The 57,671-nt window shown below is 65.5% G+C and carries 53 protein-coding genes, 1 tRNA gene and 1 pseudogene (1 of these 55 running past the window's edge); 35 read left to right on the top strand and 20 right to left on the bottom strand.

Going from position 1 to position 57,671, the window contains the following annotated elements; translation table 11 throughout:
• Positions 1-577 precede the first annotated feature (577 nt).
• The 5 genes from OCU_RS51940 to OCU_RS51210 all read left to right on the top strand — a co-directional run bounded on the left by OCU_RS51940 (position 578) and on the right by OCU_RS51210 (position 5,157).
• Positions 578-1,156 (top strand): DUF3761 domain-containing protein, encoded by a 579-nt coding sequence (locus OCU_RS51940; protein ID WP_080587952.1) that lies wholly within the window; start codon positions 578-580, stop codon positions 1,154-1,156.
• 547 nt (positions 1,157-1,703) lie between these two features.
• On the top strand, positions 1,704-2,165 hold the full coding sequence (locus OCU_RS51220) for a hypothetical protein (protein ID WP_148278286.1): 462 nt from the start codon (positions 1,704-1,706) through the stop codon (positions 2,163-2,165).
• Between the two features lie 4 nt (positions 2,166-2,169).
• A complete protein-coding gene (locus OCU_RS47940) occupies positions 2,170-2,937 on the top strand; it encodes a hypothetical protein (RefSeq protein WP_014381336.1) in 768 nt (255 codons plus the stop codon).
• Positions 2,938-3,134: 197 nt separating this feature from the next.
• Positions 3,135-4,055 carry a DUF6602 domain-containing protein gene (locus OCU_RS51215; protein WP_014381335.1) on the top strand — a complete coding sequence of 307 codons (921 nt, stop codon included), beginning with the start codon at positions 3,135-3,137 and terminating at the stop codon, positions 4,053-4,055.
• 520 nt (positions 4,056-4,575) lie between these two features.
• On the top strand, positions 4,576-5,157 hold the full coding sequence (locus OCU_RS51210) for a hypothetical protein (protein WP_148278285.1): 582 nt from the start codon (positions 4,576-4,578) through the stop codon (positions 5,155-5,157).
• Positions 5,158-5,282: 125 nt separating this feature from the next.
• Here the strand turns inward: OCU_RS51210 and OCU_RS47935 are convergent, their stop codons facing one another.
• Positions 5,283-7,451 (bottom strand): KAP family P-loop NTPase fold protein, encoded by a 2,169-nt coding sequence (locus OCU_RS47935; RefSeq protein WP_158520013.1) that lies wholly within the window; start codon positions 7,449-7,451, stop codon positions 5,283-5,285.
• Between the two features lie 612 nt (positions 7,452-8,063).
• Between OCU_RS47935 and OCU_RS51935 the strand changes: the two genes are divergently transcribed.
• Complete coding sequence (locus tag OCU_RS51935) at positions 8,064-8,336, top strand: DUF3761 domain-containing protein (RefSeq protein WP_080587951.1); 273 nt, start codon at positions 8,064-8,066, stop codon at positions 8,334-8,336.
• A 130-nt stretch (positions 8,337-8,466) separates the two neighbouring features.
• Here OCU_RS51935 and OCU_RS51205 read toward each other — a convergent pair whose 3' ends face one another.
• Positions 8,467-8,709: a hypothetical protein gene (locus OCU_RS51205; RefSeq protein ID WP_020823717.1), complete on the bottom strand. Its 243-nt coding sequence runs from the start codon at positions 8,707-8,709 to the stop codon at positions 8,467-8,469.
• Between OCU_RS51205 and OCU_RS47930 the strand changes: the two genes are divergently transcribed.
• Both OCU_RS47930 and OCU_RS47925 read left to right on the top strand, forming a co-directional pair.
• The gene (locus OCU_RS47930; RefSeq protein ID WP_020823716.1) at positions 8,692-9,198 is read left to right on the top strand and encodes a tyrosine-type recombinase/integrase; all 507 of its coding nucleotides are present in this window, start codon (positions 8,692-8,694) and stop codon (positions 9,196-9,198) included. The two genes, OCU_RS51205 and OCU_RS47930, sit on opposite strands and share 18 nt — an antisense overlap.
• A gap of 314 nt (positions 9,199-9,512) precedes the next feature.
• Positions 9,513-10,490, top strand: a complete 978-nt coding sequence (locus OCU_RS47925; protein ID WP_014381331.1) for a hypothetical protein — start codon at positions 9,513-9,515, stop codon at positions 10,488-10,490.
• A gap of 221 nt (positions 10,491-10,711) precedes the next feature.
• Here OCU_RS47925 and OCU_RS51795 read toward each other — a convergent pair whose 3' ends face one another.
• A complete protein-coding gene (locus OCU_RS51795) occupies positions 10,712-10,837 on the bottom strand; it encodes a hypothetical protein (RefSeq protein WP_014381330.1) in 126 nt (41 codons plus the stop codon).
• Between the two features lie 194 nt (positions 10,838-11,031).
• A complete protein-coding gene (locus tag OCU_RS47920; protein ID WP_014381329.1) occupies positions 11,032-12,174 on the bottom strand; it encodes a hypothetical protein in 1,143 nt (380 codons plus the stop codon).
• 160 nt (positions 12,175-12,334) lie between these two features.
• Between OCU_RS47920 and OCU_RS47915 the strand changes: the two genes are divergently transcribed.
• From OCU_RS47915 to OCU_RS47870, 11 genes and pseudogenes are all read left to right on the top strand, one after another.
• Positions 12,335-12,592, top strand: coding sequence for a hypothetical protein (locus tag OCU_RS47915; RefSeq protein WP_036459781.1), 258 nt, complete (start codon positions 12,335-12,337; stop codon positions 12,590-12,592).
• Complete coding sequence (locus OCU_RS47910) at positions 12,589-13,290, top strand: hypothetical protein (RefSeq protein ID WP_014381327.1); 702 nt, start codon at positions 12,589-12,591, stop codon at positions 13,288-13,290. Before OCU_RS47915 ends, OCU_RS47910 begins: the two co-directional genes overlap by 4 nt.
• 134 nt (positions 13,291-13,424) lie before the next feature.
• Positions 13,425-13,610, top strand: coding sequence for a hypothetical protein (locus OCU_RS47905; protein WP_148278284.1), 186 nt, complete (start codon positions 13,425-13,427; stop codon positions 13,608-13,610).
• Entirely contained in the window at positions 13,607-13,840 is a 234-nt protein-coding gene (locus OCU_RS47900) for a hypothetical protein (RefSeq protein ID WP_014381325.1), read from the top strand. Before OCU_RS47905 ends, OCU_RS47900 begins: the two co-directional genes overlap by 4 nt.
• A 434-nt stretch (positions 13,841-14,274) precedes the next feature.
• Positions 14,275-16,551: a bifunctional DNA primase/polymerase gene (locus tag OCU_RS47895; protein WP_014381323.1), complete on the top strand. Its 2,277-nt coding sequence runs from the start codon at positions 14,275-14,277 to the stop codon at positions 16,549-16,551.
• Between the two features lie 434 nt (positions 16,552-16,985).
• Positions 16,986-17,084: pseudogene (locus OCU_RS51930) on the top strand (hypothetical protein); the annotation flags it as partial.
• A gap of 90 nt (positions 17,085-17,174) precedes the next feature.
• Positions 17,175-17,627, top strand: coding sequence for a hypothetical protein (locus OCU_RS47890; protein WP_014381322.1), 453 nt, complete (start codon positions 17,175-17,177; stop codon positions 17,625-17,627).
• Positions 17,628-17,719: 92 nt separating this feature from the next.
• Positions 17,720-18,427: a recombinase family protein gene (locus OCU_RS47885; protein WP_036459770.1), complete on the top strand. Its 708-nt coding sequence runs from the start codon at positions 17,720-17,722 to the stop codon at positions 18,425-18,427.
• Positions 18,424-18,651: a hypothetical protein gene (locus OCU_RS47880; RefSeq protein WP_014381320.1), complete on the top strand. Its 228-nt coding sequence runs from the start codon at positions 18,424-18,426 to the stop codon at positions 18,649-18,651. The genes OCU_RS47885 and OCU_RS47880 overlap by 4 nt, the downstream gene beginning before the upstream one ends.
• A gap of 5 nt (positions 18,652-18,656) precedes the next feature.
• Complete coding sequence (locus OCU_RS51450; RefSeq protein ID WP_036459765.1) at positions 18,657-20,087, top strand: tyrosine-type recombinase/integrase; 1,431 nt, start codon at positions 18,657-18,659, stop codon at positions 20,085-20,087.
• Positions 20,088-20,246: 159 nt separating this feature from the next.
• Positions 20,247-22,709: an N-6 DNA methylase gene (locus tag OCU_RS47870; RefSeq protein ID WP_014381318.1), complete on the top strand. Its 2,463-nt coding sequence runs from the start codon at positions 20,247-20,249 to the stop codon at positions 22,707-22,709.
• 74 nt (positions 22,710-22,783) lie between these two features.
• On the opposite strand, the gene OCU_RS47865 is transcribed toward OCU_RS47870, so the two are convergent.
• Positions 22,784-22,857: transfer RNA gene (locus tag OCU_RS47865), tRNA-Gly, on the bottom strand.
• A gap of 172 nt (positions 22,858-23,029) precedes the next feature.
• Here OCU_RS47865 and OCU_RS47860 point away from each other — a divergent pair.
• The 7 genes from OCU_RS47860 to OCU_RS47830 all read left to right on the top strand — a co-directional run bounded on the left by OCU_RS47860 (position 23,030) and on the right by OCU_RS47830 (position 31,350).
• Positions 23,030-23,665 carry a hypothetical protein gene (locus OCU_RS47860; protein WP_193375127.1) on the top strand — a complete coding sequence of 212 codons (636 nt, stop codon included), beginning with the start codon at positions 23,030-23,032 and terminating at the stop codon, positions 23,663-23,665.
• 29 nt (positions 23,666-23,694) lie between these two features.
• The gene (dcd, locus tag OCU_RS47855; protein ID WP_008261591.1) at positions 23,695-24,267 is read left to right on the top strand and encodes a dCTP deaminase; all 573 of its coding nucleotides are present in this window, start codon (positions 23,695-23,697) and stop codon (positions 24,265-24,267) included.
• Positions 24,268-24,315: 48 nt separating this feature from the next.
• Entirely contained in the window at positions 24,316-26,457 is a 2,142-nt protein-coding gene (locus OCU_RS47850) for a DUF7159 family protein (RefSeq protein WP_014381316.1), read from the top strand.
• Positions 26,458-26,627: 170 nt separating this feature from the next.
• A complete protein-coding gene (locus OCU_RS47845; protein ID WP_014381315.1) occupies positions 26,628-27,728 on the top strand; it encodes a DUF7159 family protein in 1,101 nt (366 codons plus the stop codon).
• Positions 27,729-27,892: 164 nt separating this feature from the next.
• Entirely contained in the window at positions 27,893-29,353 is a 1,461-nt protein-coding gene (locus tag OCU_RS47840) for a DUF7159 family protein (protein WP_416188422.1), read from the top strand.
• Positions 29,354-29,448: 95 nt separating this feature from the next.
• A complete protein-coding gene (locus tag OCU_RS47835; protein WP_008261583.1) occupies positions 29,449-30,774 on the top strand; it encodes a UDP-glucose dehydrogenase family protein in 1,326 nt (441 codons plus the stop codon).
• 114 nt (positions 30,775-30,888) lie between these two features.
• On the top strand, positions 30,889-31,350 hold the full coding sequence (locus tag OCU_RS47830; RefSeq protein ID WP_009954011.1) for a TauD/TfdA dioxygenase family protein: 462 nt from the start codon (positions 30,889-30,891) through the stop codon (positions 31,348-31,350).
• A gap of 18 nt (positions 31,351-31,368) precedes the next feature.
• Here OCU_RS47830 and OCU_RS47825 read toward each other — a convergent pair whose 3' ends face one another.
• Positions 31,369-32,691, bottom strand: coding sequence for an MFS transporter (locus tag OCU_RS47825; protein ID WP_009954012.1), 1,323 nt, complete (start codon positions 32,689-32,691; stop codon positions 31,369-31,371).
• Positions 32,692-32,930: 239 nt separating this feature from the next.
• The gene (locus tag OCU_RS47820) at positions 32,931-33,587 is read right to left on the bottom strand and encodes a class I SAM-dependent methyltransferase (RefSeq protein WP_009954013.1); all 657 of its coding nucleotides are present in this window, start codon (positions 33,585-33,587) and stop codon (positions 32,931-32,933) included.
• A gap of 100 nt (positions 33,588-33,687) precedes the next feature.
• Here OCU_RS47820 and OCU_RS47815 point away from each other — a divergent pair, with 100 nt between their 5' ends.
• The 3 genes from OCU_RS47815 to rfbA are packed head-to-tail and all read left to right on the top strand — an operon-like array spanning position 33,688 to position 35,746.
• Positions 33,688-34,443, top strand: coding sequence for a maleylpyruvate isomerase family mycothiol-dependent enzyme (locus tag OCU_RS47815; RefSeq protein ID WP_009954014.1), 756 nt, complete (start codon positions 33,688-33,690; stop codon positions 34,441-34,443).
• A 29-nt stretch (positions 34,444-34,472) separates the two neighbouring features.
• The gene (locus tag OCU_RS47810; protein ID WP_009954015.1) at positions 34,473-34,847 is read left to right on the top strand and encodes a nuclear transport factor 2 family protein; all 375 of its coding nucleotides are present in this window, start codon (positions 34,473-34,475) and stop codon (positions 34,845-34,847) included.
• Positions 34,848-34,870: 23 nt separating this feature from the next.
• Complete coding sequence (gene rfbA / locus OCU_RS47805) at positions 34,871-35,746, top strand: glucose-1-phosphate thymidylyltransferase RfbA (protein ID WP_008261569.1); 876 nt, start codon at positions 34,871-34,873, stop codon at positions 35,744-35,746.
• Here rfbA and OCU_RS47800 read toward each other — a convergent pair.
• The 5 genes from OCU_RS47800 to OCU_RS47780 form a co-directional block, all read right to left on the bottom strand.
• Positions 35,743-37,008, bottom strand: coding sequence for a YibE/F family protein (locus OCU_RS47800; protein WP_009954016.1), 1,266 nt, complete (start codon positions 37,006-37,008; stop codon positions 35,743-35,745). The two genes, rfbA and OCU_RS47800, sit on opposite strands and share 4 nt — an antisense overlap.
• A 32-nt stretch (positions 37,009-37,040) precedes the next feature.
• The gene (locus tag OCU_RS47795) at positions 37,041-38,345 is read right to left on the bottom strand and encodes a pyridoxal phosphate-dependent aminotransferase (RefSeq protein WP_009954017.1); all 1,305 of its coding nucleotides are present in this window, start codon (positions 38,343-38,345) and stop codon (positions 37,041-37,043) included.
• A gap of 32 nt (positions 38,346-38,377) precedes the next feature.
• Positions 38,378-41,344 carry a (Fe-S)-binding protein gene (locus tag OCU_RS47790; protein WP_168162064.1) on the bottom strand — a complete coding sequence of 989 codons (2,967 nt, stop codon included), beginning with the start codon at positions 41,342-41,344 and terminating at the stop codon, positions 38,378-38,380.
• Positions 41,345-41,593: 249 nt separating this feature from the next.
• On the bottom strand, positions 41,594-43,270 hold the full coding sequence (locus tag OCU_RS47785; RefSeq protein ID WP_009954020.1) for an Hsp70 family protein: 1,677 nt from the start codon (positions 43,268-43,270) through the stop codon (positions 41,594-41,596).
• 96 nt (positions 43,271-43,366) lie between these two features.
• Positions 43,367-43,912 (bottom strand): hypothetical protein, encoded by a 546-nt coding sequence (locus tag OCU_RS47780; protein WP_014381310.1) that lies wholly within the window; start codon positions 43,910-43,912, stop codon positions 43,367-43,369.
• 506 nt (positions 43,913-44,418) lie between these two features.
• Between OCU_RS47780 and OCU_RS47775 the strand changes: the two genes are divergently transcribed.
• Entirely contained in the window at positions 44,419-45,966 is a 1,548-nt protein-coding gene (locus OCU_RS47775) for a sugar porter family MFS transporter (protein ID WP_009954022.1), read from the top strand.
• Between the two features lie 47 nt (positions 45,967-46,013).
• Here the strand turns inward: OCU_RS47775 and OCU_RS47770 are convergent, their stop codons facing one another.
• The 5 genes from OCU_RS47770 to OCU_RS47750 all read right to left on the bottom strand — a co-directional run bounded on the left by OCU_RS47770 (position 46,014) and on the right by OCU_RS47750 (position 49,994).
• Positions 46,014-46,742 (bottom strand): hypothetical protein, encoded by a 729-nt coding sequence (locus tag OCU_RS47770; protein ID WP_009954024.1) that lies wholly within the window; start codon positions 46,740-46,742, stop codon positions 46,014-46,016.
• Between the two features lie 19 nt (positions 46,743-46,761).
• Positions 46,762-47,487, bottom strand: a complete 726-nt coding sequence (locus OCU_RS47765; protein WP_029384537.1) for a hypothetical protein — start codon at positions 47,485-47,487, stop codon at positions 46,762-46,764.
• Positions 47,477-48,049 carry a hypothetical protein gene (locus OCU_RS47760; protein WP_026071153.1) on the bottom strand — a complete coding sequence of 191 codons (573 nt, stop codon included), beginning with the start codon at positions 48,047-48,049 and terminating at the stop codon, positions 47,477-47,479. Before OCU_RS47760 ends, OCU_RS47765 begins: the two co-directional genes overlap by 11 nt.
• A 10-nt stretch (positions 48,050-48,059) precedes the next feature.
• Entirely contained in the window at positions 48,060-49,289 is a 1,230-nt protein-coding gene (locus OCU_RS51855; RefSeq protein ID WP_014381307.1) for a putative alpha/beta hydrolase, read from the bottom strand.
• A 111-nt stretch (positions 49,290-49,400) separates the two neighbouring features.
• Complete coding sequence (locus OCU_RS47750) at positions 49,401-49,994, bottom strand: hypothetical protein (RefSeq protein WP_009954030.1); 594 nt, start codon at positions 49,992-49,994, stop codon at positions 49,401-49,403.
• 318 nt (positions 49,995-50,312) lie between these two features.
• Between OCU_RS47750 and dnaK the strand changes: the two genes are divergently transcribed.
• From dnaK to OCU_RS47730, 4 genes are read left to right on the top strand one after another with little or no spacing between them, the layout of a single operon-like run.
• Complete coding sequence (gene dnaK / locus OCU_RS47745; RefSeq protein WP_009954031.1) at positions 50,313-52,172, top strand: molecular chaperone DnaK; 1,860 nt, start codon at positions 50,313-50,315, stop codon at positions 52,170-52,172.
• Positions 52,169-52,810 (top strand): nucleotide exchange factor GrpE, encoded by a 642-nt coding sequence (grpE, locus tag OCU_RS47740; protein ID WP_009954032.1) that lies wholly within the window; start codon positions 52,169-52,171, stop codon positions 52,808-52,810. The genes dnaK and grpE overlap by 4 nt, the downstream gene beginning before the upstream one ends.
• Before the next feature lie 49 nt (positions 52,811-52,859).
• Positions 52,860-54,038: a molecular chaperone DnaJ gene (gene dnaJ / locus OCU_RS47735; protein WP_008261532.1), complete on the top strand. Its 1,179-nt coding sequence runs from the start codon at positions 52,860-52,862 to the stop codon at positions 54,036-54,038.
• Entirely contained in the window at positions 54,038-54,433 is a 396-nt protein-coding gene (locus OCU_RS47730; RefSeq protein ID WP_008261523.1) for a heat shock protein transcriptional repressor HspR, read from the top strand. Before dnaJ ends, OCU_RS47730 begins: the two co-directional genes overlap by 1 nt.
• Positions 54,434-54,571: 138 nt before the next feature.
• Here the strand turns inward: OCU_RS47730 and OCU_RS47725 are convergent, their stop codons facing one another.
• From OCU_RS47725 to OCU_RS47715, 3 genes are read right to left on the bottom strand one after another with little or no spacing between them, the layout of a single operon-like run.
• Positions 54,572-55,483: an aldose 1-epimerase gene (locus OCU_RS47725; protein ID WP_009954034.1), complete on the bottom strand. Its 912-nt coding sequence runs from the start codon at positions 55,481-55,483 to the stop codon at positions 54,572-54,574.
• A gap of 2 nt (positions 55,484-55,485) precedes the next feature.
• The gene (locus OCU_RS47720) at positions 55,486-56,676 is read right to left on the bottom strand and encodes an FAD-binding oxidoreductase (protein ID WP_008261520.1); all 1,191 of its coding nucleotides are present in this window, start codon (positions 56,674-56,676) and stop codon (positions 55,486-55,488) included.
• Positions 56,677-56,708: 32 nt separating this feature from the next.
• Entirely contained in the window at positions 56,709-57,143 is a 435-nt protein-coding gene (locus tag OCU_RS47715; protein ID WP_372456531.1) for a DUF3060 domain-containing protein, read from the bottom strand.
• A 133-nt stretch (positions 57,144-57,276) separates the two neighbouring features.
• Here OCU_RS47715 and clpB point away from each other — a divergent pair, with 133 nt between their 5' ends.
• A protein-coding gene (gene clpB / locus OCU_RS47710) for an ATP-dependent chaperone ClpB (protein WP_008261516.1) crosses the window boundary here: on the top strand, positions 57,277-57,671 show its 5' end (the start). 2,152 nt of this gene lie beyond the right edge of the window; the window shows 395 of its 2,547 coding nt (coding positions 1-395); it begins with the start codon at positions 57,277-57,279; the stop codon falls past the right edge of the window.

Here is a 57,671-nt window from a genome sequence, read left to right as displayed (position 1 = left end):
ATCGCGCGCGGCTCTGTGGCCACACTGCGCATGGCCCGCCGATCGCCGTGGCGTCGCCTCGACCAAGGAAGAGATTCGGTGCCCGGGCGCGCTGCCCAGCATGTGAATTAAGCGCGGACGCTGGCTGCCGCAGCCTGAGCTGTGGAGCCGATGACGGGAATCGAACCCGCGTACTCAGCTTGGGAAGTCGATGCAGGCGATCCCGGCATGTCTCTCCGCGTTTGCAGCAGTGACAACGTCGTGACACCGGGGTAGACACCTGACCTCTTCGTCCCGAACGACGACGACTAGGCGATATGGCTGAAGTGGGTTAGTGACGGCAATTTAGCCGTACTAGCTGCTAAACAGTGCGTTTCCATCAATGCCCAACGGTTGTTCGCGACGGCCGTTGGGAGAAAAAACGTACCCGTCTGCGTACCTGGCGGCGGGGGCATTGTTGCCCCGCGAGGACATAGTCAGTGCGCCCTCCAAACGATTTTCACAATTCCCGGTGTGAATAACCCCGCTCAGGAATACGCTCCGACCGACGACTCAGGCAGTGTCGCGAACACGGTCTCCGAATAGGGAGGTTTGGAGCATGTTGGTCCGGGCCGTCTTGGTCGGCGTAGCCATCGCCATGACGACCGTTGATCCAGTGTCAGCGGCTAGTGCGGCTAGCTTTCCAGCGCCACCTGGTCGATTCGTAACGGCTTGGTTCCCACTTCCACAATCGCCGTGCGACTACAGGAGCAAGAGGACGGGTGAATGCGTCGAGGGAGTCGATGACAACCCAGTCGGCGCAACCGCCGAGTGTGGAGATGGGCTCTATTCCCACAGCGTGACCCGGAGTGGTACGTGCTCCCACCACGACGGTGTAGCAGAGTGGTGTCCCTGCGATTCGTCGCACTCCACACTCGCGGGTGCTGCCGCGCCGCCACCCGACGCCGACACCTACTTCCTCGGCCTGGTATCTGAAATTCCGGGGATGATCATTCGCGATCCTGCGCTAATGACTGCCACGGCTCGCGAACTTTGTGTCCACCTACGGAATGGCGACGAAAGCAGAGACCTCGCCATCACAACGACGATGCAGAACACAGTCAACGGGACGCTCGGCGCGGCCACTGCCATGGTCGACGCGGCTATCAGCGCCTATTGCCCAGACTTCGGCGGTTGACGGACTTGCGTCGCTTAGCGCGGCGCATGGAGGTATGAGGAAACGTTTGGAACGAGAACCCGCGATCAACGGATTCTCGGACAGCTGATCCGGACGATTCCGATTACACCCAGTTATTGGTTGCGCGCCAAGAACTTTCGCGCTGCATGCAACCTAGTAGATTGGTCGGTTCTCAGTGTTTCGCGGTCATTATCGGTGAATAAACGATGGGCCAGACACTGCTCTGATCGCTAGCCATAGTGACGACGTGGCCACCCGATTTGCCCGTCCCTAATAGACCACGGCTGGACGACCGTGGCGGCATCGGAAACCTCAACACAAGCAGCCTCGCAGCCAACGGGGGCCCCATTTGTATCGGCCCGCACAGACGTTCAACCGGAACGTGTCACTGGGGTTTCCGGTTGTGAAGCACTGTCGGTTGTTGTGGATAATGTCCTCTGACCAGCTGATCGTGAGAGCGCTCCAACAGGACCAACTGTGCTCCCAGGACACGCCCTAGAACCGCGCAAACCTGGCGCCGTTGGGCCTGACTGAGAGACTTTGACGCGTGGCATTAGAGATCGTCGTAGCCCTAATTGGTGGGGGCGCTGGCCTCGCTACCGGCGCTATCGGCTCCCTGGTCGCGCCCTGGGCCAACTGGGGCATCGAGCAAAGGCGGTTGCGGCGAGCGATCCGCCTCGAACGGATTAGTGAATGGCGTTCAGGAGTCGCGGTACTACGCAGAGCCGAACTCGAAGACGGTAAGTCCCAGCGAGTCGCGAAACGCGCCACGCTCCGAGATCGGATCACCGATCCCATTGAGTATGTGAACGTTGTGCCAGATCCAGATTTGGCCAACGTCCAAACCAAGCCGTGGTACGGCACGCTGAGGCGCGAGCTATCCGGGAAGACTGTTCGACAGATCGCGGCGTTATCGGCGGAACCTTTGCAACAGCGTTTAGGTGCGGTACCAGACAAGCTGGACGAGGAGATCAATCGCCTTGAACGTGATAAGTGGCAGTTGGTCTAGATCTGTGACAGACGACGAATGGGAAGCCAGCCCGCCCGGAGAGGCAATGACCGCATTTAAGCGGTACATCTACAATCTTCTTGGCGTTGTGATGGCTGGGGGCATCGGAGGGCTTCTTACCGGAGCGATGTCCGCGGTCCTCAAGGCGATGATTCCTGCGAGAGATGCTGCGCTCATCGACGCGAACTATCAGAAGTCGCAAATGTGGGGACTCTCGATCATTGCGTCATTCGGGGCGTTCGAAGCTTACGTCGAGGATTTCGCCAAGGGCGTCATGAAGCTGAATAGCGAACTTCTTGATGACGAGAGGATTCTCCAGTTGAAAGTCCATGTGCGCGATCTGCTGGCACCTGAGGAAGAGAAGTTCGACAGGGTATATCGCGCAATGAATGAGGCTGCGGGTAGGAAAGCGGGCATCTGGCGCTATGAAGAGGTCCTCAAGTTTGTCGGTCTCAAGGACGAGGTACCGCTACCAGACATTATCGAAGATGAGTTCAAAATGGCTCAGATGGTGCGGCACGTATGGGCACACAATGCCGGTATCGCCGACACACAGTTCGTTAACCGCTCAAGGAGTCTCGGCTTCGGCTTCGCGAAGGGCGAGGTTGTCGCGATCAGCCAGAATCAAGCACAGGGTTACATACTGGCGATCACCGCCTACGGAGTCGTAATTGCGAATAGACACCGACAGCAGTGCGGGCTTCCTCCGATGCCGATTGGCGGAGGATCAGATAACCCGATCATGAACGCTTTCCGAGACTTCTACAGCTAGGCGGCCAACATAGGGTGGATGCGCGGCAACGGCGCCTTTGATTTGAGCTCACGGACGTTGTGGGGCGTCCCCGGCGTGCATAAATCGTAAGCCAGTACCGGCCTACGTCCAGGTGGACGTGCTCATAGCGGCCTTCGGCTCGGCACATCCACGCAGGAGCGCTTTAGCCCGCCCTCGATGGCGTATAAACCATCAGTATGGAGCATGCACACCATGCCTGGCTAAGCGCCCTAGCCGAGGACATCAACGCCGAATACTGGCAGGTCCGTCGCAAGCTCGAAGGGCCCGAGAACATACAACAACGAGGCCACCATTACGAGGCGCTGTTTCGTCGCTTGTTACTCAGATGGATTCCACCGCAGTACGAGATTGGGACGCGAAAGTATCTGCTCCTCGAACGCGATATCGATGGCGAGACCTATTCCAACGAAACAGATCTTGTCATCTTTCATCCATCTTATCCGCGTGAACTGCGCGAGCGCTCAGAAGTGCTTGTCGCTGGCGTCGTTGCGGCATTTAGCGTGAAGTCCTCCCTAGACGCCCAAGTCCTTCAAGACGCGATTGCCGAGGCTCGATTGGTACGCGACGGATTCGCCGAACGACAGGGCTTGATTGTCGGCGAATTGGTGTCCCCACTGATTTACGGGGTGTTAACGCACACCCACGATCTATCAGCGTCCACGACACGCGCAGCGGTCACCAACGCACTTCTCGCTGGAGCGAATGGCGAGGAAGTCCCCCGCAGGCAGCTCGACATTGTTTGCGTTGCCGACCTTGACTGCTGGTATCGGACGGCTGAATGCCTTCAGCACGAGATTGGCTCGCCCGATCCGTCGGACTATGACACATACACCGACTTCTGGCACTCGGCCTACCATCCGCCTGAAATCGACCCGCAGCCAGTTGCCAATCCGAACCCAGTGGCGACCCTCGTCACTCAGCTCTGGGCAAAATTGGCTACGCGTGATCAACAACTGGCATATCTAGCTAGAGGCCTGGAAGTGACAGGCACGGGCAGCTTCGGGGGCTTAGGCCATCCGCGACCGCTGACAAAGATCGTGTCAGCGGCAGTGCACAAAGAGTTGTTCGCGCATGGCAGCAGGTACCGCATCGCGTAGTTGCTGTCGCCGGGCAGCCGGACGTAGAGGCTTTCGAGCGATCAATACGGATAGTCCCATTTGGGTTCTTCCCCTTGACGACCACCGCCGTCACGCGTTGCAAAACTTTAGTTTTGAGATCCATAAGGAAGAGGACGGGCGCTGCGTCGATGTCACTGGCTGTTCTCTCAGGCAGCGGCGTGTGCCGCCGGTTGTGACGCCTGATCCAGCGGTAGGCCAGGCTTATTGTTAGAAGGTGACTAAGGGCAGTCGGCTAAGGGCGGCACGTAGGCAGGGGTTGCTGTGCATATTCTGCGGCGCGCCCGTTGGTAGTCGAGAGCACATCTGGCCACAATGGATGCGTAAACATACGGGGATTGACTGCTTGGCCGTAAACCACAGTCAGACAGAGCGAGAGATCATTCTCGGCACCGATCCGCCGAGAGCCGTCGCGAAGCCACCAACGACGAAGCTTCACAGTGGCACGACCGTTTCTCGCAAGCTCGCAATCGTGTGCAAGGACAACTGCAACGGAGGCTGGATGTCGCGGCTCGAGAACAATGTGATGCCCATTCTCGCGCCGATGGTTGACGGCGCAGCACGCGATCTTAATTCTGACGATCAGAAAATGCTAAGTCGGTGGGCGGACAAGACCGTGATGATCATGGAGGCAACCAGCCCATTTAGCCGCACATCCAATCAGGCGGATCGAAGTCGTGTAATGGATGAAACGAATCCAAGCCCAGCTATCTTCACGCAGGTATGGCTTGGGCAAAACCTCGCGAGACCGAGAAACGCCGAGCTTCGAGGTCACAAAGCATTCACCCGTGGCCCTGTGGGAAACGAAGGTAGCCGCTCCGATGTGTTCACCGCAGGGCAAGTGCTCTTCTATGTCCTGAGCACAACGATTCCCTCTTGGGCACATGCAGTTCCTCCGGAAGTTCAGGAATTTTCTGACAAGCTTGTGAAGATATGGCCGCCAACGACGGCTACTGTGCGCTGGCCCCCGCCAAGTGCTTTCTCCGCCGACAACGACATCGTTCGGTTGCGAGACGCATTTGAGAATTACGCAGGCGATGCGGCGGCAAGACGCAAATGGCCGCCGCCGCTCACCTCGGCATAGGTACCGTCAATGCTTTAAAACGATGACACTTCACCGACCGCCGATAGCTCCGCTACGGTTTTCGAGAGGCCCGAAATATTAGTTGCAGGAACGTTTTCATGGCAGCTTGGGGTCGGTTGGCTGACTTATGATTCGTCCTCATCAGCATTGCCGTATTGGCCAAACTCCGGCGGTCGCCAACCGCTCTCGTATCGTGCCGCCAGGGCCAAGAGGTCCTCGAGTTCGAGCTCTTCCGTTGCGCGCAACTCTCCAAGCCGAGTTTTTAACATGGATTCGGAACCATAGATTTCCACAAGTGCATCCCACGCAAGGCGCGGCGTCTTACGCACGGCGCGTTGACCCAGCGTCGCACTTCTAACATCACTCACGGCCGAGCGCAACAGAGCACTCGTGACGATGGGTGAAGGATCTACAACCATAGGCGGTTCCTCCGCGGTGGTTTCCCTCACGGCGGTGAGCATGACTCGCAGAAGATCCGTCTCTGAACTCAAATCCGCCGCGGCGGTCGCCCGAACGTCCGCCCGCCATTGACGCTCAAGTTGGGCGACCATCTCGCGAGACGCGAGCTTCGCCCCCCGCCCCTCGCTATATCCAACGTCACTGATAATCTGCAGCTTGGCGCTTAGGCTATTTAGGCGCGGGATTATCTCCGAAAGGTGTCTTTCAACTGATTCCTGATCGGGTAGAACTTTGAGCAGACGAAGTGTAATGCGGCTGACTCGCAATCCTGAGCCTAAGTCGAACATACCGCGTTCTATTTCTGGAATATCGGGCAGCATATTGAGTAACACGATTGATGTTGGTGTCACCTGGTCTTCAGTGAATTTGCGCTCAAACGACTCAAGTGCAGCCAAAACATCCTGACGGAGTTGCGGATCCACACTGTATAGCAGCGTCTTTAGTGAGTGTTCGTCTGTCATCTTCTCGAACGCTTGCTCAGCGTAGTTGAAAGCCGTGAGGCTCGAACTTGCTATGCGCTCCAAATAGAAATTTAGAATATCTTTATGTGCAACTCGGCGTGAGGTTCGCCAATCATCTTGCCAGTCACTGCCGTAGATTGATCCGCCTACATAACGATTCGCTGCGGGAAATAGCCGCTGGATCATCGCCTTGATGATTTTCGCCTTGTCATCGGCAGAATCCACCAATTTATCCACTTGGGCTTGAAAGAGTGCGATATTGGGATTAGGGGTCATGCCTCCGTAAAACGCGTCATGAGTGGTAGTAAGTGCGTTGACGCTAGAAGCAAGGAGTAGGAAGGTATCGGGCAAGAATACGCGGATCGCCTCTAAGGCAATCGCATCAACTATTTGCACCTGCCCTTCCAGCTCGCCGGCAGTGATCCGCACTGCCAGTTCCAGCCGTCGTACATCGCGCATGTTTCGAATCAGGGGCCAAATTATCTCGAAGAATATGTCAGGCCACGCGTCGGATGCGAAATCAACCGCTGACGGTACGCCTTCGATGGCTGCGTTGAGGCTCTTAAAGACCTGCTGCTGGAGGATTGTGTCCGGTACAACTGGTATATCGATCGCAAGAGGTAGGATCTTCTCAAGATAATCTCGACCACGAATCCCCTCTTCTTCAAGGGCCTTTTCGACGCGCGCTCGATCGAATGCTGTTATGTAGACGACATTCGGGAAGCTTGCAGTCAATCTGATCAATTTGAATACATCACGTATTTCTGCAGTCGTTAAGCGATCAATGTCATCCAGCACCACGATGATTGGGTCCCGAAGGTTCGCCAAGCGGCCGGCGATCTTTGCCTTTCGGCTTGATATGCCACCTCGGCTGCGCTGCATCACTTTCGCTACGCCCTTATTGATAATACGCGCTCGATCAATCCATGTCCCCACCAGTGGGATCCAACCGAGGCCGTTTAACGCCTCGCCATAAGCCTCCAAATCTGCGCCAACCTCTTTGAGTTCGCGTTTGAGTTTCAACTGCGACGAAATCTCGACAAAGAACGCATCAACTAACGCCTGCGCACCGCTGAACATCCAGGGATTGAAGTCGAGTATAGGAACTCCCAAAGTGGCGAGTTCGCCGCGAACGAAGTTAACGAATGTCGTCTTTCCGGATCCCCATGGACCCAGCACACCAACAACCAGACCGTTCTGTAAGTCGAACATCGTGATTCGCCGCGCGAGTCGGCGAGCGGGGCCGACCCGTCCAAGCATGTCGTCTGCAGGATCTGTTATCGGATCTTCGCTCGGAATCTTCATAGCCTTATTAACGCATTCCTGGGGGCTGACATTGGTTACAAGACCCGCACGCCGCTGCTCCAGGGTCATGCCAGTCCTCGCAGTCCGCACCGCCTCCATCACTGATTTCATTGCCCGCGGCTTTCCGCGACCTCATTCGTTGGTACTGCAACGGTTTGAGCTGGCCATCGCGAACCAACTGCGAAATGTGCTATCAGCCGTGAGGGGCGGGAACGCTGAACCAGCGTTCTTAAGGTCCCGCTGACTCGCCTGGCTGCGCCATGGGTGTCGCCGATCCAGACGGCCATGCTCTGTGCGCTTCGGTGCTGACGGCGGTCAGCACGCAGCTCATGACAGGTCATCTTTTGCCATGTCGGACCGTGCTGACCTGTAGCATGTTTGCGCAGCTCAACTGTGTTATATGCGTCTTCGATTCCCGGCAGCTCCGACCATCGCGGTGGCAGCGGTTGAACCAGCTTTCGCGTAGCTATCCGCGACTTAGGCCGCACACTCAGGGGCGCAGGTGGGATCGGCGTCGCCCATGAGCGGCGAGCTTACTTTCGATACGAACTTACTGCGGGGCATTTTTGGTACTTTCGTCTGAAAACCCGCCTCACAGTGACAGCTACCAAGCTAACGTCCCCAAGACGGTAGTCGGGACTACCACAGCCAATCGTTTGGGACACAGGGAGTTGATGCACCATGATCCGTTCGGTACTCATCGGCACCGCAATCTTCATCGGAGCCGCTATCGGTGCGGCGCCCATAGCCGATGCGCAACCGGTCTTGGTAGCTCCGCTGTCGCCGCAAGCCCCACTTCCGTCGTGCGGCGGCTACACCAACGTCGACGGCCAATGCGTACCATCGCCGGACCACACACGAAGCAGCCTTCCTGACGGAGATGGCACATACAGCCACTCTCAACACAAGCAAGGGTCAGGCTCCTGGCACGGCGGGACCGGTCGGTCGAAATAGCACTAGTCGATATAGCACTATTCGAAATAGCACTATGGGGTGACGAAACCTCAACGTCGATTCTGGAGCCGCCGCTGGGCTTGGGCGGACTTCCGGGACAGACGCGTCAGATTGCTCTAACAGACGAGCATTACGGTGCAGCCGCAATTGCTTGCTCGGTGTAAACATCCCCGCCCGGCGAGGAGATGACCAGGCCCGCACGGCTTACGTCGTAGCGTGTGCCGTCGGTGTTACCCACCGTAAAACCGGTTGCGGTGGGAAAGGCGCTCGGCAGTTCGAGTTTCGCGTTGTCCTTCCGACGTAGTCCCTTGTAGCTATAGGTCCCCGAGCCATCGTCGCAGATCACCACCGCTGATTGAGCGGTGCGGAGCATGAAGGCAGCTCGGTAGGTGCAACGTGGACCATCGAGGATGCCGGCGGCAAGACTACGGAGAACGATCCGAAGTCGGCGATGTCTCGGCGGACCCTGCCGCTGCGGGATCGGCTGGTGACGGTGCTAAAGGCTGCGAAGGGGCGGCAGGCAGCCGAACGCCTGGTCCTGGGTCGCGATGGCGGCGCATGGACCTACGTGGTGTCGAACGAGATCGGCGAACCATACTCGCCTGCGGTTCTTTCGCGATACTGGCGCGACGCCGTGAAGGCCGCCGGTGTGCGCCATATCAAGCTTCACGCTGCGAGGCACACCTGCGCAACCCTGATGCACTTGAACGGGGTGCCTGCCGCAGTGATCGCCGCGTGGATCGGGCACAAGGACGCATCGCTCACGATGAAGCTGTACCCCCATTCCCAGGACGATGCGCTGAAGGCCGCTGGTGACACTTTGAATCGGGTTGTGACATCCCGTGACACTGACACGGCCTAGTCGAACAGATCGAACGGCGTCGCCGCAGTTCAACGTGGAGCCGATGACGGGAATCGAACCCGCGTATTCAGCTTGGGAAGTATTTTCGCTGTGCGAACAGGTGAGCGATAGTCACTGGTAGGCGGGCTGAAGAGGGCCAGTGTTTGCACTGGTCAGATGCAAATTCGGTACGGCTAGCGGACGCCTCCGGTACGGCGTCGGTACGCCCACAGTTCGGCTGCGTCTACGGGACCGTTACGGGACCATCGAACACATGGGCGACACGTTCGGCGACACGCCGAGAGATGTCATAGCGCGGCAGCACAATTGGCTCCGTGAGCGAGGCCCCGGTTGAGGACGTCGGCGAAGGAACGTCCGAGACGATCTACACCAACCCGTGGATTGCCGAGTACAAGCGGCGCCAGGCGATGTTGATGGCGATGCGGGCGTTTGAGGTCATCGCGATGATGCGGGATTTGAACCTCACGTCGTACGCCTTCAGCAAGAACGCGGAGGAATTGCAGGCCCACATTTGGCGGTATCCCGAGATCGGCCAGAGCCAGCCGTTCAACCCCGACGTGGGCGACCCCTTCGGCATCGAGCTGGCTCGACTCCTCGCGAACTTTCTCGGCTCGGTGAAGTCGCTCATCTCGGGTCAGCGAGCAGTCCTACGCGACATCTGGCCGAGCATTGGTAAACAGCTGTCCGAGTTCGAGCGCGGCGAGTACACCAAAAAGCGCCTCGCCGTGTTCGAAGCAGACGAGGCGAAGCTGCTCGTAGAACTACGCAACTATTCCCAGCACAAGTTCCTTCCTTATCTGAACCCGGCGTGGCAGTTCTCCCAGACGATGCCCATGGCGGAGTTCCAGTTCCGGCTGCATGTTGAGCCGCTATTGAAGTGGGACGGCCTGAACGCAGAGGTACGTACTTACCTTGAGCAGCAGGGCAAGTCGATTGACCTACAGCCGATTATTGGCCGCTACACGGCAGCGGTACGCGAGTTTTACAGATGGTTCTGGGAGAAGGTTGACGAGAAGATGCAACCAGAGCGCGTTGAATACGACGCGCACGTGGCCGAGTTGACGGTCTACGGCGAGGAAGTGTTCCTGACGCCGGATTGGGTCCGACAACCCGGCGGCGAAGCGCCACCGGGATGGAACGGTGCTCGTTGGCGGCGGCGGTCGTTGGCCGAGATTCGGCAACGGCGCTGGGCTCTCGGTCACCGGTCGTTCCGCGGTATCGCCGTCGACAGTCAAGGCGTGGCTGAGGTCGGCGAACACCCGTGGACACCGATTGTGTTGCGAGTCAACTAGCGCCGCTGGTGTGCAACCGGGGCGGGCGCGAACAGCCAACCTGGGAGGAATGTGCCCCAACCCTCAACCCGCCCCGGCGACCGACTAGGGGTATGCCGCCCCGGCGGCCTACCGCACCCGTATCCGTGTGCGCGCGGCGCGGGCAGCTCACGCTACTGGCGGCGAGGCAGGCGGCCAGGGCGGGGTAGCCGGGTGCTGGTAACCCCCACCCTGGCCACGTCTCATCCGGCCACCTGTTCACCGGGGTAGCCCTTGACCTCGTCGCGCGGCCTGCGGTGCTGCCGGGGCGGACCGACCGCATACGGGTTGCTGCTGTCTGGCGGGTCGATGCGCGGCGCACGCGGCATGTACTTGCCGCCTTCGGATGGTGGCTGGCGATTGAGGTGCGGCGCGACTGGCCCTGGCCCCCATGAGAACTCGGTGCTTTGGTCACCGGCCTGTTCGCAATCGAGACGAAGTGGGTTCTGTGCCCCGCAGCGTGGTGGCTGAGGCGGTAGCGGGTCGCGGTACGGCTCTGCTGACCTCGTGTAGCGAGCCACGGTTACGTCTCAATCGTCGGTGGGGCGTAGTTGAGGTTGGTCGTGATCTGCACGACGACCGCTGCGCCCCGGTGCCGGGTGCCGGTGCCGAACCCGCGAGCAAAGAAGGATTCTTGGATCGGGTACGGGCCGCGCCCAGGAATATGTCGCAGCCCTTGGTAGGCCGGGTTGATGTGTTCGCGGAAGCCGACCGGGTTGCTGTCGCTGTTCGGCCCGCCGGTAGCGACCAAGGCGGCGTAATACCGCGGCATGTAATTGGACTTGATGATGAGGGCGTTGTTGTAGGAGCCCCACACCTGTAGTCCGTTGTACTCGGCGTTGGGGATTGGGCCGTGGATCTCTTCGTTTGAGATCCACGCGGGCATGAGCGCGCTCGGGATGAAGTCGTACTTGGGGACTGTTGCGCCGCCGTAGTCCACGCCAGCCTTCCACGCCGCAATGCTTGAGGCTTCAAAGTCGATGGGGTTGACGATCAACACCAACTGCGAGCCAGTGAACAGTCCGTATCCGTGCTCGGTCACGTGCTTGATCATGTTTTCGACATCGAGCGCATCGAGAACTGTTGAGCCGGTGGTGAGGTAGTGTTTGTGGGAGCCATCGAACGTCGTGCCGAGATAGGGCGGCGGCACCATGCCGTCACCGTTCCAAAGCCCAAAACAAGTATGACCCCATTCGTTGAGTTGGGTTGCGGGGTCGAGCAATCGGCGCAGAACTGAGCCAGTTGTGAGCTTGTTGTCGGCCTCGAACACACGGGTAACTTGCGCCGTAATTTGCTCTGCGGTGGCTTCGCGCAGGAACTTCCACGTTGCACGGAGTGCGATGTCGTAGTCCTTGAACGAGTAGCCAAGCCGCAGGACGTCGCTCGGCGGTCGGATCGCACGCGGGACACCAAATTCCGTGGCCTCCTCGAAGCTGTCCGATGAGATGCTCTGTGCGACTGCGTCGGCAACGTTGACCGTCTTGTAGCTGAGAATGTCGGTGACGCTCTTGCGCTCTTTGTTCCAGAGCTCAAGAACCTCTTGAACCTCGGCCCAGATATCGTTGAGATCAACGCCATCGGCCGTCTGATTGACCAGGACATCGCCGTGGGTGCTCACCCCGCCCTTGCCGCCAGAGCTGCCCCAAATGCGGAATTTTGTTGTCATGGTTGCCTACCTAGTTGTATGTGATTGTGAGAGACCCTACGCCTGAATTGCGCTGGGGCGCTGAGCGTTAACGAGGGGTGTGTGTCTACCGGCAACACGCCGGGGTAGTAGCGGATAGGCTCGGGTTAAGTACGAATGTCGTTGCGCGAAAGGACGATCAATGGCGCGCGTTATGGTGGCGACTCCGGTTGCCACTGCAACTACGAAACTGGATCTGTCGAATGATCCGACCATCAAGGGCAAGGCCGGTGCGGTCGCCTGGTATCGAGACGTGATGGGTTTGTCGAGCGTCGGCATGGGTCTCGTGACCAAGGCGACGAACGACCGCACTTTACCGAGCTACAAGATCAGCGGGGCCATCTGGTACTCGACTGTGGACCTCTACAACTTCGTGCAGCGGATGAGGAGAAGCGCATGAACCAGGGCGAACTGAGGGCGAAGTACGGCATGGACAATCCGCCCAACCCCGATGACCCAATTGCCGGAGCCGCCTTGGCCGCCGAGCGAATCACAGCGGGTGCACATGGCCGCGACAACGCTCCGCTGTTCGACCCGGCCTGGTGTCCTGCGATGTGGGAGCGGGCCAAGTCAGCGAAGCAAGAGCTGCTAGACGGCATAGCCGACAACCGCATCCGGCTCAACGACGCCAACAACTTGGCCGATCTGGAACAGCTGCCGGATGACGCTGTCGTGGTGTGGGCCGTGGGGGCGGGACTGGCCCACGTCGGACGGCCGCACACCCGACTTGATCGCGTTGACTGGTTCACATCGGTGGTGCAACTCGCCCAGGAGATCAACGACTACAAGGCTTACACCGACGACACGAGCATTCGGCAGCACCCCGCTGACTACGAGATGCGGTGCACCGTGAACATCGCGGACAACTGCACCGCTCCGGTCAGCCGCGACGTCAGCGACTACGGCGGCGGGACGACGCGGCTCATTCAGGTTCACCGGGGGCAGTTCGTGTTGTTGTTCCGCTGCTGCACCGCGTGCGAAGAGCGGGCTGGCGTGATCGCAGACAACAACTACAAGACCCACGTGATAGACGCCCGCGTGGACCTGCCACGGGGTGCGGTGATCGACAGCGGCAGTGCCGCAACACCGACGCCGTGACCTGCAACAAGGCAGAGGCGAGTCGCCAAGCGTCGCAACTACGGCGGGCCTGACCTGGGCGGATGCGGTTGTTGACAACCAACACATGTTTGTAAAGCGCGCGCATTTCGGCGCTCCCTGTCAACATGGCGCGTATGACCGCAGGGTGGTCCTGCGGGCGCGACGCCAAGGAGGCAACGATGTGGATGTGGGAGGGCCGGGCATTAGCGGTGCTTGGGGAGCTGCTGGAGCTAGCGGATGATTGCGAGCTGCCCCGCGACCGCGCGGTGCGCTTTCTGCAAGAGGCACTCAGCGCGGACGCGGTGGTGCAACAGGCATGATGACCTTCCGTCACTACAACGACACCGATGGAACCGAGACCTTTGAAGCACGCAGAATCGGCCAAGACCCGCCGAAGCGACAGTTGAAGGAACTGCAGAAGCTCATGGCGGCGATGGTTGTCGATGAGGGACAAGAGATTGAGGCGACACTGATCGTGCGGAGGATGCCGCGTACGAAAATGCGCCTGGAGGACTTAATGCTCAGTGGTGCAGATACATTCGGCGGTTAGCTCCGACGCGGCTACGACCGATGGCGTAGGGTAGCGGTACCGGACCCGTTCGGGTTCGGCGATTTTCGAGTGACCTAGGCGGGCGCACTCAAACGAACGCATCAACCGGTGCGGGGCTTTGAAGTGCGCCCGTTTTGCATTTGCCTGGCGGGCCTGAACTTAGAGGAAAGTTCATGTCTGTTGACCCAATGAAGGTCACGAACCTCAATGAGGATGGCGTGTACCGATACCTGCTGGAGCAGGGTTACCCGGTCACGCGGCGAATGATCAAATATGCCTTCCTCCGAAGGGAATTGGTTCCCGTTCGGCTTGGAGTAGGCAACTACGTGTCACGCCAGGATGCCCTGGATTGGGTCGAGTCACGGCGACAGCCGGGCAATTATGTTGCGCCGGAATACCAAGGCTCCCATTAGAAAAGTGTTGCCCCGGCGGGGATGGCAACCCACCGGGGCGGTACGAACCAACAACTTGGCAGCAGAAGGACCGTGATGCCTAGCTTACCCGAGCAGCCCGTCCGTCGAAAGTCGAAGCGGCCCAGTTATGTCGGAGGCTATTCCGATGTGGTGCAGATATACCTTGAGCAAGGGTGGAAGTCCGTATTGCCATTACCTCACGGGCAGAAGTGGCCGCCCCCGACTGGATTCACAGGACACGATGCACGACTGCCAACGCATGGACAACTTGAGACTTGGCGGCGTGAATACCCCGACGGCAATGCTGCCTTGTATCTCACGGATGGGCTGTTGTGTGTAGACATCGACAACTACGCCAAGAAGCAGCGCCCAGCGGGCCGGGCGTTGGAGGTAGTTGACGAAGTGGAAGGCCGCGCAGGTTGCCGCTTCCCTGAGACGTGGGCGTTGCGCAACAGAACCGATGGCAGCGAGAAGCGGTTATATCGCGTACCGAAGGGGCTGAACTGGCGCAGCAATCTCGGTGCTGGTGTTGACCTTGTTCACGCGGGGCACCGTTATGTGAACGTAGGCATCAACCCCGACACCGGCACCCCCGAGCATTGGTACGCGCCTGATGGCGAGCTGTCGCGGGAGCCGCCGCGACCACAAGACTGCACTGAGCTACCGGACAAGCTCGTGCTGGAGTTGATGCGTGACGCCAACGGGCAGGAGGTGCGCGGCCTCGCAAGCGTGGGTGCTGCACGAAAACTGCTGAAAGCGCTGCCGACCGGCGTGATGGATGTAGGGGTGCGGGACTTGATGTTGCGCGCCATACGCGACGTGAACGGCCTGGAAGGCGGTCGCCATGACGCCACGCTGTGCCACGTGCGTGACCTCGTGGAGTATGGCGCAGCTGGGCTGCTCGGTACCAATACGGCGCTCGGCGCGCTGAAAACCGAGTTTGTTGAGGCGGTGTGGGACTCACCTGGCCGCGGGACCCGCGAGGTCGCAGAGGACGAGTTTGATCGCATGAGGCTTAATGCGGGTCAGCTGGCAGGGGCGAAATCTGCTGAGGAGCTTGCGTTGATTGGCTCAGCGCTGAAGGCAATGGCGCCGGGCGGTATTTGGCACCCCGACTCGATTTGGCCGGCGACGGCCAACGACGACTACAAGGTGTTCCGAGTATTGGGGCCGTGCGAATGGGCCGCTGACGTCCCTGACACTGAGTTCCTGATTGCGAAGGTGTTGTGTCGCGACACGTTCGGTGTAAATGCCGGACCCAAGAAGTCACTCAAGACGCACGACAATCAGGCAATCGCGTTCTCCGTCGCGACCGGCACCAACCTCTACCGCAGTGAGGAGTTCCCGGTGCGCCACCAAAGCGTCGTGTTGTACATCGTTGGTGAAGGCGGACGGGAACCAGTGCAGCGCACCATGCATCGGATGGCCCGCGCGTATGGGTTGAAGTTGTCTGATATCCAGCGAGACCCACAGTTTCCGCTTGTGGCGGCGTTCGGAGCCGCACCGATTGACAGTGACAACTTCCGTGATGATGTGAAGCGGTTGCTAGACACGTATCAACCAGAACTGGTGTTGATTGAGAGCTTTTACAATTTCCACCCGCGAGACGTGCAGGCGGGTGACCTGTATCAGCGTGGGCAGATCATCGACGCATACCACAAGTTTGTCCGTACTGAGTGCGCTGGCGCGACGTCACTGTTGACCGACCACTACCGCTCGACCGGCACAGCCAAATCGCTAGATCTAGACAGCATCTCGATGGCCGGGCAGGCCGAGAACGCCGATAGCTGGATTACCCGGTACCACCGCAAGCCCCCGAACGTGCCTGAAGGCGAGTTCTGGTTACGCACAGGGTTCAATAGTCGTCAATGGGGCGGTACCGAATGGCAAATTGACTGGAACCTCGGGCCGTTCAACCACGGCGTCGGCCACCACGTTGGCGAGATCACATGGGACGTCGCATCAGCGGTGACCGCTGAGAAGAAGGACGGCACCAGCCAGGCGCATACGTCACCTGGACGGCAGGGGCTGATTCTTGAGTATGTGCGAGCCAACCCTGCCACTAGCAAGACCAATGCAATCGAATTGCTCGCGAAAAGCCATCAGGTGCACGAGAAGAGCTTTCGCGTTGATTGGCAGGAGCTTGAAAACGCACAGCTGCTCGTACAAGACCCCGATGGCCAAGTACCGCGTAGGCGCGGCGACAAGACGGTGATGGTAAAGGCGAAGGTTTGGAAGTGTGCCAGCGGCAAGATTCGGCTGACCGATTCACAGCAGGACGGCGACGAAAATGACTGAGCGCGAGCCGGAGTTGGGCCGGACATCGAGCTTGTTAGCTCGCGATGTCCGGCTGATGTCCGGCCCACCCCTTGCAAGCCGCACATTGAAAATGGTGTCTAGCAGTGCGTTTGATGTCCGGCTCATTGCGCCGGACCTGGGCCGGACTTGGGCAGACAGGGCTTCGCCGGGTGGCGTGGCCGGGGTGAACCCCGGCCCACCGGCTGAGCCTATAGGGCCGGACATCGCGAGCCGGACATCGAAATCGGCGACGCGGAGGCCGAACCGCGAGCCACACAGAGAGAACAGGAGATTGCAGTGATCACGTACGACCGGCTACCGCCACCGTATTGGTGGGAGCCGCAAAAGCCAACGCGACGTGGAATACCAACGCGCCCGAGACGTAACCCGCGTCGGGCGCCTTGGCCAGAGGACCGAACACGACCGGGAGAACGATGATGCCGACCTATAAACGCGCCGACCTATCGAGGGTGCTTCCTGCTGTCCGATGCACAGCGCGGAAGCGGAACGGCGAGCCGTGCCGGGCCATGGCTGCTCGCGGAGCCAACGTTTGCAGGGTCCACGGCGGCTCTGCGCCCCAAGTCCGCGAGGCCGCACGACGCAGACTCGACCAAGCTGCTGATGTGTTGGTGCAGCGGTTACTCGCTTTCGCGCTCGACGGCGACGTAGCGGACAACGTTGCCTTGCAGGCTATTCGCGACGCGCTGGACCGCGCGGGTATGGCCCCTAAGACCGAAGTCGAAGTTGGAGTAAAGGCTCCATGGGAAGAGATGCTCATCGACTTCGCGAACGTTACGCGTGCCGAGCACGCGGCCATGCGCGGATTGGCACCACCCGCCCCGGTCGACAAAGCCGACGAGCCCATGGAGGTCGTGGACGCGGAGGTCGTGGAGGACGGCCCCGAACCGCAGCCCGAGCGCGACGGAGAGCGTGCGAACGCTACCGGCGCACCTCCGTCCTTCGCCGAGCGTGCGCAGCCGCCGAGCCGCGAGCTAGCGACCCTGGAGGACGCGACCGCCGACGCGGCCGCAGCGAACCGGGCCGCGCGGGTCGTGCGGGTACGGCGCAAGCGTTAGCAGCTTTGTACCAGCGTTTGTGCCGTGCTGGCGTAGCTTTATCTCCGTATTCAGCTACGCCGCAGGTCAGCGGCCTGACGAGAGGAACAAGTATGCGAGTAGTCGCGTACGTGAGGGTGTCGTCCGCGCACCAACAGGAGGCTTACGGGCCGGAAGTGCAGAGCGCGGCGATACGCGCTTGGGCAAAGGCCGGTGGGCACAAGGTTGTGTCGTGGCAGACCGACGTGATCAGTGGCGCGTCAGAGCTACGCGACCGGGCCGGGTGGTGCGAGGCAGCAGCCCTGGTCAAGGGCGGGCAGGCGCAAGGCGTGGTCGTCGCCCGACTTGACCGGCTGGCCCGTGATGTCATGGTGCAGGAGTTGTTGCTACGCAAGCTGTCCGACCTCGGCGGCATCGTCTTGTCGACGCGCGAGAACGAGCACGAGATGCTCAACGGCGAGTCAAAAGACCCGTCGCGCAAGCTGGTTCGTGTGATCATGGGCGCCATTTCCGAGTACGACCGCGAGATGACGGTGGATCGGCTCGCAGCAGGCCGCGCAGCCAAGGCCGCTCGCGGCGGCTACGCGCACGGTGCGCTGCCTTATGGGTACCGCAGCGCCAAGGGCCAGCTGGTGCCTGTGCCTGCCGAGCAAGCCGCCCTGGCCAAGATGAAAGCGCTTGCAACGCAGGGTGTACCGGTGAACGAGATAGCGCGTGAGCTGACCGCAGAGGGGCACCCGACCAAGCGGGGTGGTCGGTGGTGCGGCGCAACGGTCGCGCGAATCCTGCGCCGCGCCAACGTGAACGGTACAGCAGCATGAGCGACTACTACCCTCCGAACACCCACGTGTTCGTGGTGATGCCCGGCGACCCGCACACGGGGGAGGTCGGCACCGTGACTGAGACGCGCAACGACGCGGGCGACATGGTGCACAAGGTTCAGTTCTGCGAGGGGCGCGACGACTACCCCCACCACGTCGGCTACTACCTAGCCGATGAGCTACGCGACGCACGTTTGTACCGGCGCAGAGAGCGCAGGGGCTGATACCCATGGCAAGCGTTCAGAAGCGCGTACGCGCCAGCGGTACAACAACATACGTGGTGCGTTGGTACACGCCCGACGGCACCGAGCGCACCAAGGGCGGGTTCCGCACCCGCAAGGACGCCAAGGCGTTCGCCGCCAAGGCCGACGCCGAAACGTTGACGGGCATGGACTTCGACCCCGGCAAGGGCAAGATGCTGTTTCGGGACGCGGCGGCGATCTGGTTGGAGTCGCGCAAGGCCGACACCCGCAACAACGCCGAGAACCACCGCTACGCGCTCGCCCCGGCCGCAACCCGGCGCGGCGACGGCAAGACGCTCGGTATTGACGCGGTGTTCGGCAGCTACCCGCTCAACAAGATCACCCGCGAGTACATCCAGGCGTGGGTCAACCGGCTCACCGACGCGGGCAAGAAGCCGTCTACCGTGCGGCACGCGTTCTGGACCGTCCGCATGGTCTTGGAGCAGGCCGTCGTTGATGGCCGGCTGGCGAAGAGCCCCGCCGTGCACATCAAGCTCCCCACCGAGACCGGCACTAACGGCGGCCAAGTCGGCGTGGTCGTGGATCGGGCCATGTTCCTCACGCCCGCAAAGGTTTCCGCGCTCGTGGACGCGACGCCCTGGCCGTACAACATCCTAGTCCACGTCGCGGCGTGGGCGGGTTTGCGGGCGGCGGAACTGGGCGGGCTCACCATCGCGAACGTCGAACTGCCGGACCCGCCGCTGAACCCGAACGCCCCGGCGAAGCCAGGGGTGCTGCGAATTGAGCAGGCCGCGCGCGCGAAGGGTTCTGCCATCGAGTACGGCCCGCTCAAGACCAAGCAGAGCTACCGCCGTGTGCCATTGACCGCCGAGACGACCGCGTTGCTGCGGGACTACCTCGCCGAGCACCCGCGCCGGGACGAGCCGACCGCACCCCTGTTCCCCGGTACGCGGCTGACGACGCCCCGGCCTACGGGAAGGCGGGCGACACCCGGCGCACCAGGAGCGGCCACTACGGGTGTGGAAGAGGCAGCGCCGAACGCGACCGCGAAGGTCCGCGCGCGACGGCAGGCCGACGCCCTGGCCGGTCTCACCGTGGAGGACGCCGAGAAGCGGTTGGTGCTCGACTGGACCCAGCCGCTACGCCACGCGACGTTCTACAAGTCCGTGTACCGACCGGCGGTGTTGCGCGCCAACAGGCTCACGCCGACCGCGAAGGTGGACACCGAGCAGTCATTCCACTCGCTGCGCCACACCTACGCCAGCTTGTGTCTCGCGGCGGGCATCCGGCCGATCGACATTGCCGAGTTGATGGGGCACCGGGACGTCAAGACGACGCTGACGGTCTACGCCCACCTGATCAATACCGACGACCACACCGGCAACATGGCCGCGCTCGGCGCTCTAGGGATCGCCAAGCCCGCCGGAAACGTCTTACCACTACCACGACGCGCCTGATCTCAGACGAGGACACGCCCATGATAAAGGTAGCGATGCATGAGATCGCACTGCCGTACAGAGCCAAAATAACTCATGCGATCTACCCGATCGCATGCTTGACAACCCGTTCGCACGATGGCAGGCTGCCATCAGATTCCAGAACGAACGGGAGACAGCATGATCCTCAACAACGAGGAGGACGTGAAGATCCACGCCCTGCCGAAGGTGCTCAAGGCGCTTGGGTACGACACGAAGCGGATTGCGTACAACCAGACGCTGAAGGCGAAGCAGGGCCGCAAGACCAAGGACATCTTTGCCGACGCGGTGGTGTTCGCCGACGACGCGCGCACGTTGCCCTTGGTGGTCGTGGAGACGAAGGGGCCGGAGGAGAGTCTCACCGAAGGCGACAGGGACCAGGCGGTGTCCTACGCGCGGCTGCTGACCCCGATTGCCCCGCTGGCTCTCGTCTACAACGGCAGCGTCGGCGGCACCAAGGCGTACAACGTGTTGTCGAAGGACCTGCTGCCCGACGGGCTGCCGGCCATGAAGGAGGCCATCAAGCTGGCTTCCAAGACGGCGAAGCCGGATCAGCAGGAGCAGTTGAAAGCTGCTGCGGTACAAGAAACCTTCAGGGTTGAGAACGTGGAGGAATTCAAGCGCATTCTCCGCGCCAGCCACAACGTCATCCGTAACAACGAGGGGTACGACCCGACGAAGGCGTTCGATGAGCTCTCGAAGGTTATGTTCACCAAGCTCTACGAGGAGCGCGACGGCAAGAACCGGTTCAGCTTGCAGCAGTTCGATATCTTCGCGAGCGCGGGCGTCTCAATCCTCGACACCATCTTCGACGAGACCAAGAAGTCCAAGAAGTACTCGGGTCTGTTCACCGATTCGGCCACGATCGAGCTGTCCGAGCGGACCAAGCGGGAGTTGGTCAAGCAGTTCGAGAAGTACGACCTGTCCAAGACCGGCTTCGATGTGAAAGGCGAAGCGTTCGAACATTTCTTGGGCGACACCTTCACCGGTGGCTTGGGCCAGTACTTCACACCGAGGAACGTCGTCACGTTCATCGTGGACGCTGTCGACCCGGGGCCTGGCGACAAGGTGATCGACCCGTTCAGCGGCACCGGCGGGTTTCTCATCAGCCACCACGGGCGCGCGGCAGGGCAGATCAACTCGACCAAGTTGTCGAAGAAGGCTAAGGAGGACGCGCTGCGCCACCTCGCCGAGGACTGCATCTTCGGCATCGACTGGAACGAGCGGACTTCCTTGGCTTGCCGCATGAACATGGTGGTGCACGGTGACGGCGACGCGGGGCGCCACATCTTCCGGCAGTCGGGTTTCGTGGATGTCCACGATGGCGCTGGCGAGAACATCGTGGGCGACAACGTATTCGATGTCTGCCTCACCAACCCGCCCTTTGGGTCGGCCGAGACGGACACGGACGTGCTCGGCAGCTTTACCGTGTCGAACGGACGCAAGTCGATCGAACGCGCCGCGCTCGCCCTGGAGCGCACCATCCGGCTCGTGAAGCCGGGCGGTCGCATCGGCATCATCATCATGGACGGCATCCTCAACAACTCCAGCACCGCCAACATCCGGGAGTACGTGCTGCAGAACACCGAGGTGCTCGGCCTCATCAGCCTGCCGCCCGAGACGTTCGAGGGCTACGGCGGTCGCTCCGATACCACTGTCTTGTTCCTGCGGAAGAAGGAACAGCCTGACGACGGTCAGCAGGACGAAGAGACGTTCATGGCTGTCTGCCGCAACTCGGGGTATGCCCCCAACGGCGCGGAGATCGCCGGGAATGAGCTGCCCGAGATTCTTGCGCAGTATCGGCGGTGGCTGCAGGGCAAGGAGATCGAGGGCGTCAATGTCTGGGCGTGCCCGGTAGAGGACCGGTTGGACCCGAAGTTCTACTGGCGGCCGCACATCACGGTGTCCGACACCCCGGTGGAGGAGGTCAACGAGACCGTGCTGGCCGTGGCCGGCAATCTGCACGCGGAACTGCAGAGCATCCGCGACGAACTCAAGGTGCTGGACGAGGTGTCCGACTTCCGGAACGTGAAGTTGGGCGAGTTGTTCGAGGAAGTGCGCGAACCGGTCGCCGCTGAGGCCGACAAGACGTACGACCTGGCTGGTGTCCGGTGGTGGGGCGGTGGATCGTTTATCCGCGAGTCCAAGCTGGGCCGCGAGATCAAGGGCGGTGCCCGGCTGAACAAGCTCGCTGCCGGCACCTTGATCTACAACCGGCTGTTTGCGTTCCGTGGTTCATTCGGGATCGTGTCGGCGGAGTGCGACGGCGCGTATGCGTCCGTCGAGTTCCCGACCTTCCGTGTACGGGACGAGGTGTCGGAACCCACCCTGGTGATGCGGTACGTGGTCCACGCGCTGAACTCGCCGCAGTACCTGTCCGTGGTGGACGCGAAGTCCAGCGGGTCCACCAAGACGAGCCGGAACCGGTTCAAGCAGGAATCGTTCAACGCGCTGCCGGTGATGGTTCCCGAGAAGGCGGACGACCTCGCCCGGTACGTCACGCTGCTCGACCGACTGGACACGCTGCGGCGTTTCGCCAACGAGGTGCTGGAGGGCGAGAAGATGCTCCGCCAGGCGATCGCGACGCAGCTGCCGATGCCGTGACGTCGGGTACGGGACCGATACGGGACCGCCGCTTCGGCGACAGCGTCCCGTTCCACGGTCCGCCCTGGTCATCCTGGAGCCGATGACGGGAATCGAACCCGCGTATTCAGCTTGGGAAGCTGATGTTCTGCCATTGAACTACATCGGCACAGTCGCCTCAGCAGGCTAGCATCCAACGGCAGGCGCGCTCACCCGCGCGGGCGCCTGACCTCCGCCTACCTCCCGATTAAGAGCACAACCGCGAAATCTAAGACGCCCATCTAACTATTCTCATAACGCTCAGATTTATTATTTCGTTATCGCAACGTAATGTGCTCCGGGTGGGTCGACACGAATTAGCCAGGAAGCGACGTAAACCGTCAGTGGCCCTGGCTGCGGTGCTCGCCCCCGCGGCGGTGTTCTTCGCGGTGTCCGCCGACGTCCATCCATTTGCACCGCACAACCAGGCCAAACCCGTTATCAGCGAGCCCGCCCCCTGTTGCGTGCAAATCGTGACAGCCGCGTCGAAGCGGCCCGCTAAAGCGCTGGTTGACGGGGAGCCCGCCGCGGCATCGCGCTACCACACGCGATCGCGCTTCCTGCCCGCCGGCGTCGCGCCGGAGCAGGGCCTACAGGTCCGCACGATCTTGGTCGAGCGCAGCATCAGCGCGGAGTTCCCCCAGATCCACGAGATCGGTGGGGTGCGCCCGGATTCGCTGCCCTGGCATCCCCGCGGGTTGGCGCTCGACGTCATGATCCCCAACCCCGGCAGCGCGGAGGGCATCGCGCTGGGAAACTCCATCGTCGCCTACGTGATGCAGAACGCCACCCGGTTCGGGATCCAGGACGCGATCTGGCGCGGCGTCTACTACACCCCCGGCGGAGCGCAGGCCAGCCGGCTCGGCCACTACGACCACGTGCACGTCACGACCACCGGCGGCGGATATCCGACCGGCGACGAGGTCTATCTCCGCTGAACCCGCTGCGCAGCAGATAGGCTCGTCGCGTGCTGCTCTCCGATCGCGACCTCAGGGCCGAAATCAGCGCCAGCCGGTTGGGCATCGACCCCTTCGACGACGCCCTGGTGCAGCCGTCCAGCATCGACGTTCGCCTCGACTGCATGTTCCGGGTGTTCAACAACACCCGCTACACCCACATCGACCCGGCCAAGCAGCAGGACGAGCTGACCACCCTGGTCGAGCCCGTCGAGGGGGAGCCGTTCGTGCTGCATCCCGGCGAGTTCGTGCTCGGCTCGACGCTGGAGCTCATCACCTTGCCCGAGGACCTCGCGGGACGGCTGGAGGGCAAGTCGTCGCTGGGCCGCCTCGGCCTGCTGACGCATTCGACCGCCGGCTTCATCGATCCCGGCTTCAGCGGTCACATCACCCTCGAACTGTCCAACGTCGCGAACCTGCCGATCACGCTGTGGCCGGGCATGAAGATCGGTCAGCTGTGCATCTTGCGGTTGACCAGCCCGGCCGAACACCCTTACGGCAGTTCGCGAGTGGGCTCGAAGTACCAGGGCCAGCGAGGACCCACGCCGTCGCGCTCCTATCAGAACTTCATATCGTCTACATAGGTTCTGCGGGGCCCGCTCGCACCCGTTCTGCGCGATACTTAGTTAGCCATGGTTTTTACCTCCACCTGGCCGTGGTTCACCGCAATGCCTTTGGAGGGGTTTGTTTTGGATATCGTGCTCGGGGTGTCGATGGCACCGTCGTCGATCCAAATGGTTGTCCTGCAAGGCGAATACGCCGACGGCGCCACGGTAGAAGAGGACGCGATCGACGTCACCGGCGCCGACGACGCGGCGACCGTGAGCGCGTCCGACCGGGTCATCTCGGCAATCTTGGGCACCCGCGAGGGTGCCGCCGATGCCGGCCTCGAGCTGTCGTCCATCGGGGTGACGTGGACCGACCAGTTCGAAGCTGCCGCCCTGCGCGACGCGCTGACCGCTCACCGGCTCGACAACGTGATGCTGGTCTCGGCGTTTCTCGCCGCGGCGGCGCTCGCGCAAAACGTCGGCGGCGCAATGGGTTACGAACGCACCGCCGTCCTCCTGGTGGAGCCCGATACCGCCACGCTGGCCGTCGTGGAGACCTCCGACGGCTCCATCCCCGATGTGTACAAGCAGCAGATCCGTGCCGAGTCCTACGGCGCCGCCGCCGAGCAACTCAGCGGAATGGTCGCCGGGCTGGAGAAGCTCGAATACCGCCCGGACGGGCTGTTCGTGGTGGGCTCGGGCGTCGATGTCGGCCCGTTGAAGCCGGCGCTGCAGACGACGACGGCGCTCGACGTGAGCGTGGCCGAGGAGCCGGAGACGGCGCTGGCCCGCGGCGCGGCGCTGGCGTCGGCGAACGCCCCGCTGTTCGCCTCCTCGACCGCGGCGCTGGCCTATGCGCAGGACCCCGGCACCGGCGCCGTCGACCAGCACTCACTGCCCGAATACCTCTATGTCCCGTTCGGTCCCGACGACGGCGACGACGAGCTCGCCTACAGCGCGGTGGCCGATGAGGACGCCGACTCGCCGACCGTGGTCATCGAACGGCTCTTCCTTCCCGAAGAGAGTCAGCCGCAGCGGCGGCCGGCCCTGCTGATCGGCAGCGGGCTGGCGGTGGCCGGCATCAGCGCGGTGTTGGCGCTCGAGATCGCGCTCGCGATCGGGATCCGCACGACGGGCACCGTCGCATTGCAGCCCACCCCGAACCAGCACCTGATCGTTCCCACCGAGCAGGCGCCGGCGCCCGTGCAGGCGTCCGCGCCGGAGCCGAAGATCAGCCTGCCGGCCCCGGTGGCGGCCCCCAAGCCGTTGAATCCCCCGGTCGCGGCCCCGCTGCCCGCGCCTCCGCCGCCGGAAGCCCCTCCCGTACCGGCGGCGCCGCCGGTGGTCCCCGTTCCCGTCGTGGTTCCGCCCCTTCCCGTTCCGGTGCCGGTGCGCATCCCGGTTCCCAACCCGGTGGTAAGGCCGCCGCTGTTCGAGGCACCGCCGCGTGTGTCGATCCCTCAACCGGCGCGGCCGCAACCGCCGGTGCAAATTCCTCAGCCGCCGACGCCCCCGAAGGTGGGCGGCACCGTTCCGCAGTCGCCGCCCCATCAAACGCCTCCCGGTGAAGGCACCCCGCCCAAGCCGGGCGCTCCGGGTAACTCCGGTGGCGGTCACGTGCCGACGCCGGGTTCGGGTGGCTCCGGCGGAGGCCACGTGCCGACACCCGGCTCGGGTGGTTCCGGTGGCGGCCACGTCCCGACGCCCGGGTCGGGTGGCTCCGGCGGAGGCCACGTGCCGACGCCCGGCTCGGGTGGTTCCGGTGGCGGCCATGTCCCGACGCCGGGTTCGGGTGGTTCCGGCGGAGGCCACGTGCCGACGCCCGGTTCTGGAGGTGGCCATGTCCCGACGCCGGGTTCGGGTGGTTCGGGTGGCGGCCATGTCCCGACGCCCGGTTCGGGCGGCGGCGTACCGAAGCCTGGTGGGGGCGGCCCGGGCGGACTCGGCGGCGGCCACGCTCCTGCGCCCGGCGGAGGACTTGGCGGCGGTCACGCTCCTGCTCCTGGCGGCGGACTTGGCGGCGGCCACGCTCCTGCGCCCGGCGGCGGACTTGGCGGTGGCCACGCTGCGCCGGCGCCTAGAGGCGGCGCTGGCTTCGGCGGCGGGCATAGCGGCGGTGGCCTGGGTGGCTTCGGCGGCGGCCACAGCGGCGGCGGCCTGGGCGGGTTCGGCGGTGGTCACGGTGGCGGCGGCGGTCACGGCGGCGGTGGCGGCGGCCACAAATAGCCTCGGTTTGCCGAGCCTCCCCCCACCAAGCGGCGCATGGGGCACACCTTCGGCGGTCACGGCCACCGATAACTCAGCAAGCTAGGGTGGCGTCGCGAACCCCCATGCGGCGCCGGCGCGGCTGTGCTGGCGCAGCACAGCAACCAAGCGTCTGGCGATTTGGAGGAGCGGTGGAGGTCGTACTCGGTGTGTCGATGGCACCGGAGACAGTCCGCATGGTGCTCGTCGAAGGCGCTGCCGCGGGCGGGGTGACCGTCGATCAGGACGGCTTCGACGTCGTCGGCGATCCGACCCCAGCTGCCGCCGCGGATCACGTCGTCGCGACCATTCTCGGCACCCGCGACAGCGCGGCCCAGGGTGGTTACCAGCTCAAATCGAGCGGAGTGAGCTGGACCGACCCGGCCGAGGCGGCGGCCCTGCGAGATGTGTTGGCGGCGCGCAGGATCGAGAACGTGATGCTGGTCTCGGCGGTGATGGCCGCCGCGGCGCTGGCGCAGGCGATGGGCAGCGCGACCAACTGGGCCCGCACGGCGTTGCTGCTCGTCGAACCCACCAGCGCGACCCTCGCGGTCGTCGACACCTCCAACGGGACCGTCACCGACGTGCACCGGCACCCGCTGCCCGGCCGCGACGACGTCGCGCTGGCGAAGCTGACGGCGATGGTCTCGGGCGCCGAATCAATGAGGGCGCGGCCTGACGGGCTGTTCCTCGTCGGCTCGGACGTGGACATCCCGTTGATCAAGCCAACGCTCGAGGCCGCCACGTCGCTCTCGGTGACCACGCCCGAGGAACCCGAGATGGCCCTGGCCCGGGGTGCCTCGCTGGCCGCGGCGAACGCACGGTTGGGCGCGCCGCGGACGATCACGATGCCGTCCGCGCGGATTTCCTCGACCGAGGCGGCCGGGTCAAACCCCGACGCGCGGGCCGCCCGGTCACGCGAGCGGCACAGCCGAAAGCCGGCGGCCACCGTCGCGCTCGTGATGACCATTTTCGTCACCGGCTTCGTCGCGTTGGCGCTCGCGCTCCTCTTCGGCCGCGATCCGGGCACGGACAAACCACCGGAGGTCAGCACGAACGTCGTCGCTCCGCAGGCCCCGTCGCCCCCGAATACCGGCCCGCCCCCGCCGTCGGCCCCTGCGCCGGCGCCGCCCGAAGCGCCGACGCCCGACGCGCCCCAGGCACCTGCGCCGTCCCCGCCGCAATCCGGCGACCACCCACACTGGGACGACTGGCTGCATCGCCATTTGGGGCCCGATTTTCCGGTCCCCTAGCCCCGCCGCGGACGGGTCCCGGCCCACCCCCCGGCCGCCGAACACGCGTAAAATCGGGGCACTAGGGGAATAACGGTGGGGACTCAGCGATGTCACGCGCCATCATTTCGTGCGACGGCGACGCCCTCACCGCGAATGACTAGCAACCGACTATTGGAGGAGCTTTGGACACCGTACTTGGTGTGTCGATGGCGCCGACCGCAGTCCGGATGGTGCTGGTCGAGGGGGAAAACGGCGACGGTGCGACCGTCGATGAAGACAATTTCGACGTGACGACGTCCACTGACGCAGCAACTGTCACCGCCTCGGACCAGGTAGTCTCCGCCATCTTGGGGACGCGTCAGGGCGCAGCGGAGGGTGGCTACCAACTGGCGTCGACCGGGGTCACCTTCACCGACCCCGTCGAGGCGGCCGCGCTGCGCGACAAGCTCGCCGCCCACAAGGTCGAAAATGTGATGCTGGTCTCGGCCTTCCTGGCCGCGGCCGCGCTGGCCCAAGCGGTCGGCCACCGAACCAACTACGCGCAGACCGCGCTGCTCTACATCGAGCCCGAAACCGCGACGCTGGCGATCGTCGACAGCGCCGACGGATCCATCGCCGACGTCCGGCGCCAGGTTCTCCCCGAAGACGACGAGGCGGCCGTCGCCGAGCTGACGCGGCTGGTCTCCGGTGCGGAGAACATGGAAAGCCGCCCGGACGCCGTGTTCGTCGTGGGCTCCGGCATCGACATCCCGCTGATCAAGCCCGCGCTGGAGGCGGCGACCACCCTGCCGTTGACGGCGGCCGAGGAACCGGAAACGGCGCTGGCCCGCGGCGCCGCGCTGGCGTCGGCGCATGCCCCGCTGTTCGCGTCGTCCACCGCCGCCCTGGCATACGCGCAGGATCCCGGCACCGGCGCAATCAATCCGCTGGCGGTGGCGCCCGGCTACTTCGACGCGCCCGGCGACGCCGGGGTGGATGCCCTGGCCTATAGCGCCGTGCCCGACGACCCCGACGACTTCTTCACCGGCTCGCAGACCGCGGCGACCGAGCTCGTCGGCGCGGAATATCGTGGGCGCAACTTCAAGTTGGTGGGCAGCGCCGTGGCGGCGGTCTTCGTCATCGGCGTGGTGGCGCTGGTCGTCTCACTGGCCATCGCCATCCGCCCGACGGCGAATGTGCGGCCCAGCCCGAATGAGAACGTCGTGGTCGCGCCCACCCGGCCCGCCCCGGCGCCCGCGGCCCCGGCGCCTGCCCAGGCGCCCGCGGCTCCCGCGCCCGCCCCGGAGGCCCCGGCGCCCGTTCCAGAGGCTCCCGCCCCGGCTCCGGCCGCCCCGGCTCCGGCCCCGGTGGCGCCCGCGCCGATCCCGGTTCCGGCGGCCCCGCCGCCCGCTCCCGCTCCGCCGCCGGTCGCGCCCGTTCCGGTGCCGATCCCGCTGCCGATCCCAGGCATCGGCGGTCCGCCCGGTGGCGGGTGGGGCCCCGGTCACGGCGGAGGCCACGGGGACCACGACGACGGCTTCCCCGGTGGCCCGCGCGGCGGCTTCGGCGGCGGGCCGCGCGGCGGTTTCGGCGGTGGCCACGGTCACGGCGGATTCGGCGGGGGTGGCCCACGCATCAACATCCCGGGCATCCCGGGGATTTAATAGGCCGGCGGAGCGGCGGCCACCCGTCATCTTCCGTTGCCTCCCGCTTAGCCCGGCGACGCGGTTAGCTCATCGGGGTCGCTTACACCAGTGGTATGCGATGCACCGTGTTCGGCACGGGATACCTCGGTGCCACCCACGCGGTCGGGATGGCGGCGCTCGGACACGACGTCCTCGGGATCGACATCGACCCGGGCAAGGTGGCCAAGCTCGCCGGGGGTGACATCCCCTTTTACGAGCCAGGCTTGCGAAAGTTGTTGAACGAGAACCTGGCTGCGGGACGGCTGCGGTTCACCACCGACTACGACGCGGCCGCCGACTTCGCCGACCTGCACTTCCTGGGCGTGGGCACACCGCAGAAGAAGGGCGAATACGGCGCCGATCTGCGCCACGTCTATGCCGTGATCGACGAGTTGGTGCCCCGGTTGACCAGTTCGGCGGTGCTGGTGGGCAAATCGACGGTCCCGGTGGGCACCGCGGCCGAGTTGAACCAACGTGCCGCCGCGCTGGCGCCGCGCGGGGTGGACGTCGAAATCGCCTGGAATCCGGAGTTTCTGCGCGAGGGCTACGCGGTGCAGGACACCCTGCGCCCGGACCGCATTGTGCTTGGGGTCCACCAGGATTCGGTGCGCGCCGAGGCCGCCGTTCGTGAGCTGTACGGCCCGCTGCTGGACGCGGGGGTGCCGTTCCTGGTGACGGATCTGCAAACCGCGGAGTTGGTCAAGGTCTCCGCCAATGCCTTTCTGGCGACGAAGATCTCGTTCATCAACGCCATTTCCGAGGTGTGCGAGGCGGCCGGCGCGGACGTCAGCCTGCTGGCGGATGCGCTCGGATACGATCCCCGCATCGGACGCCAATTCCTCAACGCCGGTTTGGGTTTCGGCGGTGGCTGCCTGCCCAAGGACATCCGGGCATTCATGGCGCGCGCCGGCGAACTCGGGGCCGACCAGGCGCTGACGTTCCTGCGTGAGGTGGACAGCATCAACATGCGTCGCCGCACCCGGATGGTGGAACTGGCCAGCGCGGCGTGCGGCGGATCGCTGCTGGGCGCCAACGTCGCGGTGCTCGGCGCGGCGTTCAAGCCCGAATCCGACGACGTGCGCGACTCGCCCGCCCTCAACGTGGCGGGGCAACTGCAGCTCAACGGCGCCGCGGTCAACGTCTATGACCCCAAGGCGCTGGACAACGCGCAGCGCCTGTTCCCGACCCTGAACTATGCGGTCTCGGTCGAAGAGGCCTGCGAGCGCGCGGATGCCGTGCTGGTGCTCACCGAGTGGCGGCAATTCGTCGAGCTCGATCCCGACGACCTGGCCGACGGGGTGCGCGCCCGCGTCATCGTCGACGGCCGCAACTGCCTGGACACCGCCCGCTGGCAGCGGGCGGGCTGGCGGGTATATCGGCTCGGCGCCCCGCGACCGTAGGGACACAAGAGCGGGCTTTCCTTCAGTCCGATTTCAACCGCTCTCGCGGGATCGGATCGTCGTTACCCTCAAAAGTCCGACACCGTAGGTGTCTACCAAGGCCTTTCACCACTGGTGCGTGGGTTCATCGACGGGCTTCGCGCCGAGCACCGGTTCGGTGCCACGCTGGCCTTCGAACGCAGCGCCGAGAAGATCGGCGAGCTGGTTCGCGGCAAGCCGTTGGCGGCAATCCATCCGGTGGTGCGGGTGCACCCCGAGACCAACGAGCGCGTGGTGTATGTCAACCAGTTCTTCACCAAGGAGATCGTCGACCTGTCCCCGCGGGAGAGTCGTCACGTCCTGGGCCTGTTGTTCGAGCAGATCTCCCGCCCGGAGTATTCGGTTCGATTCAAGTGGGAGCCGGGAAGCGTTGCGTTCTGGGACAATCGGGCCACGTTGCATCTCGCGCCGCGCGACTTCGAGCATCTCGATCACGAGCGCGTGCTGCATCGGACCACGCTGGTCGGCGACATCCCGGTCGGCCCGGACGGGCGCCCATCGGAGCCGTTGGAGGGCCAGTTCTTTGGGGCCGCCTGACAGGGCGTGGGCCCGACCTCACCGGCTCCGGTGCGACCACAGCAGGCCGAGCACCCCGAACGCCGCCACCGCGGTGGTGGTCAGCGCTACCGGCCACAACGCCCCGCCCACGTGGGCGATCACCGAGGTGAGCAGCAACGGGATGAGTCCGCCGATGATGGTGGAACTCTGGCCGGACAACGACATTCCGGTGTAGCGGACCCGGGCCGGGAAGGACTCGGCGAGGTATTTGGGCAACGCGCCCCATACGACCCACATCGGCGCGCCGATCAAGGTCTCGGTGATCAGCAGCGCCGCCACCGTCGAGGAGGCGGAGAGGACGGCCAGCAGCCCCGCCGTTGGCAACACGAGCAATCCGAGTAGGCCCGCTCGGACCACCCGCGGCGCGCCGACCCGATCGGCGAGCCAGCCGCCCAGCAGCGTCAGCACCCAGAATACGGTGACGTGCACGGCGGAGATGCCCAGCAGCACCGACGAGGCCGGCAGGGCAAGGCTTTTGGTGCCGTAGCCGGTGAGGAAGACGGTCTCGACGAAGAACGGGACGGTCACGCCGCCCAAATAGACCCCGAAGCAGACCAGCATCGTGCGACCGTGCTGACGCACCGCCTCGCGCAACGGGAAACGCGACAGTTCGCCGCTGCGGTGCAGCGCGGTGAACTCCGGCGATTCCATCACCCGCAACCGAATGAACAGGCCGACCACGCTCAGCGCGATCCCGAACAGGAACGGCACCCGCCAACCCCACGTCACGAAACTGTGCTCGCTCAGCAACGAGGCCAGGATGAACAGCGAGCCGGTGGCCAACCCCTGGCCCAGGGTCGCCCCGGTCTGCACCAGCGATCCCCAGAAACCGCTGCGGTGTGGCGGGCTGGTCTCGGTGACCACCAGGACCGCGCCGGCCCATTCGCCGCCGAGCCCCACCCCCTGAAGAAACCGCAACAACACCAGCAGCGCGGGTGCCGACCACCCTATCGCGCTGTAGCTGGGCAGCAGCCCGATCAGAAACGACGGGATGCCCATGATCAAAAGCGTTGCCACCAGCATCTTCTTGCGTCCGAGGCGGTCACCCAAGTGCCCGAAGACGACCCCGCCCAGCGGGCGGGCGACGAACCCCACCGCGAAAGTGCCAAGTGCGGCAAGCACACCGGCCGTGGCCGAGGCGCGCGGGAAGAACAGCGGACCGAAGACCAGGGTGGCCGCGAAGCCGTAGAGGAAGAAGTCGTACCACTCCAGCACGCTGCCCGCGAGACTGGCCAGCGCCACCCGGCGCATGTCCGGGACGGGCGCCGCCTCTTCGGGCGGGGTCGCCGCCCGGCTGCTTTCCTGCTCTGCGATCGTCATCGAGGTCTCCGAATGGTCGGCCGGTCATGCTCCGCGCACCCGCGCCGGCGATCGAAATGACCGGCGCGAGTGGGGCATCGCGGCGAGTACGACCGTCCGGAGCCCCTGCCCAGTTCAGCGCCATGGCGCGCGATTGACGACGGTTGAAATCAGCTTGAAAGCAACTGATTACGCGGCACAGTCCGATTTCGGAGGAATCCGGCGCGCGTCACCGTCATGAAATATGTTGCGGCTCGGCGCTATTGGCCGGCCCGGGCGTGCAGCATGGCTCGGGGGTATTCCCCGCCATCTCGAGAAAGGTCGATCCGAACGTGCTCGAACCCGGCCGACCGGAGCGCGTCGGCCACCGGCGCAGCGTCGGAGAGTGCGCGAAACGGCAACGCGGCGGCGACATCGTCGGCGTAATGGTGGCCCGCCACGTGCGGGTTCAGCGAGACGTCGGCGATCAGCGTCGCGTCCGGGGCCAACACCCGCCGCCACTCCGCGAAGGCCTTCTCCGGTTCGAGCAAGGTCCAGATGAAGTGCCGCGCCGTCAGCGCGTCGAAGCTGGCGTCGGGGAACGGCAGCTCTTCGGTGACACCCTCCACGAACTCGACAGTCGCGGCGGTGGCGGCGGCCTTGGCGCGGGCCCGGGCCAACATCGCCTCGGAGGCATCCACGCCGGTCACCCGGTGGCCGAGCTCGCTCAGCAACAACGCGACAAAGCCCGTGCCCGTGGCGATATCGAGCACCCGCGAACGCTCGGGGATTGCGCTCAGCGCCGCCGTCCACAGTCGACGTTCCGGCTCCGAGGAGATACCGTGCGCGGCCCGCTGGTCATATTCCGAACCCTCGCGCTCCCAAAACGCGCGGATCGCCGCGTGCGCGTCCGGGAGGCCCGCGCTGTCAGCAAGCACGGCGCCTGGTCCATCGTCTCGTCATCGACGACAGTCTGCAGGGCGCGGGATCCCCACGGCAAGGCGAGCGGGCGCGGCCCACGCGAGTAGCCTGACCGGCGTGGACTACGCCGGCGCATTCCTCGACCAGAACCGGGCTTTCGCGGAGCTGTTCGACGGTGCCGACGAGTCCACGCCGGTGCCCACCTGCCCGGAGTGGACCCTGCGGCAGCTGTTCCGCCACGTCGGGCGCGGCGACCGCTGGGCGGCCCAGATCGTGCGCGACCGGCTCGAGAGCTACCTCGACCCCCGCACCGTGGAGGGCGGCAAGCCGCCGCCCGACCCCGCCGACGCGATCTCCTGGCTCCACGGCGGCGCCCAACGGCTGGTGGACGCCGTCGAGCTGACCGGGGTGGAGACGCCGGTCTGGACGTTCCTCGGGCCGCGCCCGGCGAACTGGTGGATCCGGCGCCGGCTGCACGAGGTGGCCGTGCACCGGGCCGACGCCGCGATCGCGCTGGGCACCGATTTCGCCCTCGAGCCCGACATCGCGGCCGACGGGATCACCGAATGGCTGGAGCGGGTCGCGATCCAGGCGGGCGGCCAGGGGGCGCCGCTTCCCCTCGAGGACGGGACCACCCTGCACCTGCATGCCACCGACCCCGGCCTCGGCGAGGCCGGGGAGTGGACGGCCGCCGTCGATCAGGGCCGGGTCACGTGGTCGCACGAGCACGGCAAGGGCAGCGTGGCACTGCGCGGCGGCGCCACCGAGCTGCTGCTGGCGATTTTGCGCCGGCGCCCGCTGGCCGACACGGGCGTCCAACTGTTCGGGGACGAAGCCGTGTGGGAGCGCTGGTTGGACCGTACGCCGCTCTAGCCGCGGCGCCGCACGGTAATTTGCACACCATGACCACATCGGAGATCGCCACCGTTCTGGCATGGCACGACGCCCTCAACGCCGCGGACATCGAGACCTTGGCCTCCCTGTCCAGCGACGACATCGAGATGGGCGACGCGCACGGGGCCGCACAGGGCCACGAGGCGCTGCGCAGCTGGGCCGCCTCGCATCGGCCGGCGACCGAGCTCGGCCGCATGTATGTGCACGACGGTGTCGTCGCCGTCGAACTCAAACCCGGCAGCACCGGCGATCCGGGGGCCGCCACCGACGCCGCGCTGACGTTCCGGGTGGTGCGCGACCACGTCACCTCCGTGTTCCGGCACGACAGCCTCGCGTCGGCGCTGGCGGCCACCGAGCTCACCGAATCCGACGCCGTCGACTAGGACCACAGGCACAGGAGCTATCCATGCGCGGAATCATCTTGGCCGGCGGGTCGGGCACCCGCCTGCATCCGATCACCACGGGCATCAGCAAGCAGTTGCTGCCGGTCTACGACAAACCGATGGTCTACTACCCGCTGTCCACCCTGATGATGGCCGGAATCCGCGACATCCTGGTGATCACCACCCCGCATGACGCGCCGGGATTTCAGCGGCTCCTGGGCGACGGCTCACAATTCGGCGTCAACATCACCTACGTGACACAGGACCGGCCCGACGGTCTGGCCCAGGCGTTCGTTTTGGGCGCCGACCACATCGGCAACGAGTCGGTGGCTTTGGTGTTGGGAGACAACATCTTCTACGGACCGGGACTGGGCACCAGCTTGCGCCGATTCCAAACCATAAGCGGGGGAGCGGTTTTCGCGTACTGGGTGGCCAACCCGTCGGCCTACGGTGTGGTCGAATTCAGCGACGACGGCCTGGCGCTGTCCTTGGAAGAGAAACCCAAGACACCGAAATCCAACTACGCGGTGCCGGGTTTGTACTTCTACGACAACGACGTGATCGAAATCGCCAAGGGGCTCAAGAAATCGGCGCGCGGCGAGTACGAGATCACCGAGGTCAACCAGATCTATCTCAACCGGGGCCGGCTCTCGGTCGAGGTGATGGCCCGCGGCACGGCCTGGCTGGACACGGGCACGTTCGACTCGCTGCTGGACGCCAGCGACTTCGTCCGCACGCTGGAACGACGCCAGGGCCTCAAGGTCAGCGTGCCCGAGGAGGTGGCGTGGCAGCAGGGCTGGATCACCGATGAACAATTGGCGCAGCGCGCGCACAGCCTGCTCAAGTCCGGGTATGGCTCCTATCTGCTGAACCTGTTGGAGCGGAGCCGGTTTCACTAGGCCGGTGGCGGCGGCCCGCTACGCGCGGCTTCGCCGCGCTTACGACCGCCGCTAGGCTTCGCCAGCACCGCCGCGATCCCCGTGGTCAGCGGCACCGACAGCGCCAACGCCATCCCGCCCACCGCCGAGCGGGCGATCTCGATGGCCACGCTCTCCCCGGTCAGCACGTCCGTCAGTGAGCGGTTGGCGACGCTGAACAGCAGCAGCAGCGGCAGCGAACTGCCCGCGTAGGCCAGCACCAGCGTGTAGACGGTACTGGCGATGTGATCGCGCCCCACCCGGATGGCGCCCACGAAGATCGCTCGCCGCGAGCCCCCGAGGCGGGCGAGCTCGAACACCGTCGAGGACTGGGTCACCGTCACATCGTTGAGCACACCCAGCGACCCGATGATGAAACCGGCCAGCAGCAGGCCACCGATCGACACGTTGCCCAGGTACGCGCTGACGGTGGTGTTCTGCTCGTCCGACAGACCGGTGAGATGCGCCAATTGTATTGCCGCCCAAGATAATCCGGCTGCAAGCAGCAGAGCCGACAGGGTGCCCAGCAGCGCGGCGCTGGTCCGCAGGCTGACCCCGTGGGCAAGATAGATGACCGCGTAGAGGATCGCCGCCGACGCCACCAGCGCCACCGGCACCGCGGGGGCGCCGTCCCGCAGGGCCGGCAGCAGAAACATGACCAGCACCACGAACGCGACCAGGATGCCCACCAGCGCGAGCAGCCCGCGCCAGCGCGCCACGGCCACGATCACCACCGCGAACGCGATCGCCAAACCGACCAGCGCCCAACCCCGTTCGAAGTCGTAGAACGCGTAGCTGGTGGCGCCCTGGTCGTCGACCTGGCGCACGACCCGAATGCGGTCGCCCACCGCGAATTTCGGTTGACCCGGCCCGGGGGAGGACTCGAGCAGGGTGGTGGCGCCCGCGTTGGGTCCGGAATCGACGGCGACTTGGGTCAACACGCAGCGCCCGGCGCCGGGCGCTGCGGGCTTGGGCGGGCCGGTGAGGACCTGACTGACCGACGGGCTGCCGCAGTCGCCCAACCCGCTGGACAGCACGTGCCCGGCCTGCGTGCTCACCGCGCCGCCGGACGCGTTCTGCAGCGGCATCGGGATGTCGACGCGCTGCCGACTGGGCCACAACAGGATCGCGCCGACGGCCACCGCCACACCGATCGCGACCAGCAGCCCGACAACGATCCTGGCGGGCAACGGATCGATGCCGGACGGGCCCGGCGGCAGGCTGTGCGAGTGGGAGTGCGTCACCCGGTCGAGCGTAGAGGCGGTTTCCTGGGTGCTTACTGGCGATAGGCGACGAGGAAGTTGCCCAGCCGCTCGATGGCCGCCGCCAGATCGCGGGCCCACGGCAGGGTCACGATGCGCAGGTGATCCGGTGCGGGCCAATTGAAGCCGGTGCCCTGGGTGACCAGAATCTTCTCCTGCAGCAGCAAATCGAGGACGAGCTGCTCGTCGTCGTCGATGTCGTAGACCTCGGGGTCCAGCCGCGGGAAGGCGTAGAGAGCGCCGTCCGGCTTGACGCAGGACACCCCCGGAATCTCGTTGAGCTTGGTCCAGGCGACGTCGCGCTGCTCGAGCAGCCGGCCGCCGGGCAGGACGAGGTCGTCGATGCTCTGGTAGCCGCCCAGGGCGACCTGGATCGCGTGCTGCGCCGGGACATTGGGGCACAGGCGCATGTTGGCCAGCAGGTTGATCCCCTCGATGAAGCTGCCGGCGTGGTCCTTGGGCCCGGTGATCGCCAGCCAGCCGGCCCGATACCCGGCCACCCGGTAGGCCTTGGACAGCCCGTTGAACGTCAGGCACAACATGTCCGGCGCCAGCGAGGCCAGGTTGATGTGCTTGGCGTCGCCGTAGAGGATCTTGTCGTAGATCTCGTCGGCGAGCAGCAGCAGCTCGTGCTTGCGCGCCAATTCGACGATCTGCGTGAGCACTTCGCTGGTGTACACCGCGCCGGTCGGGTTGTTCGGGTTGATCACCACCAGCGCCTTGGTGCGGTCGGTGATCTTGGACTCCATGTCGGCGATGTCGGGCTGCCAGCCCTGCGTCTCGTCGCACAGGTAGTGCACCGGGGTGCCGCCCGCCAGCGACGTCGACGCCGTCCACAGCGGGTAGTCGGGTGACGGGATCAGCACCTCGTCACCGTTGTCGAGCAGGGCCTGCAGCGTCATCGTGATCAGCTCGGAGACCCCGTTGCCCAGGTAGACGTCGTCGACGTCGAAGCGGGGGAATCCGTCGACCAACTCGTAGCGGGTGACCACCGCGCGGCGGGCCGGCAGGATGCCCTGCGAGTCGGAGTAACCCTGCGCGTACGGGAGGGCCTGGATCATGTCGCGCATGATCACGTCGGGCGCCTCGAAGCCGAACGGCGCCGGGTTGCCGATGTTGAGCTTGAGGATGCGATGACCCTCGGCCTCCAGCCGCGCGGCCTGCTGATGTACCGGGCCGCGGATCTCGTACAGGACGTCCTGAAGCTTCGACGACTGCACGAAAGTGCGCTGCTGCCGGTGATGGGCCGACGGGTGCGGTGGCAGCTGATGAGGCAGCTGGTGGGTGGTCACATCACCAATGGTGCCATCACTGTCCACTGAAATTTGCTGTCAAGCGCAAAAATCGCAGGTCAGCGCTTGCCCGGGGGTCGCGCCCCGCGGGCGATGCCCAGGCCTTTGACCGGCGGCTGCGACGGTGCGTCGTCGCCGTCGGCCTGCTTTGCCGACTCCGCTTTCGGTGCCGGCTCGGCCGGCGCCTGTTCGGCGGGCTCGGCTTCTGCTTTCGGCGCCTCGGCTTTCGGGGCCGCCTTCTTGGCGCCGGGTCGTTTGGCGCCCGCGGCGATGCCCAGGCCCTTCACCGGCGCGGCGGGCGCCTTGGCCTCGGGTTCGGCTTCCGGCGCCACTTCGGCCTCGGGTGCTTCGGCCTTGGGGGCCTCGGCCTTCGGGGCCGCCTTCTTGGCGCCGGGTCGCTTGGCGCCCGCGGCCAGGCCCAGGCCCTTCACGGGCGCGGCGGGCGCCTTGGCCTCGGTCTCGGCCTCGGGCGCGGCCGCTTCGGCAGGTGCCTCGGCCTTGGCCGGTGCCGCCTTCTTGGCCCCTGGTTTCTTGGCGCCGCCGGCGATGCCCAGCCCCTTGACCGGGGCGGCCGCTTCGGCCTTGCCTTCCGCGGCGGGCGCGGCTTTCTTGGCCCCGGGTTTCTTGGCGCCGCCGGCGATCCCGAGCCCCTTGACGGGAGCGGCGGGTGCGGCCGCGGCCTTCGGGGCCGCCTCGGCTTGCGCCTCCTCGGCCTCTTCGGCGGGTGCGGTCGCCGTGGCCGTCGCGGCCTTGGGCGCCGCGGCCGCCCGTTTTTCGGCTTCCTTGGCGGCCGTGCCCTTTTCGGGCAGCGTCGCCTTGTCGTATTCGAGGGACGCGAGCAGGATCTGGGCGACGTCGAGCACCTCGACACCGCTGCGCCCGGCCTCCTCCTGCCGGTCGTTGACGCCGTCGGTGACCATCACCCGGCAGAACGGGCACGCGGTGGCGATGGTGGTGGCCCCGGTGGCCAGCGCCTCGTCGACACGCTCGTGGTTGATCCGCTTGCCGATGTGCTCTTCCATCCACATCCGCGCGCCGCCGGCGCCGCAGCAGAAGCTGCGCTCGGCGTGCCGCGGCATCTCGGTCAGGTTCGCCCCAGAGGTCCCGATCAGCTCACGCGGCGCCTCGTAGACCTTGTTGTGCCGGCCCAGGTAGCAGGGGTCGTGGTAGGTGATGTCCTGCGACACCGGCGTCACCGGCACCAGCCTGTTGTCCCGGACCAGCCGGTTGAGCAGCTGGGTGTGGTGCAGCACCGAGTAGTTCGCGCCGAGCTGGCGGTACTCGCGGCCCAGGGTGTTGAAGCAGTGCGGGCAGGTCACCACGATCTTGCGGTCGACGGTCTCGGTGCCCTCGAACAGCCCGTCCAGGGTCTCGACGGCTTGCGCGGCCAGCTGCTGGAATAGGAACTCGTTGCCCGAGCGGCGCGCGGAGTCGCCGTTGCAGGACTCGCCGGTGCCGAGCACCAGGTACTTCACCCCGGCGATGGCCAGCAGCTCGGCGACGGCCTTGGTGGTCTTCTTGGCCTTGTCGTCGTAGGCGCCGGCGCAGCCGACCCAGAACAGGTACTCGTAGCCGTCGAAGCTGTCGACGTCCTCGCCGTAGACCGGCACGTCGAAGTCGACCTCGTCGATCCAGTTGGTGCGGTCCGACGCGTTCTGGCCCCACGGGTTGCCCTTGGTTTCCAGGTTCTTGAACAGCACCGACAGTTCCGAGGGGAACTCGGACTCCATCATCACCTGGTAGCGGCGCATGTCGATGATGTGATCGACGTGCTCGATGTCCACCGGGCACTGCTCGACGCAGGCGCCGCAGGACACGCAGGACCACAGCACGTCGGGGTCGATGACGCCGCCCTGCTCCTCGGTGCCGACCAGCGGCCGGGTGGCCTGCTCCGGGCCGGAACCCATGACGCGGCCGAAGCCCGACTCGGGAACGTGGTGGGCCTCGGCGTGCTCTTCGCCGGACAGCTCCTCGCCGAGCCCGCCCGCCGGCGTGCTCTCCAGTGGGCTCTCCTTGTCACCCAGGATGTAGGGCGCCTTGGCCATCCAGTGGTCGCGCAGGTCCATGATAACGAGCTTGGGGGACAGCGGCTTGCCGGTGTTCCATGCCGGGCACTGCGACTGGCAGCGCCCGCACTCGGTACAGGTGGCGAAGTCCAGCATGGCCTTCCAGCTGAAGTCCTCGACCTTGCCGCGCCCGAATGTCGCGTCGTCGGGCGGGTTTTCGAAGTCGATCGGCTTGCCGTCGTGCTCGAGCGGCAGCAGCGGGCCGAGCCCGTCGGGCAGCCGCTTGAAGATGACGTTGATCGGCGCCGTGAAGATGTGCATGTGCTTGGAGTGCAGCACGATGATCAGGAAGGCCAGCATGACCGCGATGTGCAGCAGCAGGGCCACCGTTTCGATGATCTCGTTGGCGGGCTGCCCCAGCGGGCGCAGGATCGCGCCGAACAGTTGCGACAGGAAGGCCCCGTTGCCGTAGGGCAGCGTGCCGTTGTTGACCGCGGATCCGCGCACCAGCACGTAGGTCCACACGACGTTGAAGATCATGAACAGCACCAGCCAGGCGCCGCCGGTGTGCGAGCCGTAGAACCGGGATGAGCGGCCGATCTCCTTCGGGCTGCGCATCAACCGGATGACGGCGAAGGTGGCGATGCCGAGGAAGACGGCCGTGGCGAAGAAGTCCTGCAGGAAGCCCAGCGCGTCCCACCGCCCGATGAACGGGATGTGGAAGTTGTCCTGGAACAACAGCCCGTAGGCCTCGATGTAGACCGTGAGGAGGATGAAGAAGCCCCACATGGTGAAGAAGTGCGCCAGGCCGGGGATCGACCACTTCAACAGCTTGCGCTGCCCGAAGACCTCGGAGAGCTCGGCCCAGATTCGTTTGCCGGGTTCGTCGGTGTGCCCCGGGGCCGGCTTGCCGGACGTGATCAGCTTGAACAGCCACAGGACCCGTCGTGCGGCGAGCGCGGCCACGACCAGCGTCATGCCCACGCCCACGACCAGCCTGATGAGCATCTGCGTTGTCACAGAAGGTCTCCCCAATGCATAGATAATTCGGCCTGTGCTCTATTTGCCTGCTTAAGCCCCGCTCATAGTTACATCTTCGCGGCTTTCGGCGCGAGAAAGGCTCCCCTAACTTCGGGTTCGTCGGCGCCTCTGGCCTGCTAGTTGATACCCGCTCGCCGGGTGTGACGTTTGTCGGAGTGACCAGCGCCACCAAATTTCGTTAAATGACCCTTTTCGGAGCCCTTTTCCGGCCAGACGCAATCGTTCGCGTCAGCGCCCGAATGGGGGCTGGAAGATCGGCGGCAGGGGTCGCACCCGGGTGGTCGTCGTCGGCGCCGCGGACGTGGTGGTCACCTGCGATGTCGTGGTGGGCGGCGCGGTGGTGGTCGTCGTGGTGCTCGGCGGGGGTGTCGTCGTCGTGGTCGACGGCTCCGGCGGCGGTGTCGTGGTGGTCGTGGTGGCCGGCGCCTCGCTGGACGGTGGCGGCGGAGCCGGAACGACGGTGACGGTGGTGCTGTCGTTCGGCCCGGTGATGGTCACCGTTTGTGGTGGTGGCGGTGGGTTGGGCGAGGACGTCGGGGGGGCCGGGGTGGACTTCGTCATCAACAGGCCGATCGCCAGCGCCGCGGCCACCAGCACCGCCACCCCCGCCCCGGCGACGGTCAACACCAGCGCTGTGCGCTTGTACCAGGGCAGCCCGCCCTGCTCGGGGTACTCGAATTCCCGTGCCTCGCTGGCATATTCGCCGGTTGCGTCGCGGCCGGTGTAGGGCACCGGCTCGTCGGAATCGGCGTCTTGCGACCACGCCAGGGCGTCATCCACATCGGTGGCCTGGGCGGCCCACGCGGCCTGGGTGGCCCCGATTCCCGCGGTGCCGACCATTTCGGTCGGCGTCTCCACGGCGGCGGCCGCGGTGGTTTCGGCGCCCCCCGCTGCGTACTGCGCACCGAGCGCCGCGGCGCCGAGTGCGGCGAGTGACGCCGGCTGCGCCGCGCTGCGGACCGGAACCCCGAAGCGCTGCGACAACCGCGCGGTGATCAGCGGGATGCTTGCGCCCCCGCCGACGATCGCCACGGCGCGCAGGTTGGTGTTCGGAATTCCGTTGCGCCGCAACGTGTCTTGCAGCGAGGTGACAAACCGGTCCAGCGGTGGGGAGATCAGTTGCTCGAACTCGGTGCGGGTCAGTTGGGTGGACTCCCCGGACGCCCCCGCGACGGTGCTCACCGCGGCGGTCGACAGTTGTTCCTTGGCGCGCCGGCAGGCGGCCAGCAGGCGGGTCTGCGATCCCATCCGCGCGCCGCCGCCCAGGACGGCGGTGCTGACATCGGAGGCCAGCAGGTGATCGACGATGAGCTGATCGATCGCGTCGCCGGAGAAGTCGGTGTGCCGCACGGCCGGGGCGACGGGCGCAAAGCCGGCATTGGCGTCCAGCACCGTGACGGTAGTGCCGCCGGCACCGAAGTCGCACAGCGCGACGACGCCGTCGGCGGGAAACCCCGGCGTGCCGCGCAGGGCCGCCACCGCGGCCGTGGCGTCGGAAACCAGCATCGGCGCGACCCCACCGCGCGCGAGATCCGACTGGGCGAAGAACTCGTCGCGCAGCGCCGCGAACTGTTCGTCGGACCAGTAGGCGGGGACCGCGATGCTGATCGGTGTCCCGTAGCCGACCGTGCGGGCCATCGCCTCGATCGCCTCGACCGTCAGCGCCGCGCCCAGGTACTTGGTGCCGTCGGCCGCCACCAGCGGTGCCCGGTCGCCGACCCGCTCGACGAACCCGCGCAGCACCAGGCCGGGTGCGGTCAGGTTCGGATTCTCTTCCGGCAGGCCGACTTCGGTGGGACGGTGCTCGAACAGGGTGACCACCGAGCTGCGGGTGACCGGGGCGGTGCCGGCGCGGGCCGCCACCAGATTGGCCACCCCGATCGATAGCCCGAGCGACTGGCTCATGTCCGCACCCCTGTGTCAGTAGTCCCGTGGATTGCAGCGAGTCTAGGGCGCCGCCGGCGCCGCGTCGCCGAGCGTGATCGGCCTGCCGCCGACTCGCTAACGCAGGCCCGGCGGAACCGTGATGACCGTCGGCACCTGCGGAATGGTGATCACCGGCGGCAGCTGCGGCAGATGGTGGCGATGCGTGGGCTGCTGCGTTTGTTGCCCGGTGGGCTGCTGCTGCGTCGGCTGCTGGGCCGGCGGCTGCTCTTCGGCGCTGCTGCTGGACTCGGTGGTGGTCGTGGTCGTCGTGGTCGACGGCGTCGTTGTTGTCGTTGTCGTGGTGGTGCTCGTCGTCGACTTGGGGACGTGGTTGACGGATTGGTCGTCGTGAATGAGCTCGATGATCCCGAAGACGATCAGGCCGATCAGGATGACGACGGAAATCAACCAGGCGATGAGCATCGCGGGCCTGCGGTACCAGGGCGTGGGCTCGGGTTCCTGGTCGAACGGGTCGAAGCCCTGGGGTTGCTCGAACCCGTGGGGCGGCTGGGGCGGGAAGTTCGGTGGCGGGACTTCACCGGTCGGCGGCTCGCTCATGCCGAAATCGGCATGCTGGGTCGGCCGATTGTGGAAGTCATCGCGTGGACCGTTGGATGCCACGGCACCGATGGTACTGACCGCACCTGCCAGCCTGCTGATGCCAACCCCTAAGGGGCGGTCGCGTCGCTCAGAAGGAGGGGTGCGGGTTCCCACACAGAGCGTGCACTCAGGGTCCACAGCCTACCGCCAGACTGTGGCGCTCAACACACCCGCCACACCATTTCCGGACGAATGATATTGCAGTACAGCACAATTCGACCGCCCCATCGCTTTTGACTTACCAACATATTCGTGACAGTCTCTTTTCCCGAATCGATGTGGAGGTCGAACGGCAAGCCCACATCAACTGCGGCGCCTCCCGGGCTGGGCAGGCCGGCGAGTGAGCCGCCAGCGACCGACACGTACCCGCCGTCACAGCGGCGACGCCCGGTATGACATCGGGGTCCTGACGCCGCGGCGAGCGGCCATGCAATCCGAGCGCAGGGTAGGGAGGCGATCACGATGCCCGGCCGGCCCGCCCATGCGCCCCGGGTTCGTCGTCTCTGCTACAACGATCGGCCCTGCTAATGGCCGCCGATCCCACAGACCGCGAATGGTGGTCAGAAGCCGGCGACGACGCCCCGACCGCGGCGAGCCAGCACCGTCGCGCGGCGGAGCTGCCCAATGGGACCGACCCGGCCAAGTGCGCAGATGCGGCCCACGAGGGAGCGTCGCAGCGTGCAGTCGGTGCCGTCGCGGAGGCGGGAAGCCAACTGACGAGCGCCGTGGTCGTCATTGCGCTCGTCTCGGCGATCTCGGGCTTGCTCTACGGCTACAACACCGGTGTCATCTCCTGGGCCCTATTGCAGCTCACCGAGGAGTTCAACCTCACCGCGGCCTGGAAGCAGGTGGTCGCCGCCAGCATCCTGCTCGGCGCCATCGTCGGGGCGTTGGCGTGCAGCTGGCTATCCGACCGGTTCGGCCGGCGCGGCACGCTGTTGATGCTGGCGGTGCTGTTCATCGTCGGCGCGCTGTGGTGTGCCGACGCGCCGGATGTCGTGGTGCTGTCGCTGGGAAGGCTGGTCTTGGGCTTCGCCGTCGGCGGGGCGACCCAGACGGCCCCGATGTATGTCGCCGAGCTCTCGCCGTCGGCCTACCGGGGGCGGTTGGTGCTGTGCTTCCAGATCGCCATCGGGGTGGGCATCCTCGCCGCTAACCTCATCGGGGTCTTCGACTCGGTCTCCTGGCGGGGGCCGACCGGAATCGCGTGCGTACCCGCCGCGATCATGCTGTGGCTGTTGCTGCGCCTCCCGGAAAGTCCGCGCTGGCTGGTCAAGCAAGGTGATCGAAACGCCGCGCGAGCCGTGCTGGAGCGGGTCCGGCCCGACGGCTACGACGTGGGCGCCGAGCTGGACGAGGCGACCGAACTCGCGCGCATGGAACGCAAGGCCAGCACCCGCGGGTGGAGCGGGCTGCGCGACGCCTGGGTGCGCCCGGCCCTGGTCCTGGGTTGTGGCATCGCGGTGTTCACCCAGCTCAGCGGCATCGAGATGATCATCTACTATGCGCCGACCATCCTGACTGACGACGGCGTGTACCGGTCCGTGGCTCTGCTGGTGTCGGTGATGTTGGGTGCGACGTACGTGATCGCCCAACTAGTGGGGTTGGCCATTATCGACCGGGTCGGCCGGCGCCGGCTCACCCTCATCATGGTGCCGGGCGCGGCGATCAGCCTGTTCGCGCTCGGGCTGATCTTCGTCACCGCCGACAGCGGTCGAGATGTGATCGCCTACATCATGATTTCCCTGATCGCCTTCATGGTGTTCAATGCCGGCGGTCTGCAGCTGATGGGATGGCTGACCGGCTCGGAGACCTATCCGCTGGCGGTGCGACCGGAGGGCACCGCCGTGCATTCGGCGACGCTGTGGGGGACCAACCTGCTCATCACGCTGACGCTGCTGTCGCTCATCAATGCGATCGGGGTCGGACCCTCGATGTGGCTCTACGCGTTGTTCAACGTGGCGGCGTGGATATTCGTATTCTTCCGCATGCCCGACCTCACCGGTAAAAGCCTGGAAGAAATCGAAAAGAACCTGGCGGAGGGGAAATTCCGACCGTCAGACTTCGCACGCTGACGAATACGCTTGCGCGGCACGTCTTTTCGGGCTGCTGTGCGGCGCGGTCACACGCCAGCCATTGACTGGCCTCGAAGGATCCGTTCGATCCGGTCGAGCAGCTCGCACGGGTTTTCGTGGGCGCCGTCTTTCCAGGCGATTAGTGCGTTAAGAAGGTTAATCGGCTGGATGGTCAACTGCAGGCCGAGCAGCACAGTCTTGGACTCGCTGCTCAAACCCGTTGCGCGGTAGCTGATTGCGACTTGCAGCGACTGGCCGCTCACACCATTCGGGACGATCTTGGGCTCGATCGACACGACACACTCACGGCTTATTTCGGTCAACTCTTCTTTCGGCGCAGTCAGGCGCACCGTCAACACCGAGGGCGAAATGCACAGAAGGCACCGGCGCCACATACGTACCGCGCTGGAAACGAAGATGGGCGTCAGAACCAGCAGAAGGATTCCGATGAACCGAAGCCACGCGGGATTGCCGGGTGCACTGCCCGCGCCGATACCTGCGACAGCGAGCAATGGGAACAGCACGTTCAAGACGTACACATTCCCCTCGTACCACGGGATGTATCGACAAATAATCTCGTCGCCCGCCCGGGTGACTCCCGGCCGAAAAATTCGGCGTCTTCCGAGGATGAACATGAGTGCCGCGCAGAATGCGATCAAGGACAGGTACCACCGCACTCCGACCGATGCTGCTACCGCCGCAAGAAGGAGCAGAGCGGCGCCAAAGGTGTACCGCAGTCCCCGCCGCCACTGGCCACTGGTCTCGCCGTTGATCATCGGTGACGGTCTCGGGTGGTCACTGTGAATTGCCCCGAAGGATCCCTTCGACCTGATCCAGTAGCTCGCACGGGTTTTCGTGGCCGCCGTCTTTCCAGGCCACGAGGGCGTTGAGCAGGTTGATCGGTTGAACGCTCAGATACATTCCGAGCATCACCGTCGCGGTCGCCTCGCTGCTGACATCGGCGGGCTGGTAGGCGACTTCGACTTGCAACCGCTCGGTACCGGCCGCCACGCTCGGGACGAGCTTTGGCTCGATCGAACGGACATGCTCACGCCGGATGTCGGTCAACTCACTGCCGCGCTCTGCGATCCGCACGGTCAACGCCGCGGGGGTGATACGGAGAAGGGATCGGCGCCAGATCCAGAGGGAGACTCCCACCAATAAGGCAGAGATGGCCAGCAGAATGGCCCCGCCGTACCACAGCCACGCCGGATTACCGGGTGCACATCCTGCGCCAATCATGGCGATCGCGATTAGGGGGAACAGCAAGGTCGCCATGTATGGGTTGCTCTCGTACCACGGAAGATAGCGGCAGACAATCTCCTGCCCGGTCCGCCTGACCCCGGCGCCGAAAATTCGGCGGCCGCTCCCATAAATGATGCCGACGCCGACCGCAGCGGCGCCGACAGGCAGATACCAAGCCGACCCAACCAGCACATTTATGCCCGCCAACAGGCATAGTGCACCACCGACGGCGTAACGCAGTTTCGGTACACGACGTTTCGCTGTATTACTTGCCATCAGCAACGGTCCCGTGTTCGGTTCTCGGGATAGCGCCGTGGTACCCCGCGGACGTTGGATTTGTCACCGGACCCGATCGAGTGGTCAGCCAGACACCCGATCCATCCATCGGTGAATCGTGTAACGCGGTCACTGTTAGTTGCGCGATCAGCGTCTCCCGTTCGGCCGTGATGATCCTCGATTGTGACGTGCTGTCGATGGTGCCGAGTTCATGCGCGATCTGGATCGCGAGCGTCCCCGCGCTACCGGGACCCTCGCGTGCTGCGGTGAATTCTCGATGCAGTTCACGGCATTTCGGCGCCGACTGCAACTGCTGGTCAGACAGCATGGCAAATACTTCGGGTGGATCCAGCGAGGCCTCGACCCGATGCATCGTCAACACCGCGTTTGCGCAAAACACGTCGATACATGGGTCGGCACGACAAACCCACACACGAACTCCCTCAGCGGATTCGAACGGTTCCCAGCCCGGCGGCACCCCCACCTCAACAACAAACCCGACGAACCGATCGACTGGGGACACAGCGAGGCCGTGCTCTTCTGTGAACTCATCGAATCGCATCGTCGTCGTCCTACCCGAAACCGAATACGGATTCCACGCCATGCACCACACTCCCGATCGCATCCGCGGCGGGTTGCCAGGCCACTTCTACCGTCTTGGAGGCCACGAAGGCGGCTCCTGCTCCGACAACGGCGCCTGCCACCAGGCCAACTGCGGTGCCCGCTCCTGGAACGACCGAACCAAGCGCCGCACCCAACTCCGAGCCAGCCACCGCGCCGCCTACCCAACCGCCGGCTGCGAGACCGGCGGCGACACCCGCGCTCTCCCGCGTGACGGCCTCTGGCACCGAGTTGCCGTCATGGATGTCGGACATGACGGCGGGCACCGCGCTGGCCGCAGCGACCACCCCGCCGACACGGGAGAACCCCTTCAGCTCGATGCCGCCGATCTTCGGATCCTCGAACCACCTCAACAAGCCCGGATCAGCCTTGCCGGGACCCGTACCGGGGGACTCGGCAATCAATCTGGTCGTCGCCCCGCGCACACCGTCGGCGGTACCACCGGCGATCGCGCCCGCGGCGCCGGTCAGCACCTCGCCCTTCGTCGGGGCCAACGCGGGACCGCCGCCGGGCTGCTCGGCCGCGCCCCCGCCGGGCTGCTCGGCCGCTCCCTGGGCGGGTCCGGTTTGGGGGGCCGTGAGGTCGTATCCGTCCGCGTGCAGGGTCCCCATTGCGTTCTGAAACGAGTTGGCGTAACCGTCGCGGGTCGATTGCAGCTGGCCCAGCGCCGCTTTGGTGTCGCGGATGGCGTCGTCTTCGCGGCCGCTGATAAACGCGTCCAGCGCGTGTCGGTCTTCCGCGGTGAGTGTGGGATCTTTTTCCAGCTCCACCGCTTGGCCGATGAAGCCGTCCAGCTGCTGCAACTGACTTTCTAGCGCCGCGATCTGCCCGGCCGCCGACTTTTGCGCCTCGGCCAGGTTGGCAGCGATGTTTTCCAGGTCCGCACCGATCTTGGGCAGCTGCAAGGACTGCGCCCCAAGGGATTTCGTCACGCGCTGCACTTCGGCGGAGCCGTTGATCGGATGATCCCCATTCTGATGGTTCCACGCGGCGTCGAAGCGGCTGCGGGCCTGGTCGAACGCATTGGTGGCCTCGGCGGTGCATCGGCCCGCCTTGAGAAACGCCTCCGCCAGCTGAGCAATCTGAAACGGGCTACCGGCCTGCAGGCTCTGGTTGACCGCCCACGGATCACCACCGGCTTCAGCGATCAGCGCCGCGACGCTGATGTAGCGCAGTTGCATGGAGTCGTGAGGTCTTCTTGGTTAGGCCGGGCTGAGCGAGCACCGGTAGCTGGTCGGCGACATCACGCGGCAGACCGATCCCCCCGCCACGCCGTCGACAAGGTTACCGCCCTAGAACGTGTTGACCTTGTCGATGCTGACGAACATGCCGTGCTTGGTCTGGTCGTTGGTGAAGCGGGTGCCGTCGACGTTGGCGATGATCGTCCAGCCCTGGGCGGCGTAGGTCTGGTAATCGATCTTGACGGTCGGGATGGCTCCGAGGTTGCCCAGCACCCACTGCACCTTGCCGCCGGTGGTGACGCTGACGCCGTTGGCGTGCTCACCGTCCTGCAGCGGGGAGTTGGTGAAGGGCGCCTCGCAGCCGACGGTGTCCTTGTTGATCTGGCAGCGCGTCACGCCGGATTTGGTCTCGATGAAGACGTAGCCGTTCTGGTCGGGCGGCAGGGGGATGGCGCCGGCCGGATTCGTGGGGCCCGTCGGCGCGGCCGGAGCCGTCGGGGCCGGAGCGGCGGTGGCCGACGGCGGCGACGGCGTGGATCGCGGCGTGGGGAAGGACGGTTCGCCCGCGCCCGCCCCGGGCGAAGCCACCGGCCGGCCGCCGATGACGGAGCTGCAGCCGGACACCAGCCCGGAGCCGGCGAACAGGGCTACGAGCAGCAGCGAACCACCGGCCAGGCTCCGCCGCACATTATCCGAAAACCGCACCCGCCGCTCCCCAGACGATTCGAATGGCGGCACTCAGGTTACCCACCCTCCGACGACAGTCGCTGCACTCGAGTGCCTATCGATGCGGCGCCGATGGTGAAGCTTTACCGCCGCGTGACCGACTCGCGGGGCGACTGTGCGCCGCCACCGCTGGCCCCGGGAACAACACGGGACCGCGGGCCGTTAACATGATCGACAAGTTGAGTGAACCAGGCTCAAGACTAGGTTGACAGCCTATCGCCCTCAGGGGCAGGCTTGAGCGGGGTTCACTCAGCATAGTGGCACCAGACAAGCTCTACACAATCAGGAGGAATCACTATGGCTCGTGCGGTCGGTATCGACCTCGGGACCACCAACTCCGTCGTCGCAGTCCTCGAGGGCGGTGACCCCGTCGTCGTCGCCAACTCCGAGGGCTCGCGGACCACCCCGTCCATCGTCGCGTTCGCGCGCAACGGCGAGGTGCTCGTCGGCCAGCCCGCCAAGAACCAGGCGGTCACCAACGTCGACCGGACCATCCGTTCGGTCAAGCGGCACATGGGCACCGACTGGTCCATCGAGATCGATGACAAGAAATACACCGCCCAGGAGATCAGCGCCCGCGTGCTGATGAAGCTGAAGCGCGACGCCGAGGCATACCTGGGCGAGGACGTCACCGACGCGGTGGTCACCGTGCCGGCGTACTTCAACGACGCCCAGCGTCAGGCGACCAAGGAAGCCGGCCAGATCGCCGGCCTGAACGTCCTGCGCATCGTCAACGAGCCGACCGCCGCCGCACTGGCCTACGGCCTGGACAAGGGCGAGAAGGAGCAGACCATCCTGGTCTTCGACCTCGGTGGCGGCACGTTCGACGTGTCGTTGCTCGAGATCGGCGAGGGCGTGGTCGAGGTCCGCGCCACCAGCGGTGACAACCACCTCGGTGGGGACGACTGGGACGACCGCGTCGTCGACTGGCTCGTCGACAAATTCAAGGGCACCAGCGGAATTGACCTGACCAAGGACAAGATGGCGATGCAGCGGCTGCGTGAGGCCGCGGAGAAGGCCAAGATCGAACTCTCGAGTTCGCAGAGCACCTCGATCAACCTGCCTTACATCACCGTCGACGCGGACAAGAACCCGCTGTTCCTCGACGAGCAGCTCACGCGCGCCGAATTCCAGCGCATCACACAGGATCTGCTGGACCGCACCCGTCAGCCCTTCCAGTCCGTGATCAAGGACGCCGGCATCTCGGTCTCCGAGATCGACCACGTGGTCCTGGTGGGTGGTTCCACCCGGATGCCCGCGGTGACCGAACTGGTCAAGGAGCTCACCGGCGGCAAGGAGCCCAACAAGGGCGTCAACCCCGACGAGGTGGTGGCCGTGGGTGCCGCTCTTCAGGCTGGCGTGTTGAAGGGCGAGGTGAAAGACGTTCTGCTGCTTGACGTTACGCCGCTGAGCTTGGGTATCGAGACCAAGGGTGGCGTGATGACCAAGCTCATCGAGCGCAACACCACGATCCCGACCAAGCGGTCGGAGACCTTCACCACGGCCGATGACAACCAGCCGTCCGTGCAGATCCAGGTGTACCAGGGTGAGCGCGAAATCGCTTCGCACAACAAGCTGCTCGGCTCCTTCGAGCTGACCGGCATCCCGCCGGCGCCCCGCGGCGTCCCGCAGATCGAGGTCACCTTCGACATCGACGCCAACGGCATCGTGCACGTCACGGCCAAGGACAAGGGCACCGGCAAGGAGAACACGATCAAAATCCAGGAGGGCTCCGGCCTGTCCAAGGAGGAGATCGACCGGATGATCAAGGACGCCGAGGCGCACGCCGAGGAGGACCGCCAGCGTCGCGAGGAGGCCGACGTCCGCAACCAGGCCGAATCGCTGGTCTACCAGACGGAGAAGTTCGTCAAGGACCAGCGCGAAGCCGAGGGCGGGTCGAAGGTTCCCGAGGACACGCTGTCCAAGGTCGACGCCGCGATCGCCGAGGCCAAGACGGCCCTGGGTGGCACCGACATCACCGCGATCAAGTCGGCGATGGAGAAGCTGGGCCAGGAGTCGCAGGCGCTCGGGCAGGCCATCTACGAGGCCACCCAGGCCGCGGGCGAGCAGACCGACGCGACCGGTGGTGGGCAGGCTGGCTCCGCTGACGACGTCGTGGACGCGGAGGTGGTCGACGACGACCGGGAGTCCAAGTGACAGAAGGAAACCCACAGGAACAGGTGACCGTCACCGACAAGCGGCGAATCGATCCTGAGACCGGTGAAGTACGGCAGGTCCCTCCCGGCGATACGCCGGGAGGGCCGGCCCCGGCCGACGAGCCGGCGGTTCAGGGCGAGGGCAAGCTCGCCGAGCTGACCGCCGATCTGCAACGCGTGCAGGCCGACTTCGCGAACTACCGCAAGCGGGCGCTGCGCGACCAGCAGGCCGCGGCGGACCGGGCCAAGGCCGCCGTCGTCAACCAATTGCTGGGCGTGCTCGACGATCTCGACCGGGCGCGCAAGCACGGCGACCTCGAGTCGGGCCCGCTGAAGGCGGTGGCCGACAAGCTGGAGGGCGCGCTGACCGGGCTCGGCCTGACGGCGTTCGGCGAGGAGGGCGAGGACTTCGACCCGGTGCTGCACGAAGCCGTCCAGCACGAGGGCGACGGATCTCGCCCGGTGATCGGCACCGTCATGCGGCAGGGCTACAAGCTCGGCGATCAAATCCTGCGCCACGCCATGGTCGGCGTCGTCGACACGGTCGACGACGAAGGCGACGAATCGGCCTCGGCCGGTGAGGCTGAGGAAACCGCGCCGGTCGAATCGGACGATAACGCCGGCACGTCCGGTGACTAGACCACACAATCAGCACAACGCAACGCCGAAGGTGAGGGGGTGACGCGACATGGCCCAGCGTGAATGGGTCGAAAAAGACTTCTACAAGGAGCTGGGCGTCTCCTCTGACGCCAGTCCCGAAGAGATCAAACGCGCCTACCGCAAACTGGCGCGCGATCTGCACCCGGATGCCAACCCGGACAATCCCGCCGCCGGTGAACGATTCAAAGCCGTGTCGGAGGCGCACAACGTGTTGTCCGATCCGGCCAAGCGCAAGGAATACGACGAAACCCGAAGGCTGTTCGCCGGCGGCGGTTTTGGCGGGCGCCGGTTCGATACCGGCGGCTTCGGTGGCTTCAACGTCGGCGGCGACGGGGCGGAGTTCAACCTCAACGATCTGTTCGACGCCGCCGGCCGCAGCGGCGGCACCAACATCGGCGACCTGTTCGGCGGATTGTTCGGGCGCGGCGCCGGCGGCCGGCCCAGCCGGCCGCGCCGCGGCAACGACCTCGAGACCGAAACCCAGCTGGAATTCGTCGAGGCCGCCAAGGGTGTGGCGATGCCGCTGCGGCTGACCAGCCCGGCGCCGTGCACCAACTGCCATGGCAGCGGGGCGCGGCCGGGCACCAGCCCGAAGGTGTGTCCCACCTGCAACGGCTCCGGCGTGATCAACCGCAACCAGGGCGCGTTCGGTTTCTCCGAGCCCTGCACCGATTGCCGGGGCAGCGGCTCGATCATCGAGCACCCCTGCGAGGAGTGCAAGGGCACCGGGGTCACCACCCGGACCCGCACCATCAACGTGCGCATCCCGCCCGGCGTCGAGGACGGACAGCGCATCCGGCTGCCCGGCCAGGGTGAGGCCGGTCTGCGCGGCGCGCCTTCGGGCGACCTGTATGTGACGGTGCACGTGCGCCCGGACAAGGTGTTCGGCCGCGACGGCGACGACCTGACCGTCACCGTTCCCGTCAGCTTCACCGAATTGGCCTTGGGCTCAACCATTTCGGTGCCCACGCTGGACGGCAAAGTCGGTGTCCGGGTGCCCAAGGGCACGTCCGACGGCCGCATCCTGCGGGTGCGCGGACGCGGTGTGCCCAAGCGCAGCGGCGGCAACGGGGACCTGCTGGTCACCGTAAAGGTCGCCGTGCCACCGAATCTGGAGGGCGCGGCCCAGGAGGCGCTGGAGGCATACGCCGCCGCCGAGCGCTCCAGCGGGTTTGACCCCCGGGCAGGATGGGCGGGTAATCGCTGATGGCCAAGGGCTCGAGTAATTCACGAAATGAGGATGCCCGAACGTTCCTGATCTCGGTCGCCGCCGAGCTGGCCGGCATGCACGCCCAAACCCTGCGCACCTACGACCGCCTCGGCCTGGTCAGCCCGCGCCGCACTTCCGGTGGGGGACGCCGCTATTCGGAGCACGACGTCGACCTGCTGCGTGAGGTGCAGCGGCTCTCGCAGGACGAGGGGGTCAACCTCGCCGGCATCAAGCGGATCATCGAGCTGACCAACCAGGTCGAGGCCCTGCAGGCGCGGATCAAAGAGTTGAACGAGGAATTGGCGCAGCTGCGCGCCAGCCAGCGCCGCGACGTGGCGGTGGTGCCCAAGAGCACCGCGCTGGTGGTGTGGCAGCCGCGCCGGGGGCGTTAATCGTCGGGAAGTTTGTCTTGCGCCCCAAGGGTTCCTGTCTCCGGAGCACACAACATTCGCAAAAGCGCTAGCGCATGTGCTAGCGCTTTTCGCATGCTCCTGGTGATCAGCAGACAGCGACTGCAGTGACCCAGGTGGTCACTGTGATCGCACCCGGATCGAAAACTGCGTCACCACCGGCTCACCCGGCGCAGCGCAGCGATAGCCGCCGCGGCGCAGCGCGTCGGTCGGTGCGGCCATCGGCTCGAAACAGATGATGGCCTTGGACGGATCGTCGACCGGCGGCGCGAAGATCTGCGCCGCCGGATAGCCCCGCTCGAAATGCACCTCGATGCGTCGTCCGCCCCCGGACACCGCGAACACCGCGCCCTCGGTGACGTCGTCGTAGGCATCGTCAAAGGCCTTGTCGCGCAACGCCTCTCCGCCTGCCGGCTGCGGCTCGGACTCGCCGGTGGGCAGCCCCTTGTCGTCGAGACCGAGGTGCCGCAGCGCCGGCGTCTCGACGACCCAGTCACCGCGGGCCACGCCCGGCACTTGCAGGTAGGGATGAAACCCGAAGCACAGCGGCACCGCCGAGTCGCCGGTGGCGGCGACGGTGCTCCGCACCGTCAGGGTGCGATCGGCCAGTCGCGCGGTCACTGTCAGCAAATGCGGGTACGGGAAGCTGGCCAGCAGTCGTGGATCGGCACCGAAATCCACCAGAGCGGTCAGCTCGTTCGGGGACTCGTCCGTCACCCGCCAACCGGGATAGGCGGCCAGGACGCCGTGGATCGGCAACCCGTTGGGGTCGGCGCGCACCCCGTTCTCACCCGGCGTCAGGTCCACCGTCGCGCCCTGCGCGGTATAGGTGTTCGCGCCCAACCGGTTTGCCCACGGATACAGGATCGGGATGCCCATCGTCTTGCCGTCGCTGACATAGGCGTCCAGACCGCGACGTTGGCCGAGCAACTCCGCGCCGGCGTCGCGCAGCGACGTGCCGATCATCCCCGCGTCCGGAACGAACTGGGCAACCAGTGGCGACGAAGGATCGCGCAGGGTGACGACGTGCATGGCTACCTCCAGAGCGGATCGTGCTGAATGCGTTCGGGCGGAGCGCCTTTGGCGAGCAGCGCGGACTTGGTGGCGCTGACCATCGCCGGCCCGCCGCAGATCAGGATCTGACGGTCGCCCCAGCCGCCGTACTTGGTCACCACGTCGGGCAGCCGGCCGATCTGGTGCACGTGCAGGCCCCGCGGCGGCGTGACGTCGGGATAGTCGGCGGCCCACGCCGGGTCGGCGCTGTACTCCGAGACCGGCGACACCGACAGCCACGGGTTGTGCGACGCGACCTGCCACAGGGTGGGCAGGTCGTAGAGTTCGCAGCGGTAGCGCGCGCCGAAGAACAGATGTATCCGCGGGTTGACCGCGTAGCGGGACAGGTCCATGATGAGCGCCCGCAGCGGCGCCAGGCCCGTGCTGCCGGCGACCATCAGCACGTCGCCGCCGTCTCGGTCGACGCCCAGGCCGCCGTGTGGGCTGGACAGCCGCCACCGGTCGCCGATGCGGGTTTCGTTGACGATCGCGGTGCTGACCAGGCCGCCGGGCACCAGGCGCACGTGGAACTCGATCCCGCCGCCGGGATCGGCGGGAATGGCGGGGCTCAGATATCGCCAGCGGCGCGGGCATTGCGGCACATGGGCGTTGACGTATTGCCCAGGGTGGTAGTGCATCGGCTGGTCGAGCTGAAGCCGAACGACCGCCAGGTCCCGCGACACCCGCAGGTGTTCGATGACGGTGCCGTCCCACCAGGCGGGTCCCTCCTCGGCGTCCGCGGCGCCGCTCATCACCCCGGTGATCAGGTTCAGCGACTGCCTGGCCGCGTCGTCGACCGCGCCGGTCCAGGCCGCACCCAGATGCGAGCGGAGCGTCGCCAGCAATGCGCGGCCCAGGGTGTCGTAATGGTGCGGCAGCACACCGTATTTGCGGTGGTCCCGCCCGAGCTGGGCTAAAAACGCCACCGGCTCCCGCGCGCGCCGCGCGACCAGTTCGCCGTACACCCAGTGCATCGCGTGGCCGAAAGCGGCGCGCTGGGCGCTCATTTCGGGTGGGAAGAGATCGCGCACCGAGGCGTCGAGGGCGAACCAATGGGTGTAGAAGCGGTGCACCAGCTCGCCGGAATCACCCTGGGAGCCCGAGCGGCCCGCGCCGTCCGGTTCGAAGGCGTCGCGCAGCACGGCCAGCGCTTGGACGTCCTCGAGGCTCACGGGCCCCGATTCTAGGCTCGGATTCCGTGGATTCAGCCCTGCCGGACGACGTTGGCTGTCCCGGCGCTGACGATCTTGGGTGAACCCCAGTGGTAGACAACGACGTTGCCGGCTCCGGATGCGCTCAGCGCGTCCGTGCTGTCGACCGCGACGCGATTGTCGTTGCCGGAGACGGTGACGCTGGTGCAGTGGCCGGTGAGGGTGATCGTGTTGTTCTTTCCGCTCACCGACAGGTAGCCGGCGTGGCAGGGCAGCGTCTTCGTCGTACCGGCGCCGCTCACCTGCAGCGTCCCGGCGTCGGGCACCTCACTGGACTGGCTGCCGTGGGCGAGGTCGGTATGCAGGCCGACCGAGACAAGGCCCGCGAGCGCCACTCCGGCGAGGGCGGCCAGCCATAAGCCCCTGCCCCGGCGCGGGGTTCGGGTGGGGTCGGCGGCCTGGTCGGGGTGTTGCATCGTCTGCGTCATCGCTACGGGGGTACCCCGTACGGCGTAGTGCCCAAAACTCGGTAGAGTTGAGTGGAACAGACTCAACATTGACGACGTTGAACAAGCAGACAAGCATTTTTGCCAGCTCCCTTTCGACCCGAATGGAGGCGTCGTGGACTCTTTCAACCCGACCACCAAGACCCAGGCGGCGCTGACCTCGGCGCTGCAGGCGGCCTCGGCCGCCGGTAACCCGGAGATCCGGCCCGCCCACCTGCTGATGGCGTTGCTGACCCAGGCGGACGGCATCGCCGCGCCGCTGCTGGAGGCCGTGGGGGTCGCGCCCGCCACCATCCGCGCCGAAGCCGAGCGCCTGCTCGAGCGGCTGCCGCAGGCCAGCGGCGCCAGCTCGCAGCCGCAGCTCTCGCGCGAGTCGCTGGCCGCCATCACCACCGCCCAGCAACTGGCCACCGAGATGGACGACGAATACGTCTCCACCGAACACCTGATGGTCGGCCTTGCCACCGGCGACTCCGACGTCGCCAAGCTGCTCACCGGGCACGGCGCGTC

The sequence above is a fragment of the Mycobacterium intracellulare ATCC 13950 genome, assembly GCF_000277125.1.
GTDB lineage: Bacteria > Actinomycetota > Actinomycetes > Mycobacteriales > Mycobacteriaceae > Mycobacterium > Mycobacterium intracellulare.
This window is presented reverse-complemented; position numbering and strand designations above follow the sequence as displayed.

What these genes read in the sequence shown, in the direction of transcription:
- OCU_RS51215 (WP_014381335.1), top strand. Translation starts at nt 3,135, where the DNA reads ATGGAGCATGCACACCATGCCTGGCTAAGCGCCCTAGCCGAGGACATC.
- rfbA (WP_008261569.1), top strand. Translation starts at nt 34,871, where the DNA reads ATGCGCGGAATCATCTTGGCCGGCGGGTCGGGCACCCGCCTGCATCCG.
- OCU_RS47895 (WP_014381323.1), top strand. Translation starts at nt 14,275, where the DNA reads ATGGCAACCCACCGGGGCGGTACGAACCAACAACTTGGCAGCAGAAGG.
- OCU_RS51205 (WP_020823717.1), bottom strand. Translation starts at nt 8,709, where the DNA reads ATGCTCCGCACCGCTCAATCAGCGGTGGTGATCTGCGACGATGGCTCG.
- OCU_RS47715 (WP_372456531.1), bottom strand. Translation starts at nt 57,143, where the DNA reads ATGACGCAGACGATGCAACACCCCGACCAGGCCGCCGACCCCACCCGA.
- OCU_RS47915 (WP_036459781.1), top strand. Translation starts at nt 12,335, where the DNA reads ATGGCGCGCGTTATGGTGGCGACTCCGGTTGCCACTGCAACTACGAAA.
- OCU_RS47885 (WP_036459770.1), top strand. Translation starts at nt 17,720, where the DNA reads ATGCGAGTAGTCGCGTACGTGAGGGTGTCGTCCGCGCACCAACAGGAG.
- OCU_RS47810 (WP_009954015.1), top strand. Translation starts at nt 34,473, where the DNA reads ATGACCACATCGGAGATCGCCACCGTTCTGGCATGGCACGACGCCCTC.
- OCU_RS47730 (WP_008261523.1), top strand. Translation starts at nt 54,038, where the DNA reads ATGGCCAAGGGCTCGAGTAATTCACGAAATGAGGATGCCCGAACGTTC.
- OCU_RS47900 (WP_014381325.1), top strand. Translation starts at nt 13,607, where the DNA reads ATGATGACCTTCCGTCACTACAACGACACCGATGGAACCGAGACCTTT.
- OCU_RS51450 (WP_036459765.1), top strand. Translation starts at nt 18,657, where the DNA reads ATGGCAAGCGTTCAGAAGCGCGTACGCGCCAGCGGTACAACAACATAC.
- OCU_RS51855 (WP_014381307.1), bottom strand. Translation starts at nt 49,289, where the DNA reads ATGCAACTGCGCTACATCAGCGTCGCGGCGCTGATCGCTGAAGCCGGT.
- OCU_RS51940 (WP_080587952.1), top strand. Translation starts at nt 578, where the DNA reads ATGTTGGTCCGGGCCGTCTTGGTCGGCGTAGCCATCGCCATGACGACC.
- OCU_RS47765 (WP_029384537.1), bottom strand. Translation starts at nt 47,487, where the DNA reads ATGGCAAGTAATACAGCGAAACGTCGTGTACCGAAACTGCGTTACGCC.
- OCU_RS47905 (WP_148278284.1), top strand. Translation starts at nt 13,425, where the DNA reads ATGACCGCAGGGTGGTCCTGCGGGCGCGACGCCAAGGAGGCAACGATG.
- OCU_RS51935 (WP_080587951.1), top strand. Translation starts at nt 8,064, where the DNA reads ATGATCCGTTCGGTACTCATCGGCACCGCAATCTTCATCGGAGCCGCT.
- OCU_RS51795 (WP_014381330.1), bottom strand. Translation starts at nt 10,837, where the DNA reads ATGCCGCGTGCGCCGCGCATCGACCCGCCAGACAGCAGCAACCCGTAT.
- OCU_RS47770 (WP_009954024.1), bottom strand. Translation starts at nt 46,742, where the DNA reads ATGATCAACGGCGAGACCAGTGGCCAGTGGCGGCGGGGACTGCGGTAC.
- OCU_RS47910 (WP_014381327.1), top strand. Translation starts at nt 12,589, where the DNA reads ATGAACCAGGGCGAACTGAGGGCGAAGTACGGCATGGACAATCCGCCC.
- OCU_RS47760 (WP_026071153.1), bottom strand. Translation starts at nt 48,049, where the DNA reads ATGCGATTCGATGAGTTCACAGAAGAGCACGGCCTCGCTGTGTCCCCA.
- dnaK (WP_009954031.1), top strand. Translation starts at nt 50,313, where the DNA reads ATGGCTCGTGCGGTCGGTATCGACCTCGGGACCACCAACTCCGTCGTC.
- OCU_RS47725 (WP_009954034.1), bottom strand. Translation starts at nt 55,483, where the DNA reads ATGCACGTCGTCACCCTGCGCGATCCTTCGTCGCCACTGGTTGCCCAG.
- dnaJ (WP_008261532.1), top strand. Translation starts at nt 52,860, where the DNA reads ATGGCCCAGCGTGAATGGGTCGAAAAAGACTTCTACAAGGAGCTGGGC.
- OCU_RS47775 (WP_009954022.1), top strand. Translation starts at nt 44,419, where the DNA reads ATGGCCGCCGATCCCACAGACCGCGAATGGTGGTCAGAAGCCGGCGAC.
- OCU_RS47920 (WP_014381329.1), bottom strand. Translation starts at nt 12,174, where the DNA reads ATGACAACAAAATTCCGCATTTGGGGCAGCTCTGGCGGCAAGGGCGGG.
- OCU_RS47835 (WP_008261583.1), top strand. Translation starts at nt 29,449, where the DNA reads ATGCGATGCACCGTGTTCGGCACGGGATACCTCGGTGCCACCCACGCG.
- OCU_RS51210 (WP_148278285.1), top strand. Translation starts at nt 4,576, where the DNA reads ATGTCGCGGCTCGAGAACAATGTGATGCCCATTCTCGCGCCGATGGTT.
- OCU_RS47935 (WP_158520013.1), bottom strand. Translation starts at nt 7,451, where the DNA reads ATGACCCTGGAGCAGCGGCGTGCGGGTCTTGTAACCAATGTCAGCCCC.
- OCU_RS47850 (WP_014381316.1), top strand. Translation starts at nt 24,316, where the DNA reads ATGGTTTTTACCTCCACCTGGCCGTGGTTCACCGCAATGCCTTTGGAG.
- OCU_RS47880 (WP_014381320.1), top strand. Translation starts at nt 18,424, where the DNA reads ATGAGCGACTACTACCCTCCGAACACCCACGTGTTCGTGGTGATGCCC.
- OCU_RS47785 (WP_009954020.1), bottom strand. Translation starts at nt 43,270, where the DNA reads ATGAGCCAGTCGCTCGGGCTATCGATCGGGGTGGCCAATCTGGTGGCG.
- OCU_RS47825 (WP_009954012.1), bottom strand. Translation starts at nt 32,691, where the DNA reads ATGACGATCGCAGAGCAGGAAAGCAGCCGGGCGGCGACCCCGCCCGAA.
- OCU_RS47870 (WP_014381318.1), top strand. Translation starts at nt 20,247, where the DNA reads ATGATCCTCAACAACGAGGAGGACGTGAAGATCCACGCCCTGCCGAAG.